The sequence below is a fragment of the Mesorhizobium sp. USDA 4775 genome, assembly GCF_054062655.1.
The window spans coordinates 6,257,825-6,312,919 of record NZ_JBSSFM010000001.1 but is presented as its reverse complement, the minus strand read 5'-3'; the positions used below and the strand labels follow the sequence as shown (position 1 = coordinate 6,312,919).

Annotated in this window: 57 protein-coding genes, 1 tRNA gene and 1 pseudogene (1 of these 59 running past the window's edge); 31 read left to right on the top strand and 28 right to left on the bottom strand. The window is 63.9% G+C overall.

The window, feature by feature from the left end; genetic code table 11:
• Positions 1-306 precede the first annotated feature (306 nt).
• Positions 307-847: pseudogene (locus ACVILI_RS30985) on the top strand (GNAT family N-acetyltransferase).
• 22 nt (positions 848-869) lie between these two features.
• Here ACVILI_RS30985 and ACVILI_RS30980 read toward each other — a convergent pair.
• Positions 870-3,344, bottom strand: coding sequence for an EAL domain-containing protein (locus ACVILI_RS30980; protein WP_038649632.1), 2,475 nt, complete (start codon positions 3,342-3,344; stop codon positions 870-872).
• A 281-nt stretch (positions 3,345-3,625) separates the two neighbouring features.
• On the bottom strand, positions 3,626-4,396 hold the full coding sequence (locus ACVILI_RS30975) for an IclR family transcriptional regulator (protein ID WP_038649629.1): 771 nt from the start codon (positions 4,394-4,396) through the stop codon (positions 3,626-3,628).
• Positions 4,397-4,577: 181 nt separating this feature from the next.
• Here ACVILI_RS30975 and ACVILI_RS30970 point away from each other — a divergent pair, with 181 nt between their 5' ends.
• From ACVILI_RS30970 to ACVILI_RS30950, 5 genes are all read left to right on the top strand, one after another.
• Positions 4,578-5,555 carry a Bug family tripartite tricarboxylate transporter substrate binding protein gene (locus ACVILI_RS30970; RefSeq protein ID WP_038649626.1) on the top strand — a complete coding sequence of 326 codons (978 nt, stop codon included), beginning with the start codon at positions 4,578-4,580 and terminating at the stop codon, positions 5,553-5,555.
• A 137-nt stretch (positions 5,556-5,692) separates the two neighbouring features.
• Complete coding sequence (locus ACVILI_RS30965; protein WP_038649623.1) at positions 5,693-6,229, top strand: tripartite tricarboxylate transporter TctB family protein; 537 nt, start codon at positions 5,693-5,695, stop codon at positions 6,227-6,229.
• A gap of 4 nt (positions 6,230-6,233) precedes the next feature.
• Positions 6,234-7,757: a tripartite tricarboxylate transporter permease gene (locus tag ACVILI_RS30960; protein ID WP_019861173.1), complete on the top strand. Its 1,524-nt coding sequence runs from the start codon at positions 6,234-6,236 to the stop codon at positions 7,755-7,757.
• Positions 7,758-7,772: 15 nt separating this feature from the next.
• Complete coding sequence (locus ACVILI_RS30955) at positions 7,773-8,957, top strand: CaiB/BaiF CoA transferase family protein (RefSeq protein WP_240564530.1); 1,185 nt, start codon at positions 7,773-7,775, stop codon at positions 8,955-8,957.
• Positions 8,954-9,805, top strand: coding sequence for a citryl-CoA lyase (locus ACVILI_RS30950; RefSeq protein WP_019861169.1), 852 nt, complete (start codon positions 8,954-8,956; stop codon positions 9,803-9,805). The genes ACVILI_RS30955 and ACVILI_RS30950 overlap by 4 nt, the downstream gene beginning before the upstream one ends.
• 89 nt (positions 9,806-9,894) lie before the next feature.
• On the opposite strand, the gene ACVILI_RS30945 is transcribed toward ACVILI_RS30950, so the two are convergent.
• Positions 9,895-10,371: an NUDIX hydrolase gene (locus ACVILI_RS30945; protein WP_038649620.1), complete on the bottom strand. Its 477-nt coding sequence runs from the start codon at positions 10,369-10,371 to the stop codon at positions 9,895-9,897.
• A 125-nt stretch (positions 10,372-10,496) separates the two neighbouring features.
• Complete coding sequence (locus tag ACVILI_RS30940; protein ID WP_038649617.1) at positions 10,497-10,835, bottom strand: hypothetical protein; 339 nt, start codon at positions 10,833-10,835, stop codon at positions 10,497-10,499.
• A gap of 444 nt (positions 10,836-11,279) precedes the next feature.
• Here ACVILI_RS30940 and ACVILI_RS30935 point away from each other — a divergent pair, with 444 nt between their 5' ends.
• Positions 11,280-11,858 (top strand): invasion associated locus B family protein, encoded by a 579-nt coding sequence (locus tag ACVILI_RS30935; RefSeq protein ID WP_038649614.1) that lies wholly within the window; start codon positions 11,280-11,282, stop codon positions 11,856-11,858.
• 118 nt (positions 11,859-11,976) lie between these two features.
• On the opposite strand, the gene coaBC is transcribed toward ACVILI_RS30935, so the two are convergent.
• The 3 genes from coaBC to ubiE form a co-directional block, all read right to left on the bottom strand.
• Entirely contained in the window at positions 11,977-13,446 is a 1,470-nt protein-coding gene (gene coaBC, locus ACVILI_RS30930) for a bifunctional phosphopantothenoylcysteine decarboxylase/phosphopantothenate--cysteine ligase CoaBC (RefSeq protein ID WP_038649611.1), read from the bottom strand.
• 91 nt (positions 13,447-13,537) lie between these two features.
• Complete coding sequence (gene ubiB, locus ACVILI_RS30925) at positions 13,538-15,112, bottom strand: 2-polyprenylphenol 6-hydroxylase (protein WP_027047393.1); 1,575 nt, start codon at positions 15,110-15,112, stop codon at positions 13,538-13,540.
• 67 nt (positions 15,113-15,179) lie between these two features.
• Positions 15,180-15,956 (bottom strand): bifunctional demethylmenaquinone methyltransferase/2-methoxy-6-polyprenyl-1,4-benzoquinol methylase UbiE, encoded by a 777-nt coding sequence (ubiE, locus tag ACVILI_RS30920; RefSeq protein ID WP_019861163.1) that lies wholly within the window; start codon positions 15,954-15,956, stop codon positions 15,180-15,182.
• A gap of 134 nt (positions 15,957-16,090) precedes the next feature.
• Between ubiE and ACVILI_RS30915 the strand changes: the two genes are divergently transcribed.
• From ACVILI_RS30915 to ACVILI_RS30905, 3 genes are all read left to right on the top strand, one after another.
• Positions 16,091-17,065 (top strand): adenosine deaminase, encoded by a 975-nt coding sequence (locus tag ACVILI_RS30915; protein WP_038649608.1) that lies wholly within the window; start codon positions 16,091-16,093, stop codon positions 17,063-17,065.
• A gap of 126 nt (positions 17,066-17,191) precedes the next feature.
• On the top strand, positions 17,192-17,821 hold the full coding sequence (gene upp, locus ACVILI_RS30910) for a uracil phosphoribosyltransferase (RefSeq protein ID WP_010911460.1): 630 nt from the start codon (positions 17,192-17,194) through the stop codon (positions 17,819-17,821).
• Positions 17,822-17,937: 116 nt separating this feature from the next.
• Positions 17,938-18,501 carry a TIGR02281 family clan AA aspartic protease gene (locus ACVILI_RS30905; protein ID WP_038649605.1) on the top strand — a complete coding sequence of 188 codons (564 nt, stop codon included), beginning with the start codon at positions 17,938-17,940 and terminating at the stop codon, positions 18,499-18,501.
• Here the strand turns inward: ACVILI_RS30905 and deoA are convergent, their stop codons facing one another.
• The 6 genes from deoA to ACVILI_RS30875 form a co-directional block, all read right to left on the bottom strand.
• Positions 18,502-19,824, bottom strand: a complete 1,323-nt coding sequence (deoA, locus tag ACVILI_RS30900) for a thymidine phosphorylase (RefSeq protein WP_457102726.1) — start codon at positions 19,822-19,824, stop codon at positions 18,502-18,504.
• Positions 19,824-20,633, bottom strand: a complete 810-nt coding sequence (locus tag ACVILI_RS30895; protein ID WP_019861159.1) for a purine-nucleoside phosphorylase — start codon at positions 20,631-20,633, stop codon at positions 19,824-19,826. The genes deoA and ACVILI_RS30895 overlap by 1 nt, the downstream gene beginning before the upstream one ends.
• A gap of 30 nt (positions 20,634-20,663) precedes the next feature.
• A complete protein-coding gene (cdd, locus tag ACVILI_RS30890) occupies positions 20,664-21,056 on the bottom strand; it encodes a cytidine deaminase (protein WP_010911456.1) in 393 nt (130 codons plus the stop codon).
• 168 nt (positions 21,057-21,224) lie between these two features.
• Positions 21,225-22,196: an ABC transporter permease gene (locus ACVILI_RS30885; protein WP_010911455.1), complete on the bottom strand. Its 972-nt coding sequence runs from the start codon at positions 22,194-22,196 to the stop codon at positions 21,225-21,227.
• A 1-nt stretch (position 22,197) separates the two neighbouring features.
• Positions 22,198-23,337, bottom strand: a complete 1,140-nt coding sequence (locus ACVILI_RS30880) for an ABC transporter permease (protein WP_457102725.1) — start codon at positions 23,335-23,337, stop codon at positions 22,198-22,200.
• Entirely contained in the window at positions 23,334-24,866 is a 1,533-nt protein-coding gene (locus ACVILI_RS30875) for an ABC transporter ATP-binding protein (protein ID WP_010911453.1), read from the bottom strand. Before ACVILI_RS30875 ends, ACVILI_RS30880 begins: the two co-directional genes overlap by 4 nt.
• Before the next feature lie 218 nt (positions 24,867-25,084).
• Between ACVILI_RS30875 and ACVILI_RS30870 the strand changes: the two genes are divergently transcribed.
• Positions 25,085-25,291: a SlyX family protein gene (locus ACVILI_RS30870; protein WP_169627215.1), complete on the top strand. Its 207-nt coding sequence runs from the start codon at positions 25,085-25,087 to the stop codon at positions 25,289-25,291.
• 22 nt (positions 25,292-25,313) lie between these two features.
• Positions 25,314-25,712, top strand: coding sequence for a hypothetical protein (locus ACVILI_RS30865; RefSeq protein WP_032931643.1), 399 nt, complete (start codon positions 25,314-25,316; stop codon positions 25,710-25,712).
• Here the strand turns inward: ACVILI_RS30865 and ACVILI_RS30860 are convergent.
• From ACVILI_RS30860 to ACVILI_RS30845, 4 genes are all read right to left on the bottom strand, one after another.
• Positions 25,707-26,168, bottom strand: a complete 462-nt coding sequence (locus tag ACVILI_RS30860; protein WP_038649593.1) for a GNAT family N-acetyltransferase — start codon at positions 26,166-26,168, stop codon at positions 25,707-25,709. The genes ACVILI_RS30865 and ACVILI_RS30860 overlap by 6 nt on opposite strands.
• A gap of 87 nt (positions 26,169-26,255) precedes the next feature.
• The gene (locus ACVILI_RS30855; RefSeq protein ID WP_010911449.1) at positions 26,256-27,245 is read right to left on the bottom strand and encodes a BMP family lipoprotein; all 990 of its coding nucleotides are present in this window, start codon (positions 27,243-27,245) and stop codon (positions 26,256-26,258) included.
• A 219-nt stretch (positions 27,246-27,464) separates the two neighbouring features.
• Entirely contained in the window at positions 27,465-27,788 is a 324-nt protein-coding gene (locus tag ACVILI_RS30850; RefSeq protein ID WP_038649588.1) for a hypothetical protein, read from the bottom strand.
• 133 nt (positions 27,789-27,921) lie between these two features.
• Positions 27,922-28,641: a hypothetical protein gene (locus ACVILI_RS30845; RefSeq protein ID WP_038653360.1), complete on the bottom strand. Its 720-nt coding sequence runs from the start codon at positions 28,639-28,641 to the stop codon at positions 27,922-27,924.
• 368 nt (positions 28,642-29,009) lie between these two features.
• Between ACVILI_RS30845 and ACVILI_RS30840 the strand changes: the two genes are divergently transcribed.
• The 4 genes from ACVILI_RS30840 to ACVILI_RS30825 all read left to right on the top strand — a co-directional run bounded on the left by ACVILI_RS30840 (position 29,010) and on the right by ACVILI_RS30825 (position 31,577).
• Positions 29,010-29,099, top strand: a tRNA-Ser gene (locus ACVILI_RS30840).
• Between the two features lie 118 nt (positions 29,100-29,217).
• A complete protein-coding gene (locus tag ACVILI_RS30835; protein WP_038649551.1) occupies positions 29,218-29,472 on the top strand; it encodes a hypothetical protein in 255 nt (84 codons plus the stop codon).
• Between the two features lie 337 nt (positions 29,473-29,809).
• Positions 29,810-31,069, top strand: coding sequence for an acyltransferase family protein (locus tag ACVILI_RS30830; RefSeq protein ID WP_038649548.1), 1,260 nt, complete (start codon positions 29,810-29,812; stop codon positions 31,067-31,069).
• A gap of 205 nt (positions 31,070-31,274) precedes the next feature.
• Entirely contained in the window at positions 31,275-31,577 is a 303-nt protein-coding gene (locus ACVILI_RS30825; protein WP_038649545.1) for a DUF982 domain-containing protein, read from the top strand.
• A 147-nt stretch (positions 31,578-31,724) separates the two neighbouring features.
• Here the strand turns inward: ACVILI_RS30825 and ACVILI_RS30820 are convergent, their stop codons facing one another.
• On the bottom strand, positions 31,725-31,922 hold the full coding sequence (locus tag ACVILI_RS30820) for a hypothetical protein (RefSeq protein ID WP_038649543.1): 198 nt from the start codon (positions 31,920-31,922) through the stop codon (positions 31,725-31,727).
• A 155-nt stretch (positions 31,923-32,077) separates the two neighbouring features.
• Positions 32,078-32,314 (bottom strand): DUF6894 family protein, encoded by a 237-nt coding sequence (locus ACVILI_RS30815; RefSeq protein ID WP_019861147.1) that lies wholly within the window; start codon positions 32,312-32,314, stop codon positions 32,078-32,080.
• Positions 32,315-32,534: 220 nt separating this feature from the next.
• On the opposite strand from ACVILI_RS30815, the gene ACVILI_RS30810 reads away from it, so the two are divergent.
• Positions 32,535-33,254, top strand: a complete 720-nt coding sequence (locus ACVILI_RS30810; protein ID WP_027047391.1) for a Crp/Fnr family transcriptional regulator — start codon at positions 32,535-32,537, stop codon at positions 33,252-33,254.
• Positions 33,255-33,429: 175 nt separating this feature from the next.
• Here ACVILI_RS30810 and ACVILI_RS30805 read toward each other — a convergent pair whose 3' ends face one another.
• A complete protein-coding gene (locus tag ACVILI_RS30805) occupies positions 33,430-33,927 on the bottom strand; it encodes a YciE/YciF ferroxidase family protein (protein WP_027047390.1) in 498 nt (165 codons plus the stop codon).
• A 431-nt stretch (positions 33,928-34,358) separates the two neighbouring features.
• Between ACVILI_RS30805 and kdpF the strand changes: the two genes are divergently transcribed.
• The 7 genes from kdpF to ACVILI_RS30770 are packed head-to-tail and all read left to right on the top strand — an operon-like array spanning position 34,359 to position 42,527.
• Positions 34,359-34,448 (top strand): K(+)-transporting ATPase subunit F, encoded by a 90-nt coding sequence (kdpF, locus tag ACVILI_RS30800; protein ID WP_019861144.1) that lies wholly within the window; start codon positions 34,359-34,361, stop codon positions 34,446-34,448.
• A 20-nt stretch (positions 34,449-34,468) separates the two neighbouring features.
• Positions 34,469-36,172 (top strand): potassium-transporting ATPase subunit KdpA, encoded by a 1,704-nt coding sequence (kdpA, locus tag ACVILI_RS30795; protein WP_038649540.1) that lies wholly within the window; start codon positions 34,469-34,471, stop codon positions 36,170-36,172.
• Positions 36,156-36,389: a hypothetical protein gene (locus tag ACVILI_RS30790; protein WP_020629039.1), complete on the top strand. Its 234-nt coding sequence runs from the start codon at positions 36,156-36,158 to the stop codon at positions 36,387-36,389. The genes kdpA and ACVILI_RS30790 overlap by 17 nt, the downstream gene beginning before the upstream one ends.
• On the top strand, positions 36,386-38,479 hold the full coding sequence (gene kdpB / locus ACVILI_RS30785; RefSeq protein WP_019861141.1) for a potassium-transporting ATPase subunit KdpB: 2,094 nt from the start codon (positions 36,386-36,388) through the stop codon (positions 38,477-38,479). The genes ACVILI_RS30790 and kdpB overlap by 4 nt, the downstream gene beginning before the upstream one ends.
• An 11-nt stretch (positions 38,480-38,490) precedes the next feature.
• Positions 38,491-39,054 carry a potassium-transporting ATPase subunit KdpC gene (gene kdpC, locus ACVILI_RS30780; protein WP_038649537.1) on the top strand — a complete coding sequence of 188 codons (564 nt, stop codon included), beginning with the start codon at positions 38,491-38,493 and terminating at the stop codon, positions 39,052-39,054.
• A gap of 57 nt (positions 39,055-39,111) precedes the next feature.
• Entirely contained in the window at positions 39,112-41,841 is a 2,730-nt protein-coding gene (locus tag ACVILI_RS30775) for a sensor histidine kinase (RefSeq protein ID WP_038649535.1), read from the top strand.
• Positions 41,838-42,527 (top strand): response regulator transcription factor, encoded by a 690-nt coding sequence (locus ACVILI_RS30770; protein ID WP_038649532.1) that lies wholly within the window; start codon positions 41,838-41,840, stop codon positions 42,525-42,527. Before ACVILI_RS30775 ends, ACVILI_RS30770 begins: the two co-directional genes overlap by 4 nt.
• A 22-nt stretch (positions 42,528-42,549) precedes the next feature.
• Here ACVILI_RS30770 and ACVILI_RS30765 read toward each other — a convergent pair whose 3' ends face one another.
• The 8 genes from ACVILI_RS30765 to ACVILI_RS30730 form a co-directional block, all read right to left on the bottom strand.
• The gene (locus tag ACVILI_RS30765; protein WP_240564531.1) at positions 42,550-43,986 is read right to left on the bottom strand and encodes an MFS transporter; all 1,437 of its coding nucleotides are present in this window, start codon (positions 43,984-43,986) and stop codon (positions 42,550-42,552) included.
• A gap of 369 nt (positions 43,987-44,355) precedes the next feature.
• Positions 44,356-44,841, bottom strand: coding sequence for a DUF992 domain-containing protein (locus tag ACVILI_RS30760; protein WP_032920750.1), 486 nt, complete (start codon positions 44,839-44,841; stop codon positions 44,356-44,358).
• Positions 44,842-44,928: 87 nt separating this feature from the next.
• On the bottom strand, positions 44,929-45,405 hold the full coding sequence (locus tag ACVILI_RS30755) for a DUF992 domain-containing protein (protein ID WP_019861134.1): 477 nt from the start codon (positions 45,403-45,405) through the stop codon (positions 44,929-44,931).
• 208 nt (positions 45,406-45,613) lie between these two features.
• Positions 45,614-46,456, bottom strand: a complete 843-nt coding sequence (locus ACVILI_RS30750; RefSeq protein ID WP_019861133.1) for a tetratricopeptide repeat protein — start codon at positions 46,454-46,456, stop codon at positions 45,614-45,616.
• Between the two features lie 144 nt (positions 46,457-46,600).
• The gene (gene rpsU, locus ACVILI_RS30745; RefSeq protein WP_010911429.1) at positions 46,601-46,867 is read right to left on the bottom strand and encodes a 30S ribosomal protein S21; all 267 of its coding nucleotides are present in this window, start codon (positions 46,865-46,867) and stop codon (positions 46,601-46,603) included.
• A gap of 176 nt (positions 46,868-47,043) precedes the next feature.
• A complete protein-coding gene (locus ACVILI_RS30740) occupies positions 47,044-47,430 on the bottom strand; it encodes an SET domain-containing protein (RefSeq protein ID WP_027047389.1) in 387 nt (128 codons plus the stop codon).
• Positions 47,431-47,540: 110 nt separating this feature from the next.
• Positions 47,541-48,299, bottom strand: coding sequence for an SDR family oxidoreductase (locus ACVILI_RS30735; RefSeq protein WP_038653341.1), 759 nt, complete (start codon positions 48,297-48,299; stop codon positions 47,541-47,543).
• 107 nt (positions 48,300-48,406) lie between these two features.
• Positions 48,407-48,775: a YrdB family protein gene (locus ACVILI_RS30730; RefSeq protein WP_027047387.1), complete on the bottom strand. Its 369-nt coding sequence runs from the start codon at positions 48,773-48,775 to the stop codon at positions 48,407-48,409.
• Between the two features lie 215 nt (positions 48,776-48,990).
• Between ACVILI_RS30730 and ACVILI_RS30725 the strand changes: the two genes are divergently transcribed.
• The 7 genes from ACVILI_RS30725 to ACVILI_RS30695 all read left to right on the top strand — a co-directional run.
• Positions 48,991-50,244 (top strand): sarcosine oxidase subunit beta, encoded by a 1,254-nt coding sequence (locus ACVILI_RS30725; protein ID WP_032931625.1) that lies wholly within the window; start codon positions 48,991-48,993, stop codon positions 50,242-50,244.
• 2 nt (positions 50,245-50,246) lie between these two features.
• Positions 50,247-50,669 (top strand): hypothetical protein, encoded by a 423-nt coding sequence (locus ACVILI_RS30720; protein ID WP_038653338.1) that lies wholly within the window; start codon positions 50,247-50,249, stop codon positions 50,667-50,669.
• Positions 50,670-50,680: 11 nt separating this feature from the next.
• On the top strand, positions 50,681-50,977 hold the full coding sequence (locus ACVILI_RS30715) for a sarcosine oxidase subunit delta (RefSeq protein ID WP_038649529.1): 297 nt from the start codon (positions 50,681-50,683) through the stop codon (positions 50,975-50,977).
• A complete protein-coding gene (locus ACVILI_RS30710) occupies positions 50,974-53,967 on the top strand; it encodes a sarcosine oxidase subunit alpha (RefSeq protein ID WP_038649526.1) in 2,994 nt (997 codons plus the stop codon). Before ACVILI_RS30715 ends, ACVILI_RS30710 begins: the two co-directional genes overlap by 4 nt.
• Complete coding sequence (locus ACVILI_RS30705) at positions 53,960-54,544, top strand: sarcosine oxidase subunit gamma (RefSeq protein WP_019861125.1); 585 nt, start codon at positions 53,960-53,962, stop codon at positions 54,542-54,544. Before ACVILI_RS30710 ends, ACVILI_RS30705 begins: the two co-directional genes overlap by 8 nt.
• 59 nt (positions 54,545-54,603) lie before the next feature.
• Positions 54,604-54,834, top strand: a complete 231-nt coding sequence (locus tag ACVILI_RS30700) for a hypothetical protein (RefSeq protein ID WP_027047386.1) — start codon at positions 54,604-54,606, stop codon at positions 54,832-54,834.
• 78 nt (positions 54,835-54,912) lie between these two features.
• Positions 54,913-55,095, top strand: partial view of a ThuA domain-containing protein gene (locus ACVILI_RS30695; protein WP_019861121.1) — the start only. It continues 603 nt past the right edge of the window; only the first 183 of its 786 coding nucleotides appear in the window; its start codon is at positions 54,913-54,915; the stop codon falls past the right edge of the window.

Sequence of the window (55,095 nt, the reverse complement as noted above, 5' to 3'; positions counted from 1 at the left end):
TTGGGTTGAGCACGCGTCTGAAAAGGTCGCGCCGCAAATGTGCTGAATCAGCCTGCCGGGAAATTAACACCGTCGGGCAGAATTCCCATAGAAGCTGAATCCCTGGTCTTAGGCGGCGTTGACGCTCGGTCCAGGCACGTTAGGTTCGCAGGCATGACCGGTCTGGAACGCCCCCTGTATCCGATGGCCTGGCGCGGCTGAAGATCTGCTTCGGGCTGCTATTCTGGATGATGGCGAGTCGCCCGCTGGCCCTTGCACCGCAGGGGCAATTTGCTAAGCGCGGACAAGATCAGCGAGGCAAATCCCATGAACAACCGCAAAGTGACCGTCGCTCCCGTCATCGAGACGCAGCGAACCATTCTGCGGGCGCACCGGCTGGAGGATTTCGACGCCTATGCAACAATGTGGGCCGACCCGGCCGTTACCCGCTTCATCGGCGGCAAGCCGCGCACGCGCGAGGAAAGCTGGATGCGCTTCCTGCGTCATGCCGGCCTGTGGTCGCTGCTCGGCTACGGCTTCTGGGCGATCGAGGAGAAGGCGACGGGCCGCTTCGTCGGCGAGGCCGGGTTTCACGACCTGAAGCGCGACATGGAGCCGTCGATCGAAGGCATTCCCGAGGCCGGATGGGCGCTGGCGCCGGAAGTGCACGGGGCAGGCCTCGCCACAGAGGTCGTCGGCCGTGTCCTGGCCTGGGGCGAAGAAACCTTCGGACGGGTGAAAACCGTCTGCATCATCGATCCCCGAGAATACCGCCTCGTTGAATGTCGCTGACAAGGTCGGCTATCGCGAGGTGTTGCGGACCACCTATCATGACGCGCCGACCGTGCTGCTGGAGCGGCTGTCCTGAACGGCATTGCAGCTCCGGTAGACTAGCCCGCCTTGCGGCGCAGCTTCCGCGCCAGATCGGCCCATGGATCGACGCTTTCGACGGCCGGCGTGACGCCTCGGCCTAGCAGCACCGTCGAGGCATCGAACGGCGTCGGTCTGGCGATCCCATAGCCCTGGGCATAGTCGACGCCGATGGTCTTCAGCGCGGCGGCGATACCGTCGCTCTCGACGAACTCGGCGATGGTGCGCTTGCCCATGACCTTGCCGATGTGGTGGATCATCTCGACCATGGCGCGGTCGATGCGGTCGTCCAGCATGTCCTTGACGAAGCTGCCGTCGATCTTGAGGTAGTCGACCGGCAGGTGCTTCAGATACGCGAAAGACGACATGCCGGAGCCGAAATCGTCGAGCGCGAAGCGGCAGCCCAGGCCGCGCAGATCGGCAATGAAGCGCATGGCGTTGGTGAGATTGGCGATAGCGCTGGTTTCGGTGATCTCCAGGCAGATCATGGCAGGCGAAATGCCATGGATGAGGAATTGCTCGCGCAGGAAGCCGAGAAAGCTTTCGTCGCCGAAAGTCGCGCCGGAAAGATTGATGGCGCATGTTGCGATGGGCGGCGTGCGCGGATCGGCCTGCCGGGCGGCCAGGATGCGGAAGGTGTTGCGCACCACCCAGCGGTCGATCGACGGCATCAGGCCGTAGCGCTCGGCCGCGGGAATGAAACTCTGCGGTGTGACGAAGCTGCCATCTTCGTCGGTCAGCCGCAACAGGATCTCTATATGCGCTCCAGCCTCGACGACGTCGTCGTTGAGCGGCCAGATTTCCTGAGCATGAAGCCGGAAACGGTCTTGCTCCAGCGCGGCGTGCAGGCGCTGCACCCAGGCCATCTCGCCAAAACGCTCGCGCAAGTCGACGTCGCCATCGCTGTGGATCTGGACGCGGTTGCGGCCCTTTTCCTTGGCCATGTAGCAGGCGACGTCGGCGGCCCGTAGCGTTTCCTCGATCGTCACCTGCGCATTGGCGATCTCCACCATGCCGACACTGACGCTGGTGTTGAACGGCCTGCCATCCCAGACGAAATGCAGGTTCTGCACCGCCGCGCGCAGCCGTTCGGCGATGTCGCACGCTTCGTTGGCTCCACAATCGACGAGCAGCACGCCGAACTCATCGCCGCCCAACCGTGCCAGCACGTCGCCCGGCCGCAAATCGCAGGTCAGCAGCGCCGAGATCTGGCGCAGCAACTGGTCGCCCGCCGCATGGCCGCACGTATCGTTGACCAGCTTGAACTGATCGAGATCGAGATACATCAAGGCGTGTTGCCGGGGCTGGCCCTGCAATTCGACGATGGTCCTTTCCAACCGGCTTTCGAAATCGCGCCGGTTGGCGAGCCCGGTCAACGCATCATGCGAAGCCTGCCACGAAAGCCGCTCGATATAATCCTCTTCGCGCGTCATGTCGTGGAAGGCGAGCACGGCACCGACGACCTCACCGGAAACGAGCAGCGGTGCGCCGGTCAATGCGACGGGAACAACAGAGCCGTCCGGCCGCTGCAGCAATTGTGGACGGGCGCTGGACCGGCGCGCTTCGCCGGCCAGGAGACGCTCGACCAACTGCGTTTCTTCAACGCCGGTGTCCTTGTCGACGAGGCGAAAGAACGCTGCGATGGGTTTGCCCCTGGCAGTGCCGAGCGGGCATGCCAGCAGCTTCTCGGCAACCGCATTCATGTAGTCGAGCCGCCCGTCGCGGCCGGTGCAGACGACGGCCTGGCCGATCGAAGCCAGCGTGATCTGGGCGCGCTCGCGCTCGGCATTGAGCGCCAACTGGAAGGCCTGGCGCTGCGCCAGGAGCTTGCGCGTGCGCCACACGGCAAGCAGGATCAACGATGCGGCCGTGACGAGATTGGCGAAGGTAAGCAGCATCCGGATGAAGCGCGATCCTTCGCCGAGACTGTCCGAGAAAGCCTTGGACAACGGGGTGACCTGATGATCGAGCCGATGGATTTCCGCTTTCCAGGCGCCGATCTCGGCTGCCGACGCCGGCCCCTTGCCCAGCGTCGCATGCATCGTATCGCCGAGCCGCTGGATGGCGAGGATCATCGTGTCGGCCGCTGCCCAGTCCCGAATGGCGGTGTCGAGATAGCTGAAGTTCCGGAAATTCTGGAAAAGCCAGATCATCCCGGCGACGTCGTCCGGGTGGTTTCTGCCTTGCAGGAAGCCTGCCCGCGCGGCCTCTGTATCGGGCTCGGGCTGCTCCAGCGCCAGGCGGGCCGAACGGTCGGCCAGCGGAACGGCGATCGCTTCGCGATACTCGCCGAAGAACTCCTCATTGCCGGTGTCCGCATAGAGGCTGAGGAAATAGATCGCGTGCTTTTGCCCCTTGGACCACTGGCTTTCGCCGCCGACATAGGCGCGAACCGCCGAAAGGGTGTGTAGGCTGAGGCTGGCGACCAGCGCCTGGATGAGGACGACGGCGATGAACGGCCAGACGAGCCCGAGAAGACGGGGGCTGGCGTCCATCGATGACGGCTTAGAATCCACGGACGTGCCATGATCCTGTCAGCGCGTCTGTCCGACTGTTTCACCCGTCGGTTGAGACGATTTTCTTCTCTCATGTCGCTCAAATGGCGACAACAAGCGGGTATCACGCGGGACTTAACAGCAAATAAATAGTTCCGTCCTCTATGAAGCCTTTTCTTGATTTGGGTAGCCGAATATTACGCCACGTCAAGTGACTGCTTCGAGTTGAATCGGGTTGTATTCGAAGCTTATCGGTCCTTTTCCGGGCCGCAACCGCGCGGCTAGCGCACAGTCTCCGTTGCGAGACTTGCCTGTTCGAGCATCGAGGCATCCTCGCCAAAGGCACGGGTGGCACGGGCTGCCGCCTCGAGCAGAGGCCGTTTCATGCGCTCGAGGAAGGCGGCATCGACGCGCGTGCTGGGACCAGCCAGCGTCAGCGCGCCGAGCAGCACACGCCCCGGTCCGAATACCGGTGCCGAGATGCCCGCCGTTTCGGGATCCCGATCGCCGACGGCGAGGCAGTTGCAGGTCCGGCGTATGGTCTCATAGGGTTCGCCCGGCTGGCCGGAAAACGCCGCAAGCACGCGGCCGCCGGAGCCGAGAAGCAAAGGCAATACGTCACCCTCGCGGATCGTGTAGCGGATCGGATGCTTGGATTCGACGCGGTAAAGACAGGTGCGGACGTCGCCCGAGCGGACATAGAAGGCAACGCTCTCCCAGCTGCGCTCGGAAAGGTCGCGCATGATCGGCAGCAGGATGTCGACCGCCACGACCGAACGCTGATAGAGCGTGCCCAGCCGGAAGGTTGCAGGCCCGACACGATAGCGCCCGTCGTCCAGCCGCTCGAGCAGTTGCCCACGCAGCAGCGAACTGGCCAGCCGCAGGATCGTGCTCTTGTAAAGACCGGTGCGCGCCGCGATTTCCGCCAGGCTGAGCGAGCGGTCGGCCGTGGTGAAGGCATCGAGGATGGCAATCGCCCGATCAAGGGCCGCGACACCTTCGGCGGACGCGCGCCGGCTTACAGCATCAGTTGATCTGCTTGGTGAGTCCATTGTGGTTCCAACCCCGAGATGCCCGAGGGCCAGTCTGTCGCGCTGCCGGGGCGTTCTGTCCAGCAGAATATCGTTCCTGTTGACAGAACTCGGTAACATCTGCTTGAACTCGATCACGGGTCTGTGAATGCAGGCGCGTTTGGCAGGCACCGGAGGAGGTGTCGCGATCTGGAGGAATCCCATGCTGAACAGACGCAGATTTTTGATGAGCACGGCGGCTGCAGGCGCTGCCGGCCTTGCAGGACTTCATCTCACGCCCGCTTTCGCCGAAGGGGCACCGCAGATCCAGATATTCGTTCCGGCGGCGCCCGGCGGCGGCTGGGACCAGACGGGGCGCACGATGGATCAGGTGATGCGCGCAGAGAAGCTGATCTCCGGCTCGCAGATCACCAATGTCGGCGGCGCCGGCGGCACGGTCGGGCTGCCGCAATTCATCAGCCAGTGGAACGGCAAGGGCAATTCGCTGATGGTGGCCGGCATGGTCATGGTCGGCGCCATCATCGCCAACAAGGCCGCCAACAATCTGACGCAAGTCACGCCGATCGCCCGTCTCACCGGCGAATTCGAGGCCCTGGTGGTGCCGGCGGAGTCGCCCTTCAAGACGGCCGCCGATTTCGTCGCCGCGCTGAAGGCCGATCCGACGAAGGTTCCCGTCGCCGGTGGTTCGGCCGGTGGCTCCGACCACATCCTGTTCGGCCTGATCGCCAAGACGGTAGGCGTTCCGGCGACCAATCTTTCCTATGTGCCGTTCGCCGGCGGCGGCGAGGCCTTGTCGGCGCTGCTCGGCAATCAGGTGGCGGCCGGCATTTCCGGCTTTGGCGAATTCTCCGAACAGGTCAAGGCCGGCGCGCTCAGGCTGCTCGCCATCTCGGCCGACAAGCGCCAGGACGGCATCGACGCGCCGACGCTGAAGGAAGCCGGCATCGATGTCGAACTGTTCAACTGGCGCGGCGTCTTCGCGCCCCCTGGCGTGTCCGACGCCGACAAGGCGGCGATGATCACGCTGGTGGAGACCATGGCCAAGAGCGATGCCTGGGCGACCGAATGCAAGAACCGCAACTGGACGCGCATCCTGCTCACCGGCGACGACTATGCGAAATTCGTTGCCGAGGATTCGGCGCGTATCGAAGCCATCCTCAAGGATCTCGGCCTCGCCTGATTTCCCCAGGGGACGGCGCGAGCCGTCCCTTATTTTCTCAAGTCCGCCGATCGCATCGCAGATGAGATCGGTCATGGACTGACAGCATGAAGGCCGATGACAGCCGTCTTGGCCCGTAATCCTGGGGAGGACATTCCATGAGCACCATCAACCAGCCGACGGCGCCCTCGCGCCTTGCCGTGCCGGAATTGCTTGTTGGCATCGGGCTTCTCGCCTGTGCCGGCGCTGTCGCCTGGCAGACGCTGGCGATCCCGGTGTCGCCGCTCTACTCCAAGGTCGGCCCGACCGTCTTTCCCTACCTCACCATGGTCGGCCTGATGGTGCTTGCGCTGCTGCTCATCCTCGCCGCGTTTCGCGGCGGATGGCAGCCGGAGGAGGAAAAGGAAACGCCGACCGATTGGAGGGCGATGGGCTTTGTCGTCATCGGCCTTCTGGCCAACCTGCTGCTCATCCGGCCGCTCGGCTTCACGGCGGCATCGGTGATCATGTTCGTTCTCGTCTGCTACGGCTTCGGCAGCAGGCATACGCTGCGCGACGCGCTCACCGGCCTTGTCCTGGCGCTGGCCGCCTATTTCGGCTTCGCCAGGGCGCTCGGCGTCAACATCGGTGCCGGCTTCATCGAGAACCAGCTGAACACGGTGATCGACGCGATTGCCGGCGCGTTTGGGGCGTGAGACCATGAACACGCTCGAACAACTCGCCCACGGCTTCTCGGTCGCCTTCACCCCGGTCAATCTTCTGTGGTGCCTGCTCGGCACCACGCTCGGCACCGCCATCGGCGTGCTGCCTGGCCTCGGGCCGGCGCTGACCATCGCGTTGCTTCTGCCGATCACTTATCAGGTGGCGCCGGAAGCGTCCTTCATCCTGTTCGCCGGCATCTATTACGGCGCCATGTATGGCGGCTCGACGACGTCGATCCTGCTCAACACGCCAGGCGAAAGCGCCACCATCGTCACCGCGCTGGAGGGCAACAAGATGGCGCGGTCCGGCCGTGGGGGTGCTGCCCTTGCCACCTCGGCTATCGGTTCGTTCGTTGCCGGCACGCTCGGCACGCTGGGTGTCGCCTTCCTGGCGCCGGTGGTGGTCAAGTTCGCGCTGGCCTTCGGGCCGGCCGAATATTTCTCGCTGATGGTGCTGGCCTTCATCACGGTTTCGGCCGTGCTCGGCTCGTCCTCTGTGCGCGGGCTCACCAGCCTGTTTGCCGGCTTCGTTATCGGCATGATCGGCGTCGACCTGCAGACTGGCCAGCCGCGCTTCACCTTCGGCACGACCGAACTGCTCGACGGCGTCGACGTCATCATCGCCGCCGTCGGCCTGTTCGCGGTCGGCGAGACGCTCTACATGGCCTCGCGCCGCTATGCCGGCAAGGACGAGATCGTGCCGCTGAAAGGCTCGCTCTACATGACCGCGGCCGAATGGGGCCGCTCGTGGAAGGCCTGGCTGCGCGGTGCGGCGATCGGCTTCCCGATCGGCGCCATGCCGGCCGGCGGCGCCGAGATCCCGACCTTCCTGTCCTATGCCATCGAGAAGAAGCTGTCGAAGCACAAGGAGGAATTCGGCACGGTCGGCGCCATCGAGGGCGTTGCCGGTCCGGAGGCCGCCAACAATGCGTCGGCCGCCGGCGTGCTGGTGCCGATGCTGACGCTCGGCCTGCCGACCTCGGCGACGGCGGCGATCATGCTGTCGGCGTTCCAGAGCTACGGCATCAATCCCGGGCCGCTGCTACTGACGACGCAGGCCAATTTGGTCTGGGGCCTGATCGCCAGCCTGTTCATCGCCAACGTCATCCTCGTCATCCTCAATTTGCCGCTGATCGGACTGTGGGTGCGGCTGCTGAAGATCCCGGCTCCGCAGCTCTATGCCGGCATCCTGGTGTTCGCGACCGTCGGCACCTACGGCATCTCGCAATCGCCCATCGATCTCGTGATCCTCTATCTCCTGGGGGCGGCGGGCTTCCTGATGCGGCGCTTCGATTTCCCGACCGCGCCTGTGATCATCGGCATGATCCTGGGACCGCTCGCCGAAACCCAGTTCCGCCGGGCGATGACCATCTCGAATGGCGATTGGTCGGTGTTCTACAAGCATCCGCTGTCGCTGACGCTGCTGACGCTCGCCTTCATCGGCCTGGTCGGGCCGCATATCTGGGCCTTCATCGAGCACCGCCGGCGGCGCGGGCCGGAGCATGTGCCGGGCGATGCCTGATCGATTTGAGACGATATGACAGACCTGCTTTCCGGTATCCGCGTCCTTGACCTGACCAATGTTCTGGCCGGGCCCTATTGTGCCTATCAGCTGGCGCTGCTGGGGGCCGACGTGATCAAAGTCGAGGGACCGCAAGGCGGCGACCTGGCGCGTCAGCTCGGCGGTTCGCCAAGGCTCAACCAAGCCGGTATGGGCGCCTCGTTCCTGGCGCAGAACGCCGGCAAACGATCTGTCATGCTCGATCTGAAGACAGAAGCCGATCGCGAGCGTTTCCTCGATCTGGTCGCCAGTGCCGACGCGCTGGTGGAGAATTTCCGCCCCGGCGTGATGCATCGGCTTGGCCTCGGCCATGAGGCGCTGAAGGCTGTCCGCCCCGGTCTCGTCTATTGCGCGATATCGGGTTTCGGCCAGACCGGGCCGATGCGCGACAATCCCGCCTACGACCAGATCATCCAGGGCCTGTCGGGCATCATGAGCATCACCGGCACGCCGGAAACGGCGCCGCTGCGCGTCGGCTATCCGGTCGCCGATACGCTGGGCGGTCTGGTCGGCGCGTTCGCGATCGCATCGGCGTTGGTCAGGCAGAAGACAACGGGCGAGGGCGCCTTCCTCGACGTCTCGATGCTCGAATGCACGCTTTCCGCGCTTGGCTGGCCGGTGTCGAACTATCTGACGGCAGGGGTCGATCCCAGGCCGATGGGCAATGAGAACATGACGGCGGCACCTTCCGGCGCCTTTCGTACCGGCGATGGATTGCTCAACATCGCCGCCAACAAGCAGGAGCAGTTCGTGACGCTTTGCCGGCTGATTGGACGGCCGGAACTGGCGTCCGATCCTCGCTTCGCGGAGCGCGAGACGCGCAAGAAGAACCGTGCTGCGCTGAAAACCGAGATCGAGGACGCCCTGACAGATGCTCCGGCGGCCGCCTGGGAGGAAAGGTTGAACCGGGCAGGCGTGCCGGCGGGCCGGGTGCTGACGATCCCGCAAGTGCTGGCCGAGCCGCAAGTGCTCGAACGCCAGGTGACCGCCAATTTTGACGATGTCGCCGGGATGGACAGGCCGCTGACCGTTCTGCGCGGCGGCTTCATGGTCGATGGCGCGGCGCCGTTGCCGACGAAGCCGCCACCGGCGCTCGGCGAGCATATGGATGAGATTTTCGCCGGCCTGTCGCCGCGCGCCAAGGCAAAGGCACAGGCATGAGCGACGCGGAGAAGAAGTCAGGCCGTGAGCGCGGCGAGGAATGGTGGCAGACCGGCATCATCGAGATGAGCCCCGGCGTCATCCGGCTGCGCGGCTATGAAATCCAGGACCTGATCGGCCGTGTCTCCTTCCCGGCGATGATCTGGCTGATGTTGCGTGGTGAATTGCCCAGCGAAGACCAGGCGGCACTGCTCGGCATCGCGCTGGGCGCGGCGGTCGACCATGGGCCGCAGGCGCCGTCGATCGCCATCGCCCGCATGGCGGCAACCTGTGGTGTCGGCATCAACAGCGCCATGGCCTCGGCCATCAATGTGCTCGGCGACGTGCATGGCGGCGCCGGCGAACAAGCGCTGTCCTTCTACGGGGATATCGCTGTGGCGATCGATGGCGGGATGGCGCTGGGGGAGGCGGTCTCGGTACGGCTCGACCGGTTCTTCGTCGAGGAAAAGGGTTATGTGCCGGGGCTCGGCCACCGCTTTCACCCGGTCGATCCGCGCGCGCCGCGCCTGTTGGAACTGACCCGCGAATTTGCCGCGCGTGGCGTCGTCAATGGACGGTTCGCCGACATCGCCAAGGTGATCGAGGCGGAGGTCGCACGCCGCAAGGGCAAGAGGATACCGCTCAACATCGATGGCGCCACGGCCGTCATCTATGGCGAACTCGGCTTCCCGCCGCCGCTGACGCGCGGGCTCTTCGTGCTGTCACGCTCCGTCGGCATCCTGGCGCACGCCTGGGAGCAGTCGCAGCAGAGCGAGCGCAACAAGGGGCCGCTGCCGCGCGAATGGTTGTGGGCCTATACCGGCATGCCGGTACGCCCTCTTCCCGAAGAGGGCGGTACGAGCGGCTGAGGAATTGTCCTGTTGTTTTGACGCAATTCCCAAGGGAAAGCGCTACGCGCTTTCCCTTGAAAACCGTTCACACTTTTTCTGGAATTGCTTTAGGTCGCGTCGGTCGGCGTGGGCTGGGGAAGTGTCAGGGTCTTCACCAGCGTCGAAAGATCCGGTTCGTCGATCAACATCGCCGCGTCGGCCGGCGTCAGCCAGGCCCGCTGTCGCCGCTTGGCCTCCTGCCAGTTGGCCAGTTCCTCGGTCACTTCAAGCAGGTAGACGATGACGTCGACATGGACAAAGCGGTTGGCCAACCGCTTCCAATAGGAATAGGTGCCGGCCGGCTGCTTCAGGGTCTTGCCAAGCACGCCGGCTTCTTCCATCGCCTCGATGGTCGCGGCCTTGCGTCCGTTCTTGCCTTTCATCGGCCACCCCTTGGGGACGATGAAGCGTCTCGTCGTTCTCGACGTGACCAGCATCACCTCGAAACTCTCATCCGCGGTCAAGCGAAAGGGGATCGCCGCCACTTGGCGGATTCTTTCCCCTTTCTTGGCCCGGCGTACGGCCTTTTTCTTCGTGGTTGTCATCTGCAATAGTCCAGTCGGTCAGTGCCCCATAGCGTGACGTGGCGCCTTTGCAGACCCAAACTGCCGCAGGGGCACCCTCAAGGTCCCCTACCATGTAAGTCGGCTAAATAAAAGAAGCCCGCCTGTCAGCGGCAGCTGCTCACGGCCGTGTTGCCGATGATCTGCGTCTGGCAGCCCGGCCTGACCCGCGGCACGACCGGCAGTGGCTGCTGGACGATTACGCGGTCCTGGTCGCGGTACTGCTGTTGCTGCAACTGGAATTGCTGCCGCTGAATGCGGCTCTGCAAGGCCTGCAGATCGTTCTGCTGGATCAGCGCGTTGCTGTTGATCGCGGGATTGGCCACCTGCGCGGAAGCGGGCAGCGCAAAGCCGGCCACAAAAGTCGCGGCCAGCACCGCCGATGCAAATCTCATCGATAGTCGACGCGCCGACGTCGGCATATTCCCGCGAAAAATCCTGTTCATTCCCGCAATATAGGGTGTTTGTCCGGCGATGCCATGGCTGGTCCATCTGTTACCTTGAAATCAATCGCGACCCCGCCGTCCGGCCTGCGGCCACGGATTACAGGCAACGCCAGCGCTGGAGACCGGAACGGACATCGCATTTAGTGAGATTGCCAGCGTTGCCTCTATGGAAGGCCGGGAGTGGAGTTCTCCAACACAAGAAGCGGGAGATCGAAGGTCGCTTCGCGGCGGCGCAGATTCTGCCCGGCAACCTCGCATTGCACTTGACGGAAGCGATCGATTCGCCGCTCTATCGGGTCGGCGCCGGCCTCGGGCTGAATGGCGCCCGCATGTCCGTCAGGTACAATGGCGCCTTCGGGGAAACGGTCAACAGAATACAGTCAGCCGTCTCTCAAAGTCAGTTTCCAGGCTGGCTCGAGGCGGAGCCGGGCGGGAGAGGTCTTGATGAGGAAATACGCGTATTTGGTTGCGATGCTGGGTGCGGCCTGCATCGCCGGTGTGCCGGCAGTGGCCGCGCAGACCAAAGGCGACAAGGTGGCGGCTCCGCCCGCCGCAGCCGATGCGCCACAACTGCCGGGCGGGGCATCGGCCTTGTCCGAAACCCATGGCGACTGGACGGTCAATTGCCAGATATCGGGCACGAACAAGGTCTGCAGCCTGTCGCACCAACAGTTCAACAAGCAAAGCAACCAACGGCTGCTGGCGATCGAACTGTCGAGCAAGACCGGCGATGACGCGACAGGCACTCTTGCCCTGCCGTTTGGGCTGGCGCTCGCCAAGGGCGTCACCCTGACCATCGATGACCAGAAGCTGGACGGCAGCCTGGCATTTAACACTTGCCAGGCCGTCGGCTGCCTGGTGCCGGTGGCGTTTGACGCCAATGTCACGCCGCTGCTCAAGAACGGCACGACGCTGAAGATCGACGCCTTCGCGGCGGATACGGGACAAGCGGTGAGCTTTTCCATTCCGCTCAACGGTTTCGGCGGCGCGCTCGCCCGCACGGCGGAGCTCTTGTCAAACTGACGGCTCAGACCGGAATCGGATGCGCGGCGTCCAACTGGCGCCGCATGTAGTCTTTGCTGTTCGCAATTCCCTAGGGAAAGCGCTGCGCGCTTTCCCTAGGGAATTGCTCCGATACACGTCAAACGACTGTTGTTTTCAGCCGCTCGGCAATGAGGGTGGCGAGCCGCGCCGCCACCTCGTCCTTGGTCATTTCGGGCCATTCCTCGACGCCGGCCTTCGACACGATCCGCACCCGGTTGCGATCGCCACCCATGACGCCTGAAGGGCCGATGCCGCTTTCGTGCGACACATCGTTGGCGACGATCAGATCGGCGCCTTTCTTCGCGAGCTTTGCCTCTGCGTTGCGCAAAAGATCCTGCGTCTCGGCGGCAAAGCCGACGACCAAACCGGGTCGCTGGCTGTGGTGGCCGACGCCGGCAAGGATGTCGGGGTTCTCGACCATGCGCAGCACCGGCGGTCCTTCGCCCGCCACCTTCTTGATCTTTTCGCCGGCCGAATTCTCGCTGCGCCAGTCGGCGACGGCGGCCACGAACACCGCGGCATCGGCGGGCAAAAGCTGTTCGACCGCATCGCGCATCTCTTGCGCGCGCTCGACATGGATGGTTTTCACGCCGGCCGGATCGGCAATGCTCACGGGACCGGAGACAAGGCGCACATCGGCGCCAAGCCTTGCCAATGCGGCGGCGATGGCGTGGCCCTGCTTGCCGGAGGAACGGTTGGCGATATAGCGCACCGGGTCGATCGGCTCATGCGTCGGGCCTGAGGTGACGATAATCTTGCGACCTGCCAGAGGCCTGGGGCCGGCATCGAGCCGCGCTTCGACCGCGGCGACGATCTCCAGCGGCTCGGCCATGCGGCCTTCACCGGCTTCATTGCTTTCGGCCATCTCGCCTCTGGCCGGGCCGACGAAAGTGACGCCGTCCTTGCCCAAGGTCGCACGGTTGCGGCGGGTTGCGGCATGCGACCACATTTTCGGGTTCATCGCCGGTGCCATCAGCACCGGCTTGTCGGTGGCCAGCAGCACGGTGGAGGCCAGATCATTGGCATGGCCGTTGGCGAGCTTGGCCATCAGATCGGCGGTGACGGGCGCCACGACCAGAAGATCAGCCTCGCGCGACAGCCTGATATGGCCGACATCATGCTCGTCATTGCGATCGAACAGTTCGGTGAAAACGTGATCGGCCGACAGCGCGCCAACCGACAGGGTGGTGACGAATTCCTGTGCAGCCGCTGTCATCACCACCCGAACCGCCGCTCCGCGCTCACGCAACCGGCGGATCAGGTCCAGCGCCTTGTAGGCGGCGATGCCACCGCCAATGATGAGCAGGATGCGCTTGCCGGAAAGCGTTCCCCGCGGAAGGATCTTGCCTGCAGGGGCCGCAACCGGGGTTGCCGCATTGTGCGTGCTGGTCAGTTCGCGCAAGGTCTTTTCGATCTGGTCTATGCGGGCAGGCCCGATCTGGCCGCCGACAGCGGCCCGGATCATCACCCGCGCCTGTTCTTCCATGGAACGGTTGTTTTCCGCCGCCAACCGGCGCAGCAACTCCTTGACCTCATCGTCAAGGTTGCGGATCGTGATGCTTGCCATGTGATTGCACTTTGCTCATGCCGACCGACGGCAATGATAGCAATGCAATCAACTCGCCGCAAGTTGCGGGCTCGAGCTTCGATTTCCAGGCCTAGAGAATCTTCCAGGCGATATAGACCAGCGTCAATGCGATCACCCACAGCGCGACGCGGCCGGAGCGGCTGTAGCGCGCCTCGGCCTTGCCGATGGCACGCGCCGTGGTCTCGTCGAAACGCAGGCCGTGCTCGGCCATCAGGTCGATCTCGCGCGACAGCCGGTCGGTGCGCGCGGCAAGCTCCGGCGCCTGGCGGGCCAGTGTCAGCAGCGCCTTGGCGCCGTCGCGCGCATCGATCATCATGCTGCGCGGGCCAAGGTTTCCGGCGATCCAGCCGCCGACCACCGGCTCGGCGGTTTTCCACATGTTGAAGGCCGGATCGAGTGTGCGCGCCACGCCTTCGACCACGACCATGGTCTTCTGCAGCAGGATCAGCTCCGGCCGTGTCGCCATGTCGAAGAGTTCGGTCACCTCGAACAGCAGCGTCAGGAGCTTGGCCATGGAAATGGTCTCGGCCGGCTGGCCGTGGATCGGTTCGCCAATGGCGCGGATCGCTTGCGCGAAGGCCGCGACATTGTGCTGGCGCGGCACGTAGCCGGCCTCGAAATGCACTTCGGCGACGCGCAGATAGTCGCGCGTGATGAAGCCGTAGAGGATTTCGGCGAGGAAGCGGCGCTCTTTCTTGCCAAGACGTCCGGCTATGCCGAGATCGACGGCGACGATGGTGCCGTTGGCCTCGACGAACAGGTTTCCCGGATGCATGTCAGCGTGGAAGAAGCCGTCGCGCAGCGTGTGGCGCAGGAACGACTGGATGAGATTGGCGGCGATCGCCTTCAGATCGTGGCCGGCCTCCTCCAGGCCTGCGATGTTGTTCATCTTGACGCCGTCGACCCATTCCATGGTCAGCACGTCACGGCCGGTGCGTTCCCAGTCGACGGATGGCACGCGAAAGCCCGGATCGTCCTTGGTGTTCTCCCCAAGTTCGGAGAGTGCCGCCGCCTCGAGGCGCAAATCCATCTCGATCTTGGTGGTCTGCGCCAGCGTCTCGGTCACCTCGACAGGCCGCAGCCGGCGCGAGGAGGGGATATATTTCTCCTGCAGGTGGGCGGCGAGGAAATAGCTCTCGAGATCCTGGAAGAAGCGGCGGCGCACGCCGGGCCGGATGACCTTCACGGCAACCTTGGTGGCAGTGCCGTCGTGAATGGCTTCGGCGGCATGGACCTGGGCGATCGAAGCGGCGGCGACGGGGTCGCCGAACTCGGCGTAAAGATCGCCCACTTTGCGCCCGAGCGAGGCTTCGATGGCCGCGACCGCCTCGACCTTCGGGAAGGTATGCATCTTGTCCTGCAACATGGCGAGATCGAGCGCCATGTCGTTGCCGACGACGTCGGGCCGCGTCGCCAGGAACTGGCCGAGCTTGACATAGGACGGGCCGAGCCGGACCACCGCCTTGGCCAGCCGGTCGCTGCGCTCATAGGCGAGCGCGCGGCGGCGGGTGAACAGCCGCGCCAGCCGCCACCCGAATTTCGGCAGGCCGGAGAGTTCCTCGCCCGGCAGGGCGGCGATGACGCCCTCGCGCACCAGCACCCAGCCGGCCCGCGCGAGCCTGAAACCGGCGCCGACGCTGCTCATGGCCGCACCCGGGCCGGTCCTTGCGACCGGCATGAGCCATATCGGGGATGAGAAATGCGGGCCAGAATCAAAGCTTCCAGCCCGAATGAAGCGCGGCAATACCGCCGGAATAATTGCGGAAGGAAACGCGGTCGAAACCGGCGCGGGAAATCATTGCCGCAAAATTCTGCTGGTTGGGGAATTTCGCGATCGATTCAACCAGATAGGAATAGGGCTCGCCGTCGCCGGTGACCATCTTGCCGATCTTGGGGATGGCGTTGAACGACCAGGCTTCATAGGCCTTGTCGAGCAGCGGCATCTCGACCTCGGAAAATTCCAGGCACAGGAACCGGCCGCCGGGCTTCAGCACGCGGAACGCTTCTGCGAGCGCGACATCGATGCGCGGCACGTTGCGGATGCCGAATGCGATGGTGTAGGCGTCGAAGGTGGCGTCAGTGAAGGGCAGTTCTTCGGCATTGGCCTCGACGAAATCGGTGTTGCCGGACAGGCCCTTCTTTTCGGCGCGGTCGCGGCCGACACCGAGCATCGAGCCGTTGATGTCGAGCACGGTGGCGTGGGCGTTGCCATGGCTGGCATCGACGATCCGGAAGGCGATGTCGCCAGTGCCGCCGGCCACGTCCAGGACCTTCCAGCCCTGCCGCTTCGGCGGATTGAGCCAGGTGACCATGGCATCCTTCCACAGCCGGTGCAGGCCGGCCGACATCAGGTCGTTCATCAGGTCGTAGCGATTGGCGACCTTGTGGAAAACATCGTTGACCAAGGACTGCTTTTCGCCTTCCCCTACACGCTTGAAACCATAGGAGGTTTCCATGCCGCCCGCGGCCGTGGTTCTCTCAACTGACATTTTTTTGATCCGTCATAAAACCGGCGGGACCATAGCCGATCGATGCTGTGGGCGCTATTGTTTAAGGCGCGGTGTTCAGCCGCGCTTCCAGGTGGTGGGTTTTCAAGACCTGGACTGACCGACGGGATGTTTGAATGCCTTTGAAAGCGGAACTGCACTGCCACATTGAAGGGGCAGCGGCGCCCGAACTCGTCATCCGCCAGGCGCAGAAATACGGCAAGGACACCGCGCCCTATATCCAGAACGGTTCCTTCGTCTGGCACGATTTTACGTCGTTTCTCGCGGCTTACGATTTTTCCGCCGATCTGTTCCGCACCGAAGAGGATTACGCCCGGCTGGCCGATCACTACCTGACCAGCCTTGCCCGCGATGGCGCCATCTATTCCGAAGTCTTCACCTCGCCGGACCATGCGACGAAAGCCGGGCTCTCGCCCAAGGCCTATACCGATGCGCTGGGCGAAGGCATGCTGCGCGCCAAGGCCAAGACCGGCATAGAGGGCCGCATGATCATCACCGGCGTGCGCCATGTCGGCGTGGAATCGATCGAACGGGCGGCGCGCTTCGCGGCGCGCTGCGGCAATCCGCTGGTCACTGGCTTCGGCGTTGCCGGCGACGAGCGCGTGGGTGAGATGGAGGACTATGTCAGGGCTTTCGAGATCGCGCGAGAGGCCGGGCTCGGCATCACCATCCATGCCGGCGAACTGACGGGCTGGGAGACTGTCCAGGCGGCGCTTGACCATATCCGCCCCTCGCGCATCGGCCACGGCGTGCGCGCCATCGAGAACCCGGACCTTGTCCGCCGCATCGCCGACGAAGGCATCGTTCTGGAGTGCTGCCCCGGCTCCAACATCGCGCTCAAGGTGTTCGACAGTTTTGCCGACCATCCGCTCCCCGCCTTGCAGGCCGCCGGCTGCAAGGTGACGCTCAACTCCGACGACCCGCCCTATTTCTGGACCTCGCTGAAGCGCGAATACGATATCGCGGCGGAGCATTTTGCGATGAACGAAAAGGCGCTTGCCGCCGTCACCAGAACCGCCATCGAAGCCGCCTTTGTCGACAGGAAGACCAAGGCGGCACTTCTTGCCCGGCTGAACGGCGCGGTGCGCTGATTTTCTTCCGACAAAGCTGTGGTCGATGGCGGCCAAGCGGTTCCTTGGCCGGTCCATAGTCGCTAGGGTCGTTCCAGCTGCCTGAAGCGCGTCCGCGCGCCGGGCGACACGCATCAGGAGAACATCATGAAGGGCGTCACCGTCGTCGACCATCCGCTTGTCCAGCACAAGCTGACCATCATGCGCAAGAAGGAGACGTCCACGGCCGGTTTCAGGCGGCTGTTGCGCGAGATATCGCTGCTGCTCGGCTACGAGGTCACGCGCAACCTCGAGCTGACGACGACGACCATCGAAACGCCGATCGAGACCATGGAAGCGCCGACACTGGAGGGCAAGAAGCTGGTGTTCGCTTCGGTGCTGCGCGCCGGCAACGGTCTGCTGGAAGGCCTGCTCGACCTGGTGCCGGCGGCGCGCGTCGCCCATATCGGCCTCTATCGCGACCACGAGACGCTGGAGGCGGTCGAATATTTCTTCAAGGCGCCAAGCGATCTCGCCGACCGGCTGGTGATTGTCGTCGACCCGATGCTGGCGACCGCCAATTCGGCGATCGCAGCGATCGACAAGCTGAAAGGGCGCGGCGCCACAAATATCCGCTTCCTGTGCCTTTTGGCGGCACCCGAGGGCATCGAGCGCTTCACCAAGGCGCATCCGGACGTTCCGGTCTTCACCGCGTCCATCGACCGCCAGCTCAACGAGAAGGGCTACATCATGCCCGGCCTGGGTGACGCCGGCGACCGCATGTACGGGACGAAGTAGTAACAGGTTGCCTGGTACGATTTACCAAGCGTTTACGCAAAGACATGGTTTCGGCGCCCGTTAAAGTGGCGAACACCATCCGGCGATAATGAATCGGCTCTCACAAAGGCCGATCCATGCTGCGCAAGCTTCTCATCCTCAGCGTCTTTGCCGGGACATCGGCATCGATCCCGGTCATCTATCAGTCGAATCCGCAGATATTCGAAAACCTGCTGAAATCGACGGTGACGGCCAGGCCCGAGGTCGAGGCACAACCGCAGGTCAGCCTGGCGTCGGTTCCCGACAGACCGGCCGCGCCGCTGCCGACCGGCCGCAAGGTCGCCGTCACAGCGGACGGGCGCGGACATTTCTCGACCACCTTCAAACTCAACGGCCGTCAGGTCGACGGGATGATCGACACCGGCGCGACGCTGGTCGCGGTCAATACGTCGACGGCACGCAGGATCGGGCTGTCGCTCAATCCGTCCGATTTCAGCCATGAGGTCAACACCGCCAACGGCTCGATCAAGGCGGCCGTGGTGACGATCGACCGGCTGCAGATCGGCAGCATCAGCGTCGACGACGTGCAGGCCATCGTGCTTGACGACAAGGCGCTCAGCACCAACCTGATCGGCATGAGCTTTCTCAACCGGCTCGGCAAATATCAGGCCGAAAACGGTACGCTGCTGCTTGTCCAGTAATCAACCGCGCGGCAGGATCCGCCGCATGACGGTTTTGTCCGCCGGTGGTTTCGAGGCGCCGATCGCATAAGCCGAAAGCACAGTCGCGGCCGCCGCCTCGGCATCGGAGGGCGAGCGGGCGTGAATCAGAGCCAGTGCGTCTCCGGCATGGACTTCCGCGCCTATGGGCAGCAGCCTGGTGGTGATACCGACGCTGGGATCGATCTTGTCGTCGGGCCTCGTGCGCCCGCCGCCCAGGCCAACCACCGCAAGGCCGATGTCGCGCGTGGCGATGCCGGAGACGAAGCCGTCCGTCGTCGCCCTCACGACCAATTCCGTTGGCGCCACGGCTAGATATTTCTCCGGCTTCTCGATGAAATCCGCCGGGCCGCCGAGCACCGCCACCATGCGCGCGAAGGTGGCGGCGGCGCGGCCGCTGGTGAGCGTCTCTGTGGCGCGCCGCAAGCCGTCCTGGTTGGACGACACCAGTCCCGCCGACTGCAGCATTTCGGCGGCCAGCGCCAGCGTCACATCTTCCAGCCGCCGGTCGCGCAGGCGGCCGGTGAGGAAATCGACGGCGTTGCGCACCTCGACGGCATTGCCGGCGGCCGAGGCCAGCGGCTCGTTCATGCCGGTGATCAGTGCCGAGACCTTCAGTCCGGCGCCGCTGGCGACCTCGACCAGGCTGTTGGCGAGCGCGGTTGCGTCGCGCGACTTCTCCATGAAGGCTCCATTGCCGACCTTGACGTCGAGCACCAGCGAGCCCAGGCCGGCGGCCAGCTTCTTCGACAGGATCGAGGCGGTGATCAGCGGCACCGATTCCACGGTGCCGGTGACGTCACGGATGGCATAGAGCCGGCGGTCGGCCGGCGCCAGATCGGCGGTCTGGCCGATGATGGCGCAGCCGGTTTCCAGCACCGCCTGACGAAACAACGCGATATCGGGCTGGCTGATGTAGCCGGGGATCGCATCCATCTTGTCCAGCGTGCCGCCGGTATGGCCGAGGCCACGGCCCGAAATCATCGGCACATAGGCGCCGCAGGCGGCGACGATCGGCGCCAGCATCAGCGAGACATTGTCGCCGACACCGCCGGTCGAATGCTTGTCGGTGACCGGGCCGGGCAGGTCCGACCAGTCGAGGACATCGCCGGAATCGCGCATGGCCAGCGTCAAGGCCACGGCCTCGTCGCGGTTCATGCCGTTGAAGAACACCGCCATGGCGAAAGCCGCGGCCTGGCCATCGGTGACGGCGCCCGAGGTCACGCCGCCGATGAAGGCAGCGATTTCACCGGCCGAGAGCCTGTGGCCGTCTCGCTTGTGGCGGATGATTTCCTGCGGAAGCATCAGCTCTCCAGCAGTCCGTCGCGGAACATTCTGTACAGGACCGTTGCCAGCCGCGACCCGCCGACTGGCGCCATGTCCTTGGTCTCCTGATGCGAAAGCTCGGCTCCGGTCATGCCGGCCGCCAGATTGGTGATGACCGAACAGGCGGCGACGCGCAGGCCGAGGAAGCGGGCGAGAATGACTTCCGGCACGGTCGACATGCCGACGGCGTTGGCGCCCATGATGCGCGCCATGCGGATTTCGGCCGGCGTTTCGAAGCACGGGCCGGAAAACCACATATAGACGCCCTTGTGCAGCGCGGTGCCGGTCGCCTTGGCGGCGCGTTCGATCGCCTTGCGGATGCCGGCATCGTAGGCTTCGGTCAGGCCGACGAAGCGGCGGTCGCTGGGCTCGCCGATCAGCGGATTGCTGCCGGAGAAATTGATATGGTCGGTGAGCATCATCACAGAGCCCGGCGGCATGTCCGGGTCGACCGAACCGGCGGCGTTGGTGAGGATCAGTTTGGTGATGCCGATGCCGGCGAGCACTTCCAGCACCGGGCGCATCGCTGCCGCGTTGCCATGCTCATAGTAATGGGCGCGGCCGGACAGCATCAGCACCGGCGTGCCGGCAAACAGGCCCGCCACCACTTCGCCGGCATGGCCGCTGACGCCGCTCCTGGGGAAACCGGGCAGGTCGGCATAGGGGACGCGGATTGGGTGCTCGATCCGGTCGACAAGGACGCCGAGGCCCGACCCCAGCACCAGCGCCGTCGACGGCGCCATGCCGTCCAGCCTTTCGATCAGATGGTCCACAGCCTTTTCGGTCATTGCAGCCCGCTCTTCATTTGAGCCAATTCCTCATTTCAGGATGTCGCCGCGGAAACCATAGGGCAGCATGTCGCCCATGGTCACGGTCTCGGCCACGCCCGTATTGTCGCAGAGGTAGAGTTTCGTGTCCGGTTGGCAGAATTCGGCCAGCCGCTGGCGGCACCCACCGCAAGGCGAGCATTTGGCCATGCGTTCGGCAAGGACAGCGATTTCGACGATCTTGCCACCGCCGCCCATGATGTAGTGGCCAAGCGCGGTGGTCTCGGCGCACCAGCCCTCGGGATAGGAGGCGACTTCGATGTTGGCGCCGGTGAAGACGCGTCCGTCCTCGGTGCGCAAGGCGGCGCCCACCGGAAATTTCGAGTAGGGCGCATAGGCCTTGGCCATGGCGGTCCTGGCCGCTTCGAACAGATCATGCGACATTTCAGTTGTTCTCTCCGATGATCGTGTCCAAAACCCGGCGCGAGGCACACGCCGGGCCGTCAAACCTTAAAGCGCGTCGCGTCGAAACGGATTCAGGCGACGCGCTTTAACTCTTTGTTTTATGCATGTCGTTCTCCCAAAACCGAGGTCACTTTTGGGCGACATGCGTCAGCGTTCCTTGACGTAGGGCACGCCGCCGGCGCGCGGCGGGATGGCCTTGCCGATGAAGCCGGCGAGCAGGATGACGGTGAGGATATAGGGCAGCGCCTGCATGAACTGCACCGGCACCTTGCCGATGATCGGCAGCGGTGATCCCTGCAGGCGGATCGCCGCCGCGTCGAGGAAGCCGAACAGCAGGCAGGCGAACATGGCGTTGACCGGCTTCCATTTGGCGAAGATCAGTGCCGCCAGCGCGATATAGCCCTTGCCGGCGGTCATGTCCTTCACGAAGCCGCCATTCTGCACCATCGACAGATAGGCGCCGGCGACGCCGGTGAGAATGCCGGTGCAGATCAGGGCCCGGTAGCGCAGCCAGGCGACCGAAATGCCGGCGGTGTCGACAGCGGCCGGGTTCTCGCCGACGGCGCGCAATCTGAGGCCAAAGCGGGTGCGGAACAGCACCCACCACGTGAACGGCACCATCAGGAAGGCGAGGTAGACCAGCAGCGAATGGCCCGATATCAGTTCCGCATAGATCGGCCCGATGATCGGCACGTCCCTGACCGCCTCGGCGCCGGGCCAGACAATCGCGTCGAACCGCTCGCCTGGCTGCAGCGCCGGCGTGCGCCCGCCCTGCTGGAACCAGGCCTGACCGAGGATGATGGTCGATCCGGCGGCGATGAAATTGATCGCCACGCCGGAAACGATCTGGTTGCCGCGGTGGGTGATCGAGGCAAAGCCGTGCACCATGGCGAAGGCGACCGAAATCAGGATCGCCATGCCGAGGCCGATAAAGGCCGAATGGAACACGGAAGCAGCGGCGGCGCCGGCGAAGGCGCCGACCAGCATCTTGCCTTCCAGCCCGATGTCGAAGATGCCGGAACGCTCGGAAAAGAGGCCGGCGAGACAGGCGAGCAGCAGTGGAACCGACAGGCGGATCGTCGAGTCCAGTATCTGCACGATGGCGATAAAGACATCCATCTCAGGCGCCCTTTCCCTTGACCGCTTCCATGCCCATCGACCTCGGACTGAACGAGGCGAACAGCGCCTGGATGTAAGGCCTGAACATGTGTTCGAGCGCGCCGGCGAACAGGATCACCAGGCCCTGGATGATGACGATCATGTCGCGGCTGATCGCCGGCATTTCGAAGGCAAGTTCGGCGCCGCCCTGATAGAGCATGCCGAACAGGACCGCCGCCAGCACGATGCCGACCGGATGCAGGCGCCCCATCAGCGCCACGGCGATGCCGACGAAGCCGGCGCCGGAGACGAAGTCGATCGCGACATTGTGCTGATCGCCCATCACCGGATTGAGCGCCATCATGCCGGCCAGCGCGCCCGAGATCATCATCGCGGTGATGATGATGCGGGTTTCCGAAATGCCGGCATAGCGCGCCGCCTTGGGGCTGTGGCCATAGGTGCGCATCTCATAGCCGAGCTTGGTGCGCCAGATCAGCAGCCAGACCAGGAAGGCCATGAGCAGCGCCAACAGGAAGGTGACGTTGAGCGGCGCCGAGCGGATCTTGGCGCCGAACAGCTCGATGATCCAGTTGAGTTTCGGCAGTTCGGCGCCGGTAAGGAAGTTGCGGGTCTGCGGTGCCTGCGACCCCGCCGGCTTCAGCGGTCCGACCAGCAGATAGACCATGATCGAGGCGGCGATGAAGTTGAACATGATGGTGGTGATGACGATGTGCGAGCCCCGCTTGGCCTGCAGATAGGCGGGGATCAGCGCCCACAAAGCGCCCACGAGCGCCGAAGCGACGATGGCCATCGGAAATGTCAGCCACCAGGGCAGCACGCTGTCGAACGACAGGCAGACGATGGCGATGCCCAAGCCCGCAATATAGGCCTGTCCCTCGGTACCGATGTTGAACAGGCCGCAATGCGCCGCCACAGCCACCGAAAGCCCGGTGAAGATGAAGGTGGTGGCATAGAAGAGGGTGAAGGCGATGCCGGTCCCCTTGCCGAAGGCGCCCTCGACCAGGATGACGGCGGCGCGGAACGGGTTCTCGCCGACCAGGAGCACGACGAAGCCGGCGACGATGAAGGCCACTGCCAGGTTGATCAGCGGGATCAGCCCATAATCGGCCCAGGCCGGCAGTTTGGCGTATGGCGTGCTCAAAGTGCTGCCTCCTGGCGCTCGACGCCCGCCATCAGCAGGCCAAGCTCGCCCTCGGTCGCTTCCGGACCGCGCTCCCCGACGATGCGGCCGGCAAACATCACCAGGATGCGGTCGGAGAGCGAGCGGATCTCGTCGAGCTCGACCGAGACCACCAGCACGGCCTTGCCCTGGTCGCGCATGGCGATCAGGCGCTTGTGGATGAATTCGATGGCGCCGACATCGACGCCGCGCGTCGGCTGGCCGACGATCAGCACGCCTGGATCCTGCTCCATCTCCCGCGCCAGCACGATTTTCTGCTGGTTGCCGCCGGAGAAGTTCGCCGTCTTCAGGCGCGGATTGCCCGGCCGGATATCGTATTTCTCGATCTTGTCCTTGGCGTCGGCCATGATGGCATCGACGTTAAGGAATGGCCCTTTGAGATAGCGGGGGTCGTCGTGATAGCCGAGGATGGAATTCTCGTTCTCCTCGAAAGCCAGCACCAGCCCGACATGGTGCCGGTCCTCCGGCACGTGCGCCAGCCCTCGGTCGCGCAATTCGCCGGGATCGGCGGCACCCGTGAGGTCGATCGGCTTGCCGTCGAGCATGACCGAGCCTGAAACGGCATGCCTGATGCCGGAAATCGCCTCGAGAAGTTCGGATTGGCCGTTGCCGGCGACGCCAGCGATGCCGACGATCTCGCCGGCGCGCAGGTCGAAGGAGATGTCGTCGACCATGGTGACGCCACGCGAATCCTTCACTGTCAGGTTCTTGACCGCGAGCTTGACGGCGCCGGCTTCCGCTTCGCCCTTTTCGACCCTCAGAAGCACCCGGCGCCCGACCATCAGTTCGGCCAGTTCTCCCACCGTCGTCTTGCTGGTTTCGCGCGTCGCCACCATCGTGCCCTGGCGCATGACCGAGACATTGTCGGTGATGGCCATGATCTCGCGCAGCTTGTGGGTGATCAGCACCACCGTCTTTCCCTGTTCCTTCAATTGCTTGAGGATGCGGAAAAGGTGGTCGGCCTCGGCCGGCGTCAAGACGCCTGTCGGCTCGTCGAGAATGAGGATCTCGGCGCCGCGATAGAGCGCCTTGAGGATTTCGACACGCTGCTGCAGGCCGACCGGCAATTCCTCGATGATGGCGTCGGGGTCGACTTCGAGCCCGTATTCGCGCTCCAGCCGCTCGAGTTCCGAGCGCGCCTTGGCGATGCTGCTTTTCAAGAGGGCATCGCTTTCGGCGCCGAGAATGATGTTTTCCAGCACCGAGAAATTGTCGACCAGCATGAAATGCTGGTGCACCATGCCGATGCCGAGCGCGATCGCGTCATTGGGAGTCTTGATCGATGCCGGCTTGCCGCCGACGCGGATTTCGCCGCTGTCGGCCTGGTAGAAGCCGTAGAGGATCGACATCAGCGTCGACTTGCCGGCGCCGTTCTCGCCGACGATGCCGTGGATGGTGCCGCGCGCGATCTCCAGATTGATGTCGCGGTTGGCGCGCACGGCGCCAAAACTCTTGTTGATGCCGATCAGTTCGATTGCGGCTTGCGCCATGCAGCCAGTCCCACTCTTATTTTTTTATCGCTTGGTCAAAATGCCTAGCATGACGCCCCGCCCGTGCCAATTGGCCGGAGCAGTATCCACTCTCGGCAAATCCCGGTGCGCTTGTCAATTTCCAACGTGTCCGCAGGCTTCATATTCGCTAATATGACGGCGTCGAAATTCGCATCACGACGCAAGGCATTGTGGTGCAAGATCAGGGACTGCGAATGATCATGCCCGCCGACCGGCTGACGACGCTGGAAATCCGCGCCGCCGAGCAGGAAAGGACCATCGAGGAACTGTCGGGACAGATCGCCGAGCAGTGGACGGTGATCGAGCGCATGCAGCGCAAGCTCGACGCGCTGACCGATCGCTTCCTGGCGCTGGAGGAGCAGGCGGCGCCCGACGTGCCGGTGACCAAGCCGCCGCATTGGTGAGGACGAGGGGAGGGTACAAGCCATGGTCGGTGAAAGGGATCGTATCGCGCGAGCCGGCGACTACGTGCTCGGCCTGATGAACGATACCGATCGCGAACGGGCCGAGCGCGATCTGGAGATAGACCCTGCCTTCCGCGACGCGGTGCTGCAGCTTGCCGAACGCATGCATGTTTTCGACCGCGCCGAGAAACCTGCCTTGCCTGCCAATCATTGGGCGCTGGTTACGCAACGCCTCGCCGAATTGCCACAGATGCGCAGCGTTGGGCTCGGCAATGATGCCAAACCGCGAACCGTGATCCGAAGCCTGTCCCGGTCACCATACGGCGTTGGCGTGCATTCACTTGGCGGCCGGCGCGGATTTGTCGTCGCCATTGTGCTGATTGCGGTCTTCGCGCTTGGCTATCTCGTGGGTCGGCTATAGCCGGAGCTCGCGCGCCACCAACAGCATCGGGTGGCCGTCCTGCTCGAACTGCTCGACGACCACCCAGCCGAGCCCGGTATAGAAATCACGCGCTTCCCAGGTATAGAGGTAGAGCCTCTCCACGCCTATCGACGCCGCATGGGCTTCGACGGCCGCGACCAGTGCACGGCCGATCCCTTTATTGCGGTGGTTGCGATCGACGACCAGGCCGGCCAACCATGGCGTGAGGTCGTGCGCCGGTTCCAATTCGTGGCGAACCAGCAGGCATGTGCCGACCGATTCGTCGTCGATCCGGGCCACCAGCGCCGTTTCGAAGCCGTCGCCTGCCAGCAGCGTGCGTAAACCGGCGGCGTCCTCGTCCGGCGTCCTTGCGCTGCCCTCGAAAAAGGCGGCAACGCGCAATCGTGCCACCGCCTCGACGTCGCATTCGGTCATCGGTTCAATGATCGGCGTCACTCCAGCCTCGGTGCTCGTCCGTCAGAGTCTTGCAAAAACAAAACCGCCGGGACAAGGCCCGGCGGTTCGCAAATCAGTATCTTCCGATCAATACGGGCAGGCGTTGTCGGTCGTGTAGTCGTGCACCTGGATCTTGCCGGCGATGATGTCGGCCTTGGCCTTTTCCACGGCAGCCTTCATCTCGTCGGTCACCAGCGCCTTGTTGTTGTCGTCCATGGCGTAGTCGACGCCGCCTTCCTTGAGGCCGAGATTCTCGACGCCACCCTTGAAGGTGCCGTTCTTGCCATCCATGAAGGCGGTGTAGACGGCAACGTCGACGCGCTTCATCATCGAGGTCAGCACCTTGCCGGGCTGCAGGCCATTCTGGTTGGAATCGACGCCAATGCCGAGCTTGCCGGCATCAGCCGCCGCCTGCAGCACGCCGACGCCGGTGCCGCCGGCCGCGGCGTAGACCACGTCGGAGCCCTGGTCGATCTGCGTCTTGGCGATTTCGCCGCCCTTGGCCGGATCGTTCCAGGCAGCCGGCGTGTCGCCGGTCATGTTCTGGATGACGTCGGTCGCGCCGGCCGACTTGGCACCGCCGACATAGCCGCATTCGAACTTGCGGATGAGCGGGATGTCCATGCCGCCGATGAAGGAGACCTTCTTCGACTTCGATGCCATCGCGGCCATGATGCCGACGAGGTAGGAGCCTTCATTCTCCTTGAACACCAGCGAGCGGACATTGGGCAGGTCGACGGCGTCGTCGATGATGGCGAAGTTGAGATCGGGATATTCGGCCGCGACCTTCTTCAGCGCATCCTCCCAGGCGAAGCCGGCCATGACGATCGGGTTGTGGCCGTCCTCGGCGAAGCGGCGCAGCGCCTGCTCGCGCTGCGAGGCGTTGGACACTTCGAACTCGACATAGGGCGTGCCGGTCTCGGTCTTGAACTTCTCGGCGCCATGGAAGGCAGCCTCGTTGAAGGATTTGTCGAACTTGCCGCCCAGATCATAGAGGATGGCCGGCTGGACATCCGCGGCGAAAGCCGGAAGAACCATTGCGGTTGCGGCCAGGAGGCCGAGAACGATACGTTTCATGTGATCCACACCCTGTCGGTTATTTTTTCCGTTACGCCCCGCCTGCCTGCCCGGTTCTGCGGCAGGCATGCGACGTCAGCCAGGAGTGTATTCCCCTCCCGCTCGGCGGCAATCTGGCACGGCCCGAAACAAAATTCACGCGGAATTTTGACCTTTTGGAAAAGCGTGCCAGGGGCAGCCCGCGCCGCAGCTCGATCTTTGCCGAGCGGCCTTTGCCGATCAGTTGGCGGCGAATTGGCCGGTGCGCCGCTGGCGCCTGTAGCCGATGGCGTAGAGCAGGAAGGCCAGCACCGCGAACACGGCAAATCCCGGCTGGTCGAGCACCCGAGCGATGACGCCATCCCACAAAAGCGGACTGGCCTTGGCGCGGACAAAGGTTTCGAAGGCCGCCCGCGTGTCCGGCGAGACCGCCAGCCAGCTGGCGTTGAGCGGGGTCAGCACAAGCGCCGAGGCCGCCACCGTGCGCGTCGTGTCGATCACCGCCATGATGACGGAGACCGACAGCGCGACCATCGCGGCAAGGCGGAAAATGAAGCGAAACATCCAGGTTCTCCCCCGGCCGATCCTGGTGCTTTCCCAAGGGATCTCCGGCACGTGTCCCGAAACGAGAAATAGAATTTGTCTGGCCCGCCCGCAACCGCGATACGCGAATTTGAAGGTCCGCGCTTTTCCGTCCCTATGCCACAGGCTTGCGCCTGCGCCGATGGACGAGCCAGACGGCGAGAATGCCGCCGGCAATGGCGCCGACCACCAGCCCGGCCAGGCCGATGAAGGCGGCGAAATAGCCGCAGCCGCCCTCGAAGCAGCTCACCTCGGCGACATCGGCGATCACCGAGCCGGCGAAGAAGCCGACCAGGGCACCGATGATGGCGCCGAGAATGATGCCGAGCAAGGCGGCAATGATGGAAACGAAGACCGGCGGCGCTTCGGTTTGCTGCCTGGCGTAGGCGGTCCCGGCGCCGGAACCGGGGCGCAGCAGGTAGATGCAAAGCAGGCCGATGCCGATCTCGATGGCGGTGATGCCTAGGCTCCTGGCGGAGAAGACGAATTCCGGCACGGTCAGCACATAGGCCTGTCTCGCCAGCACCCAGACGATGGTGGCGATCTGCCAGATGGTGAAATGGTGGGGGAAACGCCCTGAACGGCCAAAGGCGAGGCCGAGCAGATAAAGCCCCCACAGGATGGTGATGACATTGGCGACGAGCCCGCCAACGAGGAAATAGAAGATCTTGTCGGGCAGGCCGGAATTGCCGACCAGCCACCATGCCGACGCCAGGCCATAGACCGACCACGCCATGACGAAGATGAGCCAGCCCACCGGGACGTAAAAAAGGTCGCCGCCCGGGCGGCCCGCCGGCGCCAGCCCTTTGTCCGGTTGTTCGCTGCTCGATGTCATGTCCGGACTATGCCCCCGCAAAGCCTCTGCCTCACTCGACAGGCGGCCGGCGGCGAAGTCAAGCGCGGCGGCTCTTGCGGCCTTGCCTGTGCACATCATTCGGCGCCGGCGCCCCCGGAAACCGGTGCGGCGACCGCATCGCGAACCGCCATGTGGCCGGCAAAGCGAATAGAGTGCCGTTATGGCTTGGCATTCGGCGCGGGATCGACTAGATGAGCCCCGCGCCTGTTGCTTCGACGGCTCAGGTGCCGGGGAAGGATGTCCGCTGGTTGGGCGGCGTCCATGGCGCGGACACTCCGCGCCGCGCCCCCAAGGAGATGCATCTCCCCAACCCGCGCGGCGAAACCGGCTGGCGCGAAGGCAAGGACGGAGAGGTGGCCGAGTGGTTGAAGGCGCACGCCTGGAAAGTGTGTTTACGGGAGACCGTAACGCGGGTTCGAATCCCGCTCTCTCCGCCAGCGTTCCAATCGCTGATTGATCTCGGTGTCAGCCACAAGCGATCCAAGGGTCTGCGACCTAGAGGGTACCCCCAAGGCCTTAAGGGGAACGATCCGCTACGTTATGAGTTAGCACTTCATGATGTACACCCTGGAGCATAACGGGCGCGGTGCGATGGCCGATCTCATGATCTTGGAACTGGCCAAGGCCAGACAGCGAGTCAAGCGGGCGGAGGTCACCCTCAGGCGCGCCAAGGAAATGCTGGACGAAGATTGCGGGGTGGGAATCAATATTGCGCTCTGCGGCAGGATAAGAGCCGCTCAGCGGCGTGTCATCGAGGCCAGAGAGCGCCTGACGAAGATCGATCCACTCGCGAACTCCAATTCTACATGATTTGGTCTACATGATTTGGGATTCGTTCGGCTCAGGAGTAGCGCCGTGTGCGCCACGGTCGGCGCAGTCACTGAGATTGTGATCTTCTCCATACTGGTTGTCGTCACCGTCTTCCGCCTCCACAATTCCCGCTCCAGCACCGCAGTAACCATGCCGAAGTAAGCGCGGCGACCAGTAAGCGCTGCGCATTGTGCACGGCCTTTTGCTCGACAAGTCTTCGCAGGGCCAATGATTGTTCGGTTGGCGGATGGTGGCGAGCGCTTGTGCCGGCTCCGGGCAAGGTTGCATAGTCCAACAACGCGACTCAGCGCGCTGTGCGCATCGGCTCGGAGCAATCGTGGTTGGACTTTATGACATCTGGCCCGCTTTTGTGGTCGTCGCGCTGCTTTGGCCGCTTGCGGGCATGCCGCTGTTTCAGCGGGTAGGTTTCGGATCGAACTCCTCCAGGGTGCGGGCAATAGACGGAATGCGAGGCTATCTGGCGCTTGCCGTCGTGCTTCACCACGCCGTCATCTACCATGAAATGCTGGTGACCGGCGCATGGAAGTATCCGCCATCGGCTTTCTATGGCCCGCTGGGACAGGTGGGCGTATCCTTGTTCTTCATCATCTCGGCCTATCTGTTCTGGGGGAAACTGCTGTCGGCAAAGTCCCCCGTGGAATTTCCGACGCTGTTGCTCAAGCGGGCTTTCAGGATCGGGCCTCTCTATGTTGTGGCCGTCGGCACGGCGATGGCTTTGGAGGTCGCCGATGGCGCGATCGACTATTCGGCCTTCGCGACTTACGAGCGGGCATTTTTCAATCTGCTGTTCGGTGTCTTCGGCTACGTTCCGCTTTCGAGTTCCCGCATCTGCGTATTGGCCTGCGTAACCTGGACCTTGCCCTATGAATGGCTGTTCTATTTCAGCCTGCCGATCGCGGCGATATTCAGCCGGCATCCGGTGGCCCGCATAGGCTTGCCAGTCGTTCTCCTGGCTTTTTCAATTCTCATGTCAGTGAACGGAGGCAGCCCCGCCTACGGCTATCTGGGACTTTTCGCGGGCGGAATGTTGTGCGCAACGCTTGAAGCACACGGCCTGCTGGTGAAATGGCATCGGCACGCCTTGTCCGCCGTCGCCCTGGCGATGCTGGTGGGTATCTTCGTCATCTATAAGACCGCCTATGCGCCGGGGCCGATGCTGCTGTGTATTGCCACCTTCTTCCTGGTCGTGACGGGCGCTGATTTCTTCGGTCTGCTGACGGCCTCCCGCTCAGTGCGGCTGGGTGAGATCAGCTTTGGCATCTATCTCTTGCAAGGGCTTGCCTTCGTCTCGACATTCTCCATCGCGCCCCTGCGGGCCTTCGCCATGGACAACGCCGCCCAATATTGGCTCGTGATGTTGATTGCGATGGTGCTTCTGGTCCTCATGGCGCTGGTCGCGCATCTTGTGGTCGAAAAGCCGGGCGTCTCGCTGGGAAACCGTCTTGCGGCAGTTCTTCGCCTGTCGACGCAGCGCGAGGTGCGTGAGACGACAGCCGCTGACGCAGGGCAGCCCTGGCGCATCCGGGACGTTTCACAAGACAGTCTGCAGGCCGCGCATAACGCCCAGGAGCGATGATTCCCTGGCCATTTGACCGCCCGGCCTGATTGGCCTGGGCTGGCGTGAACGATGGGCGGGCATGGCGATCAGAGCACGACCGCCGCATTTCATATGAAAGCTCCCGGCCTGGAACCTCTTGGCCCGCAGCGCGTTTCACGGCGTCCCGTCCGTGGACCAGCCCGGATATTTCTCCTGGCGCTGCTTATAATCAGGAGCCTGCTTCATGCACGACAAGCTGTTTCATTCACCGGTCGCGGTGACCGTGGGCCTCGGCTTCAAGCGCGAGATTGCCTCGCTGGCCGAAATGCACGATTTCCTGACCGATTGGACGACCTCGCGCCGTGGTCCCCTTTACCGCAATGCCGTCGAGGCGTGTGGCCTTGCGCTGGAAGGCTGTATCACCAGGGACGAGGCGCGCCATGCGCTGGTCGAATTCGCACAAGCAACCGGCATCCTCTGGCCCGAGATCGAGCCGGTCATCGTGGCGCGCGCCGTCGCGCGCGGCTATGGCGGCTACGCCGCCTGAGTTTGAGCCCACCTCCCGGCGTGACGACTAACGCCGCCACCACCGAAAGCCCGGCTTGGCCTTCCCGAGCCGGGCTTCGCTTTATTGCAAGACGATCACAAGGATCGCCGTTGTCCACCAATGATGTTTGCCCAGCGGTGTAGGCGATCAACCTTTCGAATGCGCGCGCCGACGCGTCGGCTTGGGCCTCGTCGGATCGGGCTCTTGCGATGACTGCGCTGCGAGGCGCAGCTCTCTCAGCCTGGCTGTTTTTTCCTCGCGGGCCGCCCGCTCGGCATCGATCACGATCTGCGATTCACGTTTGGCGCGCTCATCGCGCTGGGTGTCGACTTTTGCACGGACCATGTGCTGCTAACTCCATTACGAGCCGGCGTTGGTTTGGAACAAATCGCCGCCTCCACCATCTTCCGGCCCCGCATGGTGCAGCGTTGCCGCAGGGGCGGCGATTACAAATGATGGTTGGAAAACTTTTGTCATCGATGTTCCGGGATAGAGAGATGTCAGTCACACCAGCCTGATGAGACAACGAGCGATGCCTCGAATACCTGGTGTCCGTCCTCGTCGCGTACCTTGACGGTGATGGCGGTGTGGTCGTTTTCGATGATCTCGTCGCGGACGATGTCGGGCAGAATACGGATCGCTTCGCGCCTTAGGCGTTCGCGCGTCTCGAAGACCTGGCCGTCATCATCGACCGTCAGACCGTCGCCATTGTAGAGGTCAAGATAATATCGAGGCATGATGGGCTGAACCTCAGACTGATGAAATGGCGAGATGTTCAACCGACAATTCGCGGACCAGCCAGTTGTTCCATCAGAGGCGGCATTTGCGTGGAACAAGCAGCCCTAACAAATGTTAATGCCTGTCAGCGGCGAAAGGCTTAGTGCAGCCGAAGCCGCCTTTGCTTCCGACAGAACAAGATGGCGATCGGCTGCCGAAGCCCTTTCGCCGGAGATTGCGGTGCTTGAATCCCTCTATCTGAACCTGGGGCAGCATGACGCGCTGTCAGACGCCGAGAAGGCGCTGCTAGCCGGCGCCATGACGTTCGAGAGGCATTTCGCCACCGGCCAGGACATCGTCGCATCGGGGTCGCGGCCGACCTATTCGACGCTGATCCTCGACGGGCTGGCGGCGCGCTACAAGGTGCTGGAGAATGGCGGCCGGCAGTTCACCTCTTTGCAGGTGTCCGGCGATTTCGTCGATCTCCACGCTTTCCTGCTCAAGACCATGGATCACGGCATCGTCGCTCTGTCGCCCTGTCATGTCATGTTCGCGGACCATAGCCGGCTTCGCACGATCACCGAGCAGGCGCCGCACCTGACCCGGCTGCTGTGGCTGGACACGCTGGTCGACGGCGCCATCCACCGCGAGTGGATCGTCGCCATGGGGCGGCGCTCCAAGACCTCGCATCTGGCCCACCTCGTCTGTGAGCTCTTCGTGCGGCTGCAGGTGGTGCAGCGGACCAACGGCATGAGCTTTCACCTGCCGCTCTCGCAGGCTGAACTGGCCGATGTGCTCGGCCTGTCGGTGGTGCACATGAACCGGGTTATCGGCGCCTTGCGCAAGGTCGGAGTCGTCAACTGGGCAAACCACACCGTGACCATCCTGGATTGGCACCGGCTGCAGGAAATCGCCGAGTTCGATCCCACCTATCTCAGCATGATGCGGGAGCCGCGCTAAGGTATATCGATATTCAGTTGAGGTCGGGCTGCAAACGATAGCTTTCTGCGCTTCCAGTGCTCACGTACTTAAGTACGCTCCGCTCCGGTTCTCGAAAGCCATCGTTTTCGCCGCGACCTGACCTGAATCTCGACACACCTTGGGCCGATCAGGTGCGCACTCCGATCTTGCAGATTTATGCTGCTTCGGCTGCCACGTTGACCGCCGACTCCGCGATCTTGGTCAGGGCCTCGTCCGTGGCCTTCTCTTCCTTCAGCGTTGCTTCGAGAAGCGTCACGGCTTCGTTCAGGCCGAGTTCGCCGGCCCACGTCCTCAGCGTGCCATAGCGTGAGATCTCGTAGTGCTCGACCGCCTGCGCGGCGGCCAGCAGACCGGCATCGAGCGCGGGAGATCCCTTGTACTCGTCCATGATCTCGGCGCCCTCTTCGGTGATACCCATGATGGCCGCACAGGTCTTGCCGACCGGCTTCTTGCCGATCACGCCGAAGACTTTCTCCAGTCTCGCGACGTGGCCCTCGGTCTCGGTGCGGTGCTTTTCGAAGGCGGCCTTCAGCTCGGCGCTTTGCGCGGCCTTGGCCATTTTCGGCAGTGTCGCCAATATCTTCTTTTCGGCGAAATAGATGTCCTTCAGCGTGTCATGAAACAGGTCGTCGAGCATTTTCTGCTTTGCCATCGTCATATCCTCTGATGCGTGAACCCTCAGGCCGACAATCTCCCGCAGGATGATTCGTTCCATCCACGCCGCATAGCGCGGTCGAGCGGTCCAACCCGACAAATCCTCATCGGGACGCCATCTCCCCCGACCCGACGGGCCGGCAAAAACCTTTATAAAATTCCTATTTCTTTCCGCCCCGCGCCGTCTCGAACCTTTATGGCGATCGGGTCCATATTCCGCATGAGAAAAACGTCGGACGCCGCCAATCGGAATGCGGCGCGCCGTTTTCACGTAATTGCAGGTCTGCTCCGGCAGATGCCGATTAGAAAAATCAAAGCAAGGAACAAGCACAATGGACATCATTGTTCTCGGGATAGGGGTTTTGTTTTTTGCCCTATCCTTGGCCTACGTCAAAGCCTGCGACAGAATTTGAGCTGAAGGATCGAGCCATGCTTTTCGATTACATCCTCGGCGGCGGCGTGACCTTGTTCCTGCTCGCCTACCTCACATACGCCCTCGTTCGTCCAGAACGCTTCTGAAGGCACGGAAAGCCACAGCCATGACACTGAACGGTTGGATACAGATCCTTGTCTTCTGCGGGATCATCGTTTTGCTGACGAAGCCGCTTGGCTTCTACATGCACCGCGTCTTCAACGGCGATCGCACGCTGCTTGCACCGATCTTCGGCCCGCTCGAGCGCGGGCTCTACCGCATTTGCGGCACCAGCGAACGCGAGGAACAGCACTGGACCGCCTATGCGGTGGCTTTGCTGCTCTTCAACCTTGCCGGGTTCCTGGTGCTTTATGGCCTGCAGCGCCTGCAGGGCAGTCTGCCCTACAATCCCGCCGGCATGGGCGCGGTCGACCCGGCGCTCGCCTTCAACACCGCCGCCAGTTTCGTGACGAACACCAACTGGCAGAACTACGGCGGCGAAAGCACGATGTCCTATCTCCTGCAGATGGCCGGGCTGACGGTCCAGAATTTCGTTTCGGCGGCCACCGGCATTGCCATCGCCATCGCACTGATCCGCGGCTTTGCCCGCGCCTCGGGCAAATCGATCGGCAATTTCTGGGTCGATATGACCCGCTGCACGCTCTACGTGCTCCTGCCGCTCTGCATCGTGCTCACCCTGGTCTATGTCTGGCTCGGCATACCGCAGACGCTTGGGCCTTACGTCGACGCCACCACGCTGGAAGGCGCCAAGCAGACCATCGCGCTTGGCCCGGTCGCCTCGCAGGTCGCCATCAAGATGCTTGGCACCAATGGCGGCGGCTTCTTCAATGCCAATGCCGCGCATCCGTTCGAAAATCCCGACGCCATCTCGAACCTGATCCAGATGGTGACGATCTTCGCGCTGGGTGCTGCGCTGACCAACGTCTTCGGCCGCATGGTCGGAAACCAGCGCCAGGGCTGGGCGATCTTGGCGTCGATGGGCGTGCTGTTCATCGCCGGCGTCGCCGTCTGCTACTGGGCGGAGGCCGTGGGCAATCCGCTGGTCCATGCGCTGGGCATCGACGGCGGCAATATGGAAGGCAAGGAAACTCGCTTCGGCATCGCCCTGTCGGCGCTGTTCGCGGTCATCACGACGGCCGCTTCCTGTGGTGCCGTCAACGCCATGCATGACAGTTTCACCGCGCTCGGCGGCATGATCCCGCTCATCAACATGCAGCTTGGCGAGGTCATCGTCGGCGGCGTCGGCGCCGGCTTCTACGGCATCCTGATGTTCATCGTCGTTGCCGTCTTCGTCGCCGGCCTGATGGTTGGCCGCACGCCCGAATATCTCGGCAAGAAGATCGAGGCCAAGGAGGTCAAGATGGCGATGCTGGCCATCCTGTGCCTGCCGCTCGCCATGCTGATCTTCACGGCGATTGCCGTTGTCCTGCCGAGCGCCGTGGCCTCGATGGCCAATGGCGGTCCGCACGGCTTCTCCGAGGTGCTCTATGCCTACACTTCGGCGGCGGCGAACAACGGTTCAGCCTTTGGCGGCCTCAGCGGCAACACGCCCTGGTACAACATCACCATCGGCATCGGCATGTTGATGGGCCGCTTCCTGGTCATCATCCCGGCGCTCGCCATCGCTGGCTCGCTGGCGGCGAAGAAGACCGTTCCGGCTTCGGCCGGCACCTTCCCGACCGATGGGCCGCTGTTCGTCGGGCTGCTGATCGGCGTCATCGTCATCGTCGGCGGTCTCACCTTCTTCCCGGCGCTCGCCGTCGGGCCGATCATCGAGCACCTGGCGATGATCCATGGGCAAACCTTCTGAGGCGACCATGCCCTTGTTCAGCAGCAAGCGTCGCAAGACCCGGCCGCCGGCCGGCAGCGAGGGGGAGGCAAGACCTCCTCCCTTCCCGACCGTGTCTACGTTCCTGGGCATTGCGGCCGTCATGATCGTGATCTGGCTGCTGGTCTATGGCCCACCCTTTTCGGCATCCAATCACCCGGTGCCGCCCAACAACACTGAAGCCGGAGCTTCAAAATGAGCCAGTTAAAATCAACCGCGATCATGGATGCCCGCATCCTGTGGCCCGCCATTGGCGGTGCCTTCCGCAAACTCGACCCGCGCACGCTGGCCCGCAACCCGGTGATGTTCGTTGTCGCCATCGTCTCGGCGCTGACGACGGTGCTGTTCGTCAGGGACCTCATCACCGGCGGCGGCGACCTGCGCTTCACATTGCAGATCATCATCTGGCTGTGGTTCACGGTGCTGTTCGCCAATTTCGCCGAGGCCGTCGCCGAGGGGCGCGGCAAGGCGCAGGCGGATTCGCTGCGCAAGGCGCGCACCGAGACCCAGGCCAAGCTCCTGGCCGGCGAGGACAGGAGCAAGTTCAAGCTGGTGCCCGGCACCAGCCTGAAGGTCGGCGACATCGTCCTGGTCGAAGCCGGCGACATCATCCCGTCCGACGGCGAGGTGGTGGAGGGTGTGGCCTCGGTCAACGAGGCGGCCATAACAGGCGAATCCGCGCCGGTGATCCGCGAATCCGGCGGCGACCGCTCGGCGGTGACCGGCGGCACGCAGGTGCTGTCCGACTGGATCCGCGTGCGCATCACCGCCGCCGCCGGCCACACTTTCCTCGACCGCATGATCTCCCTGGTCGAAGGCGCCGAGCGCCAGAAGACGCCGAACGAGATCGCGCTCAACATCCTGCTGGTCGGCATGACGCTGATCTTCGTGCTGGCCACGGCCACCATCCCGAGCTTTGCGTCCTATTCCGGCGGCTACATCTCGGTGACCGTGCTCGTCGCCCTGTTCGTCACCCTGATCCCGACCACCATCGGCGCGCTGCTGTCGGCCATCGGCATCGCCGGCATGGACCGCCTGGTGCGCTTCAATGTGCTGGCCATGTCGGGCCGTGCCGTCGAGGCCGCCGGTGACGTCGACACGCTGCTGCTCGACAAGACCGGCACGATCACGCTCGGCAACCGCCAGGCGACCGAGTTCCGCCCGGTCAAGGGCGTCACCGAACAGGAACTGGCCGACGCGGCGCAGCTCGCTTCGCTCGCCGACGAAACGCCGGAGGGCCGTTCGATCGTCGTGCTGGCCAAGGAGAAATACGGCATCCGTGCCCGCGACATGGCGACATTGCACGCCACCTTCGTACCCTTCACCGCGCAGACCCGCATGAGCGGCGTCGACATTGACGGTTCCTCGGTGCGCAAGGGCGCGGTCGATTCCGTGCTCGCCCATGTCAACCAGACGACCGTGGCCAGCCACGCGACACGGCCGAACAGCGACTCGGTTCGGGATCTGCAGGCGATCGCCGACGAGGTCGCCAAGTCCGGCGGCACGCCGCTGGCGGTGGAGCGCGACGGGCGGCTGCTCGGCATCGTCCACCTCAAGGACATCGTCAAGGGCGGCATCCGCGAGCGTTTTGCCGAGCTGCGCAAGATGGGCATCCGCACGGTGATGATCACCGGCGACAATCCGATGACGGCGGCGGCCATCGCGGCGGAAGCCGGCGTCGACGATTTCCTGGCCCAGGCCACGCCCGAGGACAAGCTCAAGCTGATCCGCGACGAGCAGGCCAAGGGCAAGCTGGTCGCCATGTGCGGCGACGGCACCAACGATGCGCCGGCGCTCGCGCAGGCCGATGTCGGCGTCGCCATGAACACCGGCACGGTCGCCGCGCGCGAAGCCGGCAACATGGTCGATCTCGACAGCGACCCGACCAAGCTCATCGAAATCGTCGAGATCGGCAAGGCGCTGCTGATGACGCGCGGCTCGCTGACCACCTTCTCGATCGCCAACGACGTGGCCAAGTATTTCGCCATCATCCCGGCCATGTTCGCCGTCTTCTACGTCGCGCCGGGCCAGACCACCGGTCCGCTGCAGGCGCTCAACATCATGCATCTGGCGACGCCGCAGAGCGCCATCCTGTCGGCCATCATCTTCAACGCGCTCATCATCATCGCGCTGATCCCGCTGTCGCTGCGCGGCGTCAAATACCGGGCGATCGGCGCCGGTGCGCTGCTCAGCCGCAACCTTCTCGTCTACGGCCTGGGTGGCATCATCGTGCCGTTCGTCGGCATCAAGATAATCGACATGGCCGTCACGGCCCTTGGCCTTGCATAAGGATCATTCCGATGCTCAAGCAAATCAGACCCGCGATCGTCATGATCGTCTTCTTCACCGTGCTGACCGGCCTGGTCTATCCGCTGGGCATGACCGGCATAGCGCAGGCGCTGTTCCCGCGTCAGGCCAATGGCAGCCTGATCGAGAAGGACGGCAAGGTCATCGGCTCCGAGTTGATCGGCCAGGCCTTCGCCAGCGACAAGTATTTCCACGGCCGGCCTTCGGCGGCGGGCAATGGTTACGACGCCGCGGCCTCCGGCGGCAGCAATCTCGGCCCGACCAACCCCAAGCTGATCGACCGCATCAAAGGCGACGCCGAGAAGCTGAAGGCGGAGAATCCGAACCAGCCTGTGCCGATGGACCTGGTGACGACGTCGGGCAGCGGCCTTGATCCGCAGATCAGCCCGGAAGCCGCCTATTTCCAGGTTCCGCGCGTCGCCAGGGCAAGGGGCATCGACGAAGCCAAGGTCAAGGCGCTTGTCGACGGTCAGGTCGAGAGCAGGGAACTCGGCTTCATGGGAGAGCCTGTTGTCAACGTGCTGGCGCTCAACCTGGCGCTGGACGCCGCTAAATAGGTGATGGCGAGGTCCGGGGATCGACAGCATCCCCGGACCTCTCCATGATCGATCCTGATGCCGGACGACAGAAGCAACGAAAACCGACCTTCCCCCGACGCGCTGCTCGAGCATGCCGAGCGGGAGGGACGCGGCCGCCTGCGGATATTCCTCGGCGCTGCCCCCGGTGTCGGAAAGACGTACGAAATGCTGATGTCGGGCCGAGCCAGGCTGGCCGACGGCATCGATGTGGTGATCGGCGTTGTCGAGACGCATGGCCGCCGGGAAACCCAGGCGCTGGTCGAGGGCTACGAAGTCATCCCCCGCCGCAAGGTCGACTACAAAGGACGCGCCCTCGACGAGATGGACATCGACGCCATCCTCGCCCGGCGCCCCGCATTGGTTCTCGTCGACGAACTTGCCCACACCAACGCGCCGGGCAGCCGCCATCCCAAGCGCTATCTCGACGTCCAGGAGATCCTGGCGCGCGGCATCGACGTCTACACGACGCTCAACATCCAGCATGTCGAAAGCCTGAACGACGTCGTCGCGCAGATCACGCGGGTCAGGGTGCGCGAGACGGTTCCCGATTCCATCATCGACCAGGCCGACGATGTCGAGATCATCGACCTGACGCCCGACGACCTGATCAAGCGGCTGGAAGAGGGAAAGGTCTATTTCCCCAACACGGCGCAGCGCGCCATCGAGAACTATTTCTCGTCGGGCAATCTGACGGCGCTGCGCGAACTGGCGCTGCGCCGCACCGCCCAGCGGGTCGACGAGCAATTGCTCAATCACATGCAGTCGCATGCCATCCAGGGCCCGTGGGCGGCCGGAGAGAGAGTGCTCGTCTGCGTCGACGCGCGTCCGGGCGGTGCGGCCCGCATCCGCTACGCGCGCAGGCTGGCCGACCGGCTTCGCGCGCCATGGACGGCGCTGCATGTCGATACGCCGCGCTCGGCCGGCATGTCCGAGGAAGACAAGGACCGGCTCGCCACGCTGATGCGCCTTGCCGAGCAGCTCGGCGCCGAGGTGACGACCATTCCCGGCCAGAATGTCGCGCAGGACATCGTGCGCCATGCAACGGCGAACAATTTCACCCATATCGTGGTCGGCCGGCCGACCCGGTCGCGCTGGCGCGAACTGATCGAGGGCTCGCTCACCTATGATTTGATCCGCAATGCCGGCGATATCAGCGTCCACGTCATTTCGGGGACCGAGCGGGATGCCGAGGCGACCTCCAGAAGGGTCAAGGCGGCGGCCGAGCAGAAGCAATTCCAGATCTGGCCCTACCTGCTCGCCACCACCTATGTCGCGGGTTCATTGGCCGTCAGCGCCGTCCTCGACCAGTTTCTCGACGTCCGCAATCTGGCGATCGTCTTCCTCCTGGCGGTGCTGACATCGGCGGTGGCCGGCGGTCTTTGGCCGGCGCTCTATGCATGCTTCCTCAGCGCCCTTGCCTTCAACTATTTCTTCCTCGAGCCGCGCTACACGCTGACGATCCGGGATCCCGAGAGCATCGTGGCGCTCGCCGTCTTCCTTGCCGTGGCGGTGATCGCCAGCAATCTCGCCGCGCGCATGCAGCGCCAGGCCGTCGCCGCCCGCTCGCGGGCACGGGCCACCGAGGATATCTACCTCTTCTCCAAGAAGCTCGCCGGCGCCGGCACACTCGACGACGTGCTGTGGGCCACCGCCTTCCAGATCGCCTCGATGCTGAAGCTGCGCGTCGTGCTGCTGCTGCCCGAAGACGGCACCATCACCGTCAAGGCAGGCTATCCGCCGGACGACACGCTGGCCGAGGCCGACATCGCTGCAGCCCGCTGGGCCTGGGAACACAACCGCGCCGCCGGGCGCGGCGCCGACACGCTGCCTGGCGCCAAGCGTCTTTATCTGCCTTTGCGGACCGGGCGCACCGCGATTGGTGTCGTCGGCCTCGACAATGACAAGCAGGGCCCGCTGCTGACGCCCGAGCAGCAGCGCCTGCTCGACGCGCTGGCCGACCAGGCGGCGGTGGCGATCGAACGCATCCAATTGGTCGCCGATGTCGACCGCGCCAAGCTCGCGGCCGAAGCCGACCGGCTGCGCTCTGCCCTGCTGACCTCGATTTCGCATGATCTGAAAACGCCGCTCTCGGCGATCATGGGAGCGGCCGGCACGCTCAAGGAATTCGCGCCGGATCTGCCCGAGCAGGACCGTGCAGAGCTGCTGTCGACGGTGATCGACGAATCGGAACGGCTGAACCGCTTCATCGCCAATCTGCTCGACATGACCAAGATCGAGTCCGGGGCGATGGAGCCGAACTATGCCTTGCACTATGTCGGCGATATTGTCGGCACGGCGCTCAACCGCGCCCGCAAGATCACCAGCGAACACAAGATCGAGGTCGATATTCCGCCCGAATTGCCGATGCTGAAGCTCGATCCCGTGCTGTTCGAGCAGGTTCTGTTCAACCTTCTCGACAATGCGTCGAAATATTCGCCGTCCGGCTCGACGATCCGCGTGCAGGGATGGGCCGACAATGGATCCGTCATCGTGCAGATCATGGATGAGGGGCCGGGCATTCCGGCGCATGATTTGGAACGTGTGTTCGACACGTTTTACCGGGTGCGCAAGGGCGATCAGGTGCGCGCCGGCACGGGCCTTGGCCTGTCGATCTGCCGCGGCTTTGTCGAATCGATGGGCGGCACCATCTCGGCCGCCAACCGGACCGACCGCCCAGGGGCCGCGTTCACCATCAGGATGCCGGTGCCGACCGAAGCGTCCGATGTCGGCAATCGCGGCGAGACCAGCATGGATCGGCCTTCATGACAAATTCGAATGTCAGGATACTGGTCGTCGATGACGAGCCGCCGATCCGCAAGCTGCTTCGGGTCGGCCTCGGCAGCCAGGGCTATGCCATCAGCGAGGCGCCGAACGCCAAGGTGGCGATCGAGCTGATGGAACAGGAAAAGCCGGATCTGGTGCTGCTCGACCTCGGCCTGCCTGGCATGGGCGGCCATGAGCTCCTGCGCAAATGGCGTGACGAGGGTCTCGACATTCCCGTCGTCATCCTCTCCAGCCGCACCGACGAGGCCGGCATCGTCAATGCGCTCGAACTCGGCGCCGACGATTATGTCACCAAGCCGTTCGGCATGAACGAACTGGTGGCGCGCATCCGCGTGGCGTTGCGGCACAAATTTCAGCAACAGGGCGAGAAGCCTGTGTTCCAGAGCGGCGACCTCAGCGTCGATCTGGTCAAGCGCATCGTCAAGGTCGAGGGCAAGGAGATCAAACTCTCGCCGAAGGAATACGACATATTGCGCATCTTGGTGCAGCATGCCGGCAAGGTGCTGACCCACCATTTCATCCTGAAGCAGATCTGGGATGATTCGACCGACGTGCAGTATCTCCGGGTCTATGTCCGGCAGCTCCGGCAGAAGATCGAGAAGATCCCCGATCAGCCGCGCTACATCACCACCGAGACCGGTGTCGGCTATCGGCTGCGTGTCGATTGAGACAGCTCGAATTGAACCTGTGTCAGCCGATGGCTTCCAGCGGCCGGTTTGCGGCCGCCGACGTTCGCAAGGCGGCGAGACAGCCGAGGATGCCAAGCGGGACGAAAGCAAGGAAAAGCCAGCTCGCGACATTGGCCGCGGCGTCGTGGTTCAAGCCTTGCGAAAAGCCGCTGGCATTGGCGACGATGCCGGCAAGGGCCGCCCCCACGGCGTAGCCGATGCGCTGCATGGTCGGCACCGCGGCGGAAGCAATGGTCTGCTCGTCAACCGGGGCGGAGGCGACGATGACGCGGGTCAGGAACGGCCAGGCAATGCCGAAGCCGCCGCCCTGCAACAAGGCGCAAATAAGGATCAGCGGGATGGAGCCCAGGGGTATCGTATAGGCAAAGCCGGCGATGCCCGCCGCGATCATCAGCGCGCCGGTGACAATGATCAGCCGTTCACGCTGCTGCGGCGCGTTGGCGACGAGGATCGACAGGATCGACCAGGCGATCGATTCGGCGGCGATGATGTAGCCGGTGGTCAAAAGCGGAATGTCGTGCAGGCTGGTCAAAAGCAGCGGCCCATAGACGCCGAAGGAGCAGGTCGCGACGGAAAAGGCGGCGACCATGGTCATGCCGGCACCGACCGGCGTGCGCCACGAAAACAGCCGCGCCGGGAACAGCCGCGAGCGCGGCTTCAGCGCGTCGATGGTGAAGAACAGCGCGAGCCCGGCGAGGCCCAGAACGATCAGCAGCGAAGAGCGCAGCAGGGCGATGTCGACGCCGGCCGAGGCGATCAGCACCACGGCGACGGCAAGGCAGGCAAGGGCGGCGAAGGGGAAAGGCGGGGCCTTGCCGGCGCTCGTGCTGGGTTTCTTCGCCTCCGGCGTGTTCAGCACCAGGAAGCTTGCCAGCGCCATGGCGGTGCCGCCGAGGGTGAAGACACCGAAGGCCCAGCGCCACGACAGGAATTCGGTCATGATCGCGCCCAGCAAAGGGCCGCTGAATGCCGCGACGCCCCAGATCGCCGACATGATGCCGAAGAGCTGCGGCCAGATGGCCCGCGAAAACAGCCGCTCGACCGAAACGAAGGCCAGCGATACCAGCGCGCCGCCGCCCAGTCCCTCGATCAGCCGGCCGGCGAGGAACAACTGCATGGAAGGCGAGGTGGCGCAGATCAGCGCTCCTGCGGCGTAAAGCAGGGCCGCGACCACCATATTGGTGCGCAGCGCCACATAGCTCACCAGCCGCCCGGCGGCGGCACCGGCGACGATGGCGCCGAGCTCGTAGATCGCCAATGACCAGCCGACGAGCTGCACCCCGGCCAGTTCGCCGACCATGGCCGGCATGACGGTTGCCACCATCGTCTCGTTGGTGGCGTGCAGCAGGATGCCGAGGCTGATGAAGCAGAAGCGCGCCAGGTCGCCGCTCGCCCACAATGCGCGCCAGTCGACCCTGTTTGTGCTGATTTCAGTCATGTCTACCCTTTTGCATATCTCGATGCCAGCGCACGGCACCAGAAGCCAGCAAGGCTTTCCGGCAGGACCATACGCATCAGGACTGCGCGCCTCATAGACGCGCTGTCCCCGTCTGGGCAGGCTTGTAGGACCTCAACCGCGGTTGAGCTCAAGCGGTTCGTTTCGGTGGACCATCGCAACGGTCGAGATTGGCCGAAGCCTCTCAACTTCGTCATCCCTGGGCGAAGCAGGAGCGAAGCTCCGTCGCGGAGAGCCTGGGATCCATTCCGTGACCTTGGTCGTGGAGTGCAGCGGTGCAGAATTCTGGACTGTGGCGGCGCGCAGTCCCCGGCATGGATCCCTTGGTGAGCGAGCACCTTCGTCTTGCGATCAATTCTCGGTGCTGCGCAGCTGGAACTGGCTGACGCCGATGGCGAGATTGATGCCGGTCTGCGTCTGCAGGCTGAGCGGCTGGAGGGTGAAGGCCTGCGAGGAGCCGCCGACCAGGAGATTGGCGCCTGCGCCGACGGCCGCCGTCACCTCGGCGCTGGCGCCGATATAGTCGCCCGCCAGCGCACCCGGCGCGTAGATGTTCTTCAGCGGCGTCAGCACCAGCCAGCCCATCACCGCCTGTTTTGTCGTGCCGATGTCGAGGCCGTATTTGTTGACGGCGCCGAAATAGGCCTCCGGCGCGAAGCTCTTGTCGGTCGGGGTGAAGGTGCAGCTCAGATCCTTGGTCGAGCCGAAGATGAAGCCGGTGCCGCCGCCTATGGCGCATTCAAGGGTACCGAGTTCGATGCCTCGGTCCTGCGCCTGCGTCTGTGTCGCGCCGAGCACGAGTGCGATCACGGCAGCGGCGATGGCTGTCTTCGGCATGGCGGTCCCCCCAAAATCAAAACGGCGCGGAACCATCCTATATGGTTCCGCGCCGCAAGGTAGAGAGGAGCGCGTGGCTCCGTTCGATCACTTGAGCGAATGGATCAGCTGAAGCGAGGTCACGGCCACGGCGAGGTTGACGCCGGTCTGCGCCTGGACGCTGAGTGGCTCCAGCATGAAGGCGCCGTCGAAGCCGCCGACCAGCAGGTTGGCGCCACCGCCGGTGACGACGCTCGCCTCGGCGTTGACGCCATAGTAGCTGCCGGCAAGGTCGCCCGCATCGCGGTCACGGGTCGCGGCAAGAACCGCCCAGACAAGCTGGCCCTGATGCGTCTGGCCCAGATCGACACCGATCTTGGAGATGACGCCGGTGTAAATCTCCGACGGGCCGTGGTGGTAGGGACGGAAGACGCAGGACACTCCCTTGTTGGAGGCGACAATGTAGGCGGTGCCGCCGTCGATGGTGCAGTCGAGCGTGCCGAGCTGCAGCTTTCCGGCGCTGGCCGGAGCGGCAGCGAACACGGTCGTTGCAAGGGCAGCGGCGCAGACGAGTTTCTTGATCATGGGAGGGTCCTTTCGCAAATCGCTTGGAATAACGGCTTGAGTGACCAGACCGTTCCGCCGAAAACTTGGCGCGAACAAGGCAAGGATTGACGGCTTAATGCGGGGGTTAACGCGCGGTTGCCGGATCGGCGGCGATCTTCAGCCCTGCGTGTCCTTTCGGACACGCAGACGTCCCCACAATGCTTAGCCGGATCTGCTAAAGCCGATATCAGCTGACGCGGGCGAGGCCGTCCTTGGCCGGCTGGTAGCTGGGGTTGAGGCGGACGGCTTCCTTATAGGATTTCGCCGCCTTTGCCTTGTCGCCGCGCCGCTCGTAGATGAGCGCCTGGTTGGCCCAGGCCTCGGCGTTCTGGCCGTCGAGCTTGATGGCCATGTTGAAGTCGGAGAAGGCGTTGTCCTCGTCGCCCGTCGCCAGATAGGAAAGGCCCCGGCCGTTATAGGGCTCGGCCGCATCCGGTGCCAGCGAGATGGCGGTCGAGAAATCCTCGATGGCGAATTTGTGCTGGCCCTGGCTTTGATAGATCAGGCCGCGATTGTGGTAGGCGCGGGCGTCCGTCGTGTCGAGCTGGATTGCCTTCTGGAAGTCGTTGAAGGCGTCCTGGGTGCGGCCCGCTTTGCGGTAGAGATTGCCGCGGCCGATATAGGCGGCGTCATAATTGCCGTTGATCTGGATCGACTTGTTGTAGTCGTCGAGCGCGGCCGCCTGATTGCCGAGGAAGCGCTGGATGAGCGCGCGGTTGGAATAGGCCTGGTAGAAATTCGGATTGAGCTGGATGGCCTGGTTGAAGTCCTTGAGCGCCGCCTGATACTGGCCGCCGCGGCCATAGGCCGAGCCGCGCACATTGTAGCCTTCGGGATCCTGCGGATTGCGCTGGATGACCGCCGACAGCGAGGAGATGTTCTCGCTCGACCCTTGCGCCTTGTCGATGTTGTTGAACTCGCCGGTCGGGCCCGACGTCTGGCAGCCGGCCAGCACCAATCCGGAAAGCAGGGCTGCCGTCAGGGCGAAACCACGCAATGCGGTCCCGCGCTCCACGCTCATTGCGTTCATGTCTGCCCTGTCCTCACTTCAAGCCGCGTCGCTCAGGTCCGGATCCCCCCTCCGGGCCGGGTCACAATCAAAATAAAAAGGTGGCGGCGATTCCGCATCGCGCCACCTTGGTATCCTTCGAAAAGGACGAAATATTGGCGATAATCAGCGCGGCGGACGCGCTGCGCCAGCAGCACCACCGGCAGCCACCGGACGCGGCGTCATCGGCAGCAGGCCTTCGCGCTGGGCGCGCTTGCGGGCCAGCTTGCGGGCGCGGCGCACGGCTTCTGCCTTTTCGCGAGCGCGCTTCTCGGACGGCTTCTCGTAGTGACCGCGCATCTTCATTTCGCGGAAAATGCCTTCGCGCTGCATCTTCTTCTTGAGCGCGCGAAGCGCCTGATCAACGTTATTGTCGCGGACGAGTACCTGCACGGGCAATCCTGTCTTTCGGGTTTGATATCAACAGGCAAGTAGCCATAGCCACTAGCCTCCGCGGCGGTCGACACCACGAATTGTGGCGGCTGATAGCAGAATCAGGCCGCGCTGTCCACAGTCGAAATGCAGGACGACAGCCAAATTGCCACGGTCACCCCGAGATAGGGCTCCAACTACGCCGTGGCCAGGTGCAGCCGCTCGAAATCCTCGAAGAATTCGCCGTAGTCACAAGTGATCTCTTCGCCGGCGGCGATGTCGCGTGTCGCTGTCGCGCCACCATATCGCGAAAAATCTGTGTTCGGCGTCGCCGAATGGTTCATGAAGCGGCCATTGTCGACCTCATAGACCATGAAGCCCGGCCGATCCGGGCTCGGATAGGCATAGCGGTCGAGCAATTCCTTCAGAGGCTGGGGTGCGGCCTCGTATTTGTCCATCGGGATCAGCCGGTCGAAATCCGGATCAAGCCGCCAGATCGAGGCGCCCTTCCGGATCGGCTCGGCGGCGAACATGCCGACGCCCTCGATTGCGCTGGCGGCCACATAGGTTCGGATCAGCATCATGGTTTCGGGACCCGTTTCGACAGGAAACGGAATCGCCAAATCGCGCGGAAAAAGCAAGACCGGCTGCCTGCGTCAATGCGGCGAACCGGCCTGTTCGCCGCAAAAAACCTTCACGTCCGGTTGATCGAGACCCCGCCGTCGGCAAACAGCGCGGTTCCCGTGGTGAAGCTCGAAGCATCGGAGGCGAGGTAAAGCGCCGAGCGGGCAATCTCTTCCGGCTGCGCCATGCGTTTCAACGCATGGATGCCTTCGACGAAAGCGCGGGCTTCGGGCGTCGTTGTCGTCGCGCCCGGTGTGTCGGTGCCGCCCGGCAGCAATGCGTTGACGCGCAGGCCTTTCGGGCCGTATTCGGCGGCCAGAACCTGTGTCAGGCCGATCAGGCCGGCCTTGGCGGCGGCGTAGGCGGCCATGCCCGGCATGCCTGCGGTGTAGCCGACAAAGCTCGAGGTGAAGATCAGCGAGCCGCCGCCGCGCTCCAGCATGGCCGGTATCTGATACTTCGCGCCGAGAAAGGCGCTGGTCAGATTGATGTCCATCGTCTCGTACCATGCCGCCGGCATCATGTCGGGCAGGGGCGCCATCAAGCCGACGGCGCCGGCATTGTTGAAGGCGATGTCGAGGCCGCCGAAGCTTTCGACTGCCAGATCGACAAGCGCCTTCGCATAGGCTTCGTCCCTGACGTCGCCGGCAAGCGCGATGGCCGTGCCGTCCGCGCCCGATATTTCGGCGACAAGCGTATCGAGCTCGGCCTGACGACGGGCAGCGACGACAAGCTTTGCACCTTCGTCGGCGAAGAGTTTTGCCGTGGCGCGGCCGATGCCGGAACTGGCGCCGGTGACGATGGCGATCTTGTTGGCGAGTGCGAGCATTTTGGGCATCCTGTTTTTCGCGCCGGTCTCGCCGGCAATCGGGATGCTTGGTCGCAGATGGGGCAGGTCGGAGCCACCCGATACCTGCGAAGGAGCGCCGTCCTGAGCTATTGCTTCAGCAGCCAGCCCAGCCGGTCGAGCGAAAATGCGTAGCTGATGGCGATGAGCAGGGCGACGACGATGCCCGTGGTCGTGTGACCCGCGCCATAGAATCCGGCAGCACCGCCGAACAGGATGACGAGTTCGAGCGCCAGCCGCACCGTGCCTGGGACCGGCACCGGTGCGCGGCCCGACCGGCTTGGGTCGTTGAGCACCGCGAAAGTACCCCACAGCACGGCCGCAACGAGCGGCAAGGCGAAAGCGAGGACCCAGCGCCACCATCCCTGGGAAAGGTGCCAGCCGGCAATGCCGAGGCCGAGCAGGGCGGCAAGCTCCAGCAGGAAGCGCAATGTCAGATTCCACCAGGCATTGCCCATTTTCGTCCTCCAGAATCGCGCGACGGACAATGTGGCTGAATGCACCCACGGCAGCCAGCCCGCACGGGTCTTTTTCGTCGTGGCGCAAAACGGCAAGCGCCGTCGCAAACAGCGCAAGGGTGGAAGCGCTGTTTCGCTAGTGATACACCTCGCGCGCCGGGCCGAACAAAAGCCCGGCTGCAATCCGCGAGATCTGTTGGCGCGAGGCTGGGACGTTGAAAAAATATTCGGTATTCGCCATCGCCCGCGAGGCCATGCGTGGCCACAAGGGCTGGGAGGAACAATGGTCCTCGCCTGAGCCCAAGAAGGAATACGACGTCATCATCGTCGGCGCCGGCGGCCATGGGTTGGCCACCGCCTACTATCTTGCCACGGTGCATGGCATCACCAATGTCGCGGTGCTGGAAAAGGGCTGGCTGGGTGGCGGCAACACCGGCCGCAACACCACCATCATCCGCTCCAATTACCTCTATGACGAGAGCGCCGGCATTTACGACCATGCGCTGAAGCTGTGGGACGGGCTCTCCCAGGAGCTCAACTACAACGTCATGTATTCGGCGCGCGGCGTCATGATGCTGGCGCACAATGTGCACGACATCCAGGTGCTGAAACGCCATGTCCACGCCAACCGGCTGAACGGCATCGACAATGAATGGCTGTCGCCGGAGCAGGCGAAGGAATTCTGCCCGCCGCTCAACATCTCCAGGGATGCGCGCTATCCGGTCGTCGGTGCCGCGCTGCAGCGGCGCGGCGGCACGGCGCGCCATGACGCGGTCGCCTGGGGCTATGCACGCGGCGCTTCGGCGCGCGGCGTCCACATCATCCAGAATTGCGAGGTCACCGGCGTCAAGCGCGCCGCCAACGGCGCGGTCATGGGCGTCGACACGACGCGCGGCTTCATCGGTGCCAAGAAGGTCGGCGTGGTTGCCGCCGGCCATTCCTCGGTCATCATGAACATGGCCGGCGTGCGCATGCCGCTGGAAAGCTATCCGCTGCAGGCGCTGGTGTCGGAGCCGGTCAAGCCGGTCGTGCCTTGCGTGGTGATGTCGAACACGGTGCACGCCTATATCTCGCAGTCCGACAAGGGCGAGCTGGTGATCGGCGCCGGCACCGACCAGTATGTCTCCTATTCGCAGACCGGCGGCCTGCACATATTGCAGCATACGCTGGACGCCATCTGCGAGATGTTCCCGATCTTCACGCGCATGAAGATGCTGCGCTCCTGGGGCGGCATCGTCGACGTGACGCCCGACCGCTCACCGATCCTGGCCAAGACGCCGGTGCCGGGACTCTACGTCAATTGCGGCTGGGGCACGGGCGGCTTCAAGGCGACGCCTGGTTCGGGCCACGTCTTTGCCCACACCATCGCCAGGGACGATCCGCATCCGATCAACGCGCCCTTCACCATCGAGCGCTTCCGCACCGGCCGCCTCATCGACGAGGCGGCGGCGGCGGCGGTGGCGCACTGATGATGATGGCCGAGATGGCTGTCGCCATGCCGCTGATGCTGGCGGGGGAACAAGGCATGTTCCATTTGCCCTCGGCGGACGAAGTCCGCACGCAACCGATCAGCCGCGCCGGAAACGAGGCCAACTGGCCGTTTTCCGTTGACGACGGCATATTGGCTTGCGTGTGGAGCGGCGGCCAGAAGGTGGTGATGTTCGTGGAGAACAGACCTTCCGATCTGGGCGAGGACGATCCATTCGACCCACGCCGCGTGATCGTCACGACCGATCCGATGCAACTCACCATCGGCAACATGGCGTATCGCGACCTGTTTCGTCCGGCCGCAAGTGTCGAGGAGCGTATCCGGCTCGTCGCGCCGTTTGCGGCTATAGGCCAGAAGCTTTGCGACCAACCCCCCGGCGCCCGCGTCGGCCACGGCGAATTGTAGGAACAAACAGAATGCTTCTCATCCGCTGCCCCCATTGCGAGGAAGAGCGCCCGGAACTCGAATTCCGCAACGCCGGCGAGGCGCATATTGCGCGCTCGGCCAACATGGCGGGCGAGAGCGACGACGATTTCGAGAAGTTCTTCTTCATCCGCTCGAACCCCAAGGGCATCATCTATGAGCGCTGGCGGCACATGCATGGCTGTGCGCGCTTCTTCAACGCTGTGCGCGACACCGTCACCGACAAGTTCGTCATGACCTACAAGGCCGGCGAACCCAAACCCGCCAAGCTCCCGGGAGTTGCCAAATGAGCGGCGCGTTCCGCATTCCGAGAGCCGGTCGCCTCAGCGAGGCCAAGACCGCGCGGTTCAGCTTCGACGGCCAGTCCTATACCGGCATCGAGGGCGACACGCTGGCCTCCGCACTGCTTGCCAATGGCGTGCATCTGGTCGGCCGCTCGTTCAAGTACCACCGGCCGCGCGGCTTCCTGTCGGCCGGCGCGGAAGAACCCAATGCGCTGGTGCAGATCGTGCGTGACGACGCGCGCAAGACGCCGAATGTGCGCGCCACCGTGCAGGAGCTCTATGACGGGCTCGCCGCCAATTCGCAGAACCGCTGGCCGTCGCTGTCCTTCGACGTCGGCGCGGTCAACGACCTGGCATCGCCGCTGTTTTCGGCCGGCTTCTACTACAAGACCTTCATGTGGCCGAAGGCGGCCTGGAAAAGCCTTTACGAGCCGAAAATCCGCGAAGCGGCCGGCCTTGGCGTCTCGCCCGACAAGCCCGATCCCGACCATTATTCGTCGCGCTACGCGCATTGCGACGTGCTGGTGCTGGGCGGCGGTGCCGCCGGCCTGGCTGCGGCTTTGGCGGCAGCGGAAACCGGCGTGCGCGTCATCCTCGCCGACGAGCAGGCCGAATTCGGCGGCAGCCTGCGTTTCGAGACAGGGGCGAAAATCGACGGCCAGGACGGTTTTGCCTGGGCACAAGCGGCGATCGCCAAGCTCGCCGGCATGGATAATGTCCGTGTGCTCTCGCGCACCACGGCCTTCGGCTATTACGCGCAGAATTTCGTCGGGCTGGTCGAGCGCGTCAGCGACCATTTGAAGGCTCCCGGCCACGAGTTGCCGCGCGAGCGGCTTTGGCAAGTACGCGCCAAGCGCGTGGTGCTGGCGTCTGGCGCCATCGAGCGGCACATGGTGTTCGCCAACAACGACCGGCCGGGCATCATGCTGGCGGGCGCGGCGCGTACCTTCCTCAACCACTATGGCGTGGCGGTCGGCAGGAATGTCGGCGTCTACACCGCCAATGATTCAGCCTATGCGGCGGCGATCGACCTGAAGAAGGCCGGCGTCAACATCGCGGCGATCGTCGATCTGCGCGACAACCCGACGGGACCGGTGATCGACGAGGCGCGGGCGCTCGGCATCGAGATCAATTTCGGCCGCGCGGTGATCCGTGCCGGCGGCAAATTGCGCGTGTCCTCGATGACCGTGCAGCCGAAGAATGGCGGCGGCGAGCGCACCATTTCCGTCGATGCGATCCTGATGTCGGCCGGCTGGACACCGTCGGTGCATCTGTTCTCACAGTCACGCGGCAAGGTCGCCTTCAACGACGAGACCAAGCGTTTCGTGCCGGGCACCTATGCACAGGATTGCGTTTCGGTCGGCGCCTGCAACGGCACCGACGGCTTGTCGGCCACGGTGGACGAAGCCTATGCGGCTGGCGCCATGGCAGCCAAGGATTCCGGCGCGAAGACCGCCAAGGGCACAAAGCCTAAGGTCGACGCCTCCGAAAGCTGGTCGCGCGGTATGCTGGGCGCGGCGCCTGGCGCCGGGCCGGGCACGACGGTGAAGGCCTTCGTCGATTTCCAGAACGACGTTACCGCCAAGGACATCCGCCAGGCGGTGCATGAAGGCATGCGCTCGATCGAGCACGTCAAGCGCTTCACCACCAACGGCATGGCGACCGACCAGGGCAAGACCTCCAACATGCACGGCCTGGCGATCGCGGCGGAGACGCTCGGAAAGCCGATCCCGGAAGTCGGCCTGACCACGTTCCGCGCGCCCTACACGCCGGTCACCTTCGGGGCGATCGTCAGCCATGCGCGCGGCCCGCTGTTCGACCCGACGCGCAAGACGGCGATCCATCCGTGGGCGGAGGCCCAAGGTGCCGTGTTCGAGGATGTTGGCCAGTGGAAGCGCGCCTGGTATTTCCCCAGGGCCGGCGAAGACATGCACGCGGCGGTCGACCGCGAATGCGTCGCGGTGCGCAAGACCGCCGGCCTGTTCGATGCCTCGACGCTCGGCAAGATCGAGGTGGTCGGGCCGGATGCGGCCAAGTTCATGGAGCTGCTCTACACCAATCCGTGGGAGAAGCTGGAGCCCGGCCGTTGCCGCTATGGCATCATGCTGCGTGAGGACGGCTTCATCTATGATGACGGCGTCGTCGGCCGTCTGGCGCCGGACCGTTTCCATGTAACGACGACGACCGGCGGCGCGCCGCGTGTCATGAACCATATGGAAGACTATCTCCAGACGGAGTTTCCGCATCTCAATGTCTGGCTGACCTCGATCACCGAACAGTGGGCGGTCATCGCGGTGCAGGGGCCGAAATCGCGCGACATCATCGCACCGCTTGTCGAAGGCATCGACATGTCGGATGAGGCGCTGCCGCACATGTCGGTGCGCGAAGGCAAGATCTGCGGCGTGCCGACAAGGCTGTTCCGCATGTCGTTCACCGGTGAGCGCGGCTTCGAGGTCAACGTGCCGGCCGATTACGGCCAGGCCGTCTGGGAAGCACTGTGGGCCGAAGGCCAGAAGCATGGCGCCACCGCCTACGGCACTGAAACCATGCACGTGCTGCGCGCCGAAAAGGGCTACATCATCGTCGGCCAGGACACGGACGGCACGGTGACGCCGAACGATGCCGGTCTCGACTGGGCGGTCGGCAAGAAGAAGACCGATTTCGTCGGCATCCGCGGCATGGCACGGCCGGACCTGGTCGCCAAGGGCCGCAAGCAATTGGTCGGTCTCAAGACCAAGGACCCGAAGGTGGTGCTGGAGGAAGGCGCGCAGATCGTCGAGGATCCGAAGCAGGCAATCCCGATGAAGATGATCGGCCACGTGACGTCCAGCTACTGGTCGCAGAATTGCGGCCGTTCGATCGCGCTGGCGCTGGTTGCCGGCGGCCGCGACCGGATGGGCGACACCCTCTATGTGCCAATGCCGAACGGGGTGATCGAAGTGGAGGTTACCGGCATGGTGTTCTTCGACGAGACGGGAGGCCGCCTCAATGGCTAAGGCTGCTGCAAAGAAGACGGCTGCGGCCGCATCGCCTTCAGTCGACCGCCGTCCGGCATTGGCTGGACGCACTACGACGGCGACCGGCGTAAAGGTTGAAGTGCTGCCGCCAGCCGAGCGCATCTCGCTGCGCGCGCCGGAGGCTTCGGTCGCGGCGCTGTCGAAGGCGCTTGGCCTGACCTTGCCGAAGAAGCCGAAGACTTCCGCGTCGAAGGGCGGGCGCACCGCTCTGTGGCTCGGCCCCGACGAGTGGCTCGTCATCGACGAGGGCGGAAACGATCCACTCGCCGATTGTGCGACGGTCGCCGCGCTTCATTCGGCGGTCGGCATTTCACACCGTAACATCGCGATCTCCGTCACCGGTCCGGCGGCCGAAGCCGCGATCAATTCGGGCTGTCCGCAGGACCTGTCGCTCGACGCCTTCCCGGCGGGCGCGGCTTCGCGCACCATCCTCGGCAAGGCCGAGATCGTGCTGTTGCGCACGTCGAACGACGCCTTCCGGGTCGAGTGCTGGCGTTCGTTCTCGGACTATGTCTTTACTTTCCTGTCCGAGGGAGCCCGCGACGCGGCTGGCTGACCCGGAACGTTTTGCCGCCCGCGTTCGTTGTGCGGCAACAGGTCGAGGGAGAAGTGTCGATGCCGTCGAAGTCCGTGCCGAGGTTGCCACTCAAGAAGACGTCGGCCGTCCGCTCGCTTGAGCACGAGCAACACGAAGCGTCAAGCGCGGAAGAGGAGCTCGAGGAGGGCCTCGAGGACACGTTCCCGGCCAGCGATCCGGTGTCCATCACCAGTTCGGCGATCCCCGGCGCGCCCGCCAAGCCGGGCAAGGCCAAGACCGTTCCTGGTCGAAAATCCCGCAAGCCCTGATTTTCCGCAATTTTGGCCGAAGGCATCTTTCCAAGGTATCGCCAGATGGGATATTCAAAGCGCTTTGGAGGAGGAAAAATGCCGATAAAAGCTGTTGTCTGGGGCGAGAACGTCCATGAACAGACCAATGCCGCCGTCCGCGACCTCTATCCCTTGACCATGCATGGCACGATCGCCGCGGCACTCAACCAGGACAAGGGCATCGAGGCGACGACCGCCACCTTGCAGGAACCCGAGCACGGGCTGAGCGAGAAGCGCCTG

Bases quoted from the DNA above. Each gene is read 5' to 3' on its own strand.
- ACVILI_RS30835 (WP_038649551.1), top strand. From the start codon at position 29,218: ATGATGTACACCCTGGAGCATAACGGGCGCGGTGCGATGGCCGATCTC.
- ACVILI_RS30915 (WP_038649608.1), top strand. From the start codon at position 16,091: ATGCCTTTGAAAGCGGAACTGCACTGCCACATTGAAGGGGCAGCGGCG.
- ACVILI_RS30815 (WP_019861147.1), bottom strand. From the start codon at position 32,314: ATGCCTCGATATTATCTTGACCTCTACAATGGCGACGGTCTGACGGTC.
- ACVILI_RS30945 (WP_038649620.1), bottom strand. From the start codon at position 10,371: ATGACAACCACGAAGAAAAAGGCCGTACGCCGGGCCAAGAAAGGGGAA.
- kdpB (WP_019861141.1), top strand. From the start codon at position 36,386: ATGAGCCAGTTAAAATCAACCGCGATCATGGATGCCCGCATCCTGTGG.
- ACVILI_RS30740 (WP_027047389.1), bottom strand. From the start codon at position 47,430: ATGATGCTGATCCGAACCTATGTGGCCGCCAGCGCAATCGAGGGCGTC.
- ACVILI_RS30735 (WP_038653341.1), bottom strand. From the start codon at position 48,299: ATGCTCGCACTCGCCAACAAGATCGCCATCGTCACCGGCGCCAGTTCC.
- ACVILI_RS30715 (WP_038649529.1), top strand. From the start codon at position 50,681: ATGCTTCTCATCCGCTGCCCCCATTGCGAGGAAGAGCGCCCGGAACTC.
- ACVILI_RS30755 (WP_019861134.1), bottom strand. From the start codon at position 45,405: ATGATCAAGAAACTCGTCTGCGCCGCTGCCCTTGCAACGACCGTGTTC.
- ACVILI_RS30700 (WP_027047386.1), top strand. From the start codon at position 54,604: ATGCCGTCGAAGTCCGTGCCGAGGTTGCCACTCAAGAAGACGTCGGCC.
- ACVILI_RS30955 (WP_240564530.1), top strand. From the start codon at position 7,773: ATGACAGACCTGCTTTCCGGTATCCGCGTCCTTGACCTGACCAATGTT.
- ACVILI_RS30710 (WP_038649526.1), top strand. From the start codon at position 50,974: ATGAGCGGCGCGTTCCGCATTCCGAGAGCCGGTCGCCTCAGCGAGGCC.
- deoA (WP_457102726.1), bottom strand. From the start codon at position 19,824: ATGCTTCCGCAGGAAATCATCCGCCACAAGCGAGACGGCCACAGGCTC.
- ACVILI_RS30875 (WP_010911453.1), bottom strand. From the start codon at position 24,866: ATGGCGCAAGCCGCAATCGAACTGATCGGCATCAACAAGAGTTTTGGC.
- ACVILI_RS30980 (WP_038649632.1), bottom strand. From the start codon at position 3,344: ATGGACGCCAGCCCCCGTCTTCTCGGGCTCGTCTGGCCGTTCATCGCC.
- ACVILI_RS30750 (WP_019861133.1), bottom strand. From the start codon at position 46,456: ATGAACGCAATGAGCGTGGAGCGCGGGACCGCATTGCGTGGTTTCGCC.
- ACVILI_RS30770 (WP_038649532.1), top strand. From the start codon at position 41,838: ATGACAAATTCGAATGTCAGGATACTGGTCGTCGATGACGAGCCGCCG.
- ubiB (WP_027047393.1), bottom strand. From the start codon at position 15,112: ATGAGCAGCGTCGGCGCCGGTTTCAGGCTCGCGCGGGCCGGCTGGGTG.
- ACVILI_RS30855 (WP_010911449.1), bottom strand. From the start codon at position 27,245: ATGAAACGTATCGTTCTCGGCCTCCTGGCCGCAACCGCAATGGTTCTT.
- ACVILI_RS30885 (WP_010911455.1), bottom strand. From the start codon at position 22,196: ATGGATGTCTTTATCGCCATCGTGCAGATACTGGACTCGACGATCCGC.
- ACVILI_RS30790 (WP_020629039.1), top strand. From the start codon at position 36,156: ATGGGCAAACCTTCTGAGGCGACCATGCCCTTGTTCAGCAGCAAGCGT.
- ACVILI_RS30895 (WP_019861159.1), bottom strand. From the start codon at position 20,633: ATGACCGAAAAGGCTGTGGACCATCTGATCGAAAGGCTGGACGGCATG.
- ACVILI_RS30820 (WP_038649543.1), bottom strand. From the start codon at position 31,922: ATGGTCCGTGCAAAAGTCGACACCCAGCGCGATGAGCGCGCCAAACGT.
- ACVILI_RS30825 (WP_038649545.1), top strand. From the start codon at position 31,275: ATGCACGACAAGCTGTTTCATTCACCGGTCGCGGTGACCGTGGGCCTC.
- ACVILI_RS30905 (WP_038649605.1), top strand. From the start codon at position 17,938: ATGCTGCGCAAGCTTCTCATCCTCAGCGTCTTTGCCGGGACATCGGCA.
- ACVILI_RS30775 (WP_038649535.1), top strand. From the start codon at position 39,112: ATGCCGGACGACAGAAGCAACGAAAACCGACCTTCCCCCGACGCGCTG.
- ACVILI_RS30805 (WP_027047390.1), bottom strand. From the start codon at position 33,927: ATGGCAAAGCAGAAAATGCTCGACGACCTGTTTCATGACACGCTGAAG.
- ACVILI_RS30960 (WP_019861173.1), top strand. From the start codon at position 6,234: ATGAACACGCTCGAACAACTCGCCCACGGCTTCTCGGTCGCCTTCACC.
- ACVILI_RS30965 (WP_038649623.1), top strand. From the start codon at position 5,693: ATGAGCACCATCAACCAGCCGACGGCGCCCTCGCGCCTTGCCGTGCCG.
- ACVILI_RS30845 (WP_038653360.1), bottom strand. From the start codon at position 28,641: ATGACATCGAGCAGCGAACAACCGGACAAAGGGCTGGCGCCGGCGGGC.
- ACVILI_RS30935 (WP_038649614.1), top strand. From the start codon at position 11,280: ATGAGGAAATACGCGTATTTGGTTGCGATGCTGGGTGCGGCCTGCATC.
- ACVILI_RS30850 (WP_038649588.1), bottom strand. From the start codon at position 27,788: ATGTTTCGCTTCATTTTCCGCCTTGCCGCGATGGTCGCGCTGTCGGTC.
- kdpF (WP_019861144.1), top strand. From the start codon at position 34,359: ATGCTTTTCGATTACATCCTCGGCGGCGGCGTGACCTTGTTCCTGCTC.
- ubiE (WP_019861163.1), bottom strand. From the start codon at position 15,956: ATGTCAGTTGAGAGAACCACGGCCGCGGGCGGCATGGAAACCTCCTAT.
- kdpA (WP_038649540.1), top strand. From the start codon at position 34,469: ATGACACTGAACGGTTGGATACAGATCCTTGTCTTCTGCGGGATCATC.
- upp (WP_010911460.1), top strand. From the start codon at position 17,192: ATGAAGGGCGTCACCGTCGTCGACCATCCGCTTGTCCAGCACAAGCTG.
- ACVILI_RS30720 (WP_038653338.1), top strand. From the start codon at position 50,247: ATGATGGCCGAGATGGCTGTCGCCATGCCGCTGATGCTGGCGGGGGAA.
- ACVILI_RS30970 (WP_038649626.1), top strand. From the start codon at position 4,578: ATGCTGAACAGACGCAGATTTTTGATGAGCACGGCGGCTGCAGGCGCT.
- kdpC (WP_038649537.1), top strand. From the start codon at position 38,491: ATGCTCAAGCAAATCAGACCCGCGATCGTCATGATCGTCTTCTTCACC.
- ACVILI_RS30950 (WP_019861169.1), top strand. From the start codon at position 8,954: ATGAGCGACGCGGAGAAGAAGTCAGGCCGTGAGCGCGGCGAGGAATGG.
- ACVILI_RS30765 (WP_240564531.1), bottom strand. From the start codon at position 43,986: ATGACTGAAATCAGCACAAACAGGGTCGACTGGCGCGCATTGTGGGCG.
- ACVILI_RS30865 (WP_032931643.1), top strand. From the start codon at position 25,314: ATGGTCGGTGAAAGGGATCGTATCGCGCGAGCCGGCGACTACGTGCTC.
- cdd (WP_010911456.1), bottom strand. From the start codon at position 21,056: ATGTCGCATGATCTGTTCGAAGCGGCCAGGACCGCCATGGCCAAGGCC.
- ACVILI_RS30760 (WP_032920750.1), bottom strand. From the start codon at position 44,841: ATGCCGAAGACAGCCATCGCCGCTGCCGTGATCGCACTCGTGCTCGGC.
- ACVILI_RS30705 (WP_019861125.1), top strand. From the start codon at position 53,960: ATGGCTAAGGCTGCTGCAAAGAAGACGGCTGCGGCCGCATCGCCTTCA.
- ACVILI_RS30975 (WP_038649629.1), bottom strand. From the start codon at position 4,396: ATGGACTCACCAAGCAGATCAACTGATGCTGTAAGCCGGCGCGCGTCC.
- coaBC (WP_038649611.1), bottom strand. From the start codon at position 13,446: ATGGCAAGCATCACGATCCGCAACCTTGACGATGAGGTCAAGGAGTTG.
- ACVILI_RS30730 (WP_027047387.1), bottom strand. From the start codon at position 48,775: ATGGGCAATGCCTGGTGGAATCTGACATTGCGCTTCCTGCTGGAGCTT.
- ACVILI_RS30940 (WP_038649617.1), bottom strand. From the start codon at position 10,835: ATGAACAGGATTTTTCGCGGGAATATGCCGACGTCGGCGCGTCGACTA.